This window comes from Sphingomonas pseudosanguinis, from assembly GCF_014196255.1.
GTDB lineage: Bacteria > Pseudomonadota > Alphaproteobacteria > Sphingomonadales > Sphingomonadaceae > Sphingomonas > Sphingomonas pseudosanguinis.
Map to the genome: position 1 here is coordinate 110698 of NZ_JACIDH010000006.1, position 56011 is coordinate 166708.

General features: G+C 67.9%; 55 protein-coding genes (2 of these 55 running past the window's edge). 25 read left to right on the top strand and 30 right to left on the bottom strand.

The features are described 5' to 3' along the window. Positions 1-15, bottom strand: partial view of a uroporphyrinogen decarboxylase gene (gene hemE, locus GGR48_RS09070; protein WP_183951647.1) — the beginning only. It extends 1005 nt beyond the left edge of the window; only the first 15 of its 1020 coding nucleotides appear in the window; the start codon lies at positions 13-15; the stop codon falls past the left edge of the window. A 318-nt stretch (positions 16-333) separates the two neighbouring features. On the opposite strand from hemE, the gene GGR48_RS09075 reads away from it, so the two are divergent. The 11 genes from GGR48_RS09075 to GGR48_RS09125 all read left to right on the top strand — a co-directional run bounded on the left by GGR48_RS09075 (position 334) and on the right by GGR48_RS09125 (position 7175). Further along, entirely contained in the window at positions 334-1152 is an 819-nt protein-coding gene (locus GGR48_RS09075) for a pyruvate, water dikinase regulatory protein (RefSeq protein ID WP_183951596.1), read from the top strand. Then, positions 1149-1736, top strand: coding sequence for a Maf family protein (locus GGR48_RS09080; RefSeq protein WP_183951597.1), 588 nt, complete (start codon positions 1149-1151; stop codon positions 1734-1736). Before GGR48_RS09075 ends, GGR48_RS09080 begins: the two co-directional genes overlap by 4 nt. 11 nt (positions 1737-1747) lie before the next feature. Next, on the top strand, positions 1748-2560 hold the full coding sequence (aroE, locus tag GGR48_RS09085) for a shikimate dehydrogenase (protein WP_183951598.1): 813 nt from the start codon (positions 1748-1750) through the stop codon (positions 2558-2560). Then, positions 2557-3150: a dephospho-CoA kinase gene (gene coaE / locus GGR48_RS09090; RefSeq protein ID WP_183951599.1), complete on the top strand. Its 594-nt coding sequence runs from the start codon at positions 2557-2559 to the stop codon at positions 3148-3150. Before aroE ends, coaE begins: the two co-directional genes overlap by 4 nt. A 7-nt stretch (positions 3151-3157) precedes the next feature. Further along, entirely contained in the window at positions 3158-3856 is a 699-nt protein-coding gene (dnaQ, locus tag GGR48_RS09095; protein WP_183951600.1) for a DNA polymerase III subunit epsilon, read from the top strand. 54 nt (positions 3857-3910) lie between these two features. Continuing rightward, positions 3911-4501, top strand: a complete 591-nt coding sequence (hpf, locus tag GGR48_RS09100; RefSeq protein WP_183951601.1) for a ribosome hibernation-promoting factor, HPF/YfiA family — start codon at positions 3911-3913, stop codon at positions 4499-4501. A gap of 68 nt (positions 4502-4569) precedes the next feature. Next, positions 4570-5037: a PTS sugar transporter subunit IIA gene (locus tag GGR48_RS09105; RefSeq protein WP_183951602.1), complete on the top strand. Its 468-nt coding sequence runs from the start codon at positions 4570-4572 to the stop codon at positions 5035-5037. After that, positions 5024-5479: a hotdog fold thioesterase gene (locus GGR48_RS09110; protein WP_183951603.1), complete on the top strand. Its 456-nt coding sequence runs from the start codon at positions 5024-5026 to the stop codon at positions 5477-5479. Before GGR48_RS09105 ends, GGR48_RS09110 begins: the two co-directional genes overlap by 14 nt. Positions 5480-5483: 4 nt before the next feature. Further along, the gene (locus GGR48_RS09115) at positions 5484-5810 is read left to right on the top strand and encodes a DUF1491 family protein (protein ID WP_183951604.1); all 327 of its coding nucleotides are present in this window, start codon (positions 5484-5486) and stop codon (positions 5808-5810) included. Between the two features lie 156 nt (positions 5811-5966). Continuing rightward, positions 5967-6623 carry a cell wall hydrolase gene (locus tag GGR48_RS09120; protein WP_183951605.1) on the top strand — a complete coding sequence of 219 codons (657 nt, stop codon included), beginning with the start codon at positions 5967-5969 and terminating at the stop codon, positions 6621-6623. Positions 6624-6686: 63 nt separating this feature from the next. After that, complete coding sequence (locus GGR48_RS09125) at positions 6687-7175, top strand: MmcB family DNA repair protein (RefSeq protein ID WP_183951606.1); 489 nt, start codon at positions 6687-6689, stop codon at positions 7173-7175. A 122-nt stretch (positions 7176-7297) separates the two neighbouring features. Here the strand turns inward: GGR48_RS09125 and GGR48_RS09130 are convergent, their stop codons facing one another. Beyond that, a complete protein-coding gene (locus GGR48_RS09130) occupies positions 7298-8815 on the bottom strand; it encodes a glycoside hydrolase (RefSeq protein ID WP_183951607.1) in 1518 nt (505 codons plus the stop codon). 198 nt (positions 8816-9013) lie between these two features. Here GGR48_RS09130 and GGR48_RS09135 point away from each other — a divergent pair, with 198 nt between their 5' ends. The 3 genes from GGR48_RS09135 to GGR48_RS09145 are packed head-to-tail and all read left to right on the top strand — an operon-like array spanning position 9014 to position 15230. Continuing rightward, a complete protein-coding gene (locus GGR48_RS09135) occupies positions 9014-12244 on the top strand; it encodes a glycoside hydrolase family 2 TIM barrel-domain containing protein (protein WP_240456078.1) in 3231 nt (1076 codons plus the stop codon). A 56-nt stretch (positions 12245-12300) separates the two neighbouring features. Beyond that, a complete protein-coding gene (locus tag GGR48_RS09140) occupies positions 12301-13863 on the top strand; it encodes an alpha-N-arabinofuranosidase (protein WP_183951608.1) in 1563 nt (520 codons plus the stop codon). Then, a complete protein-coding gene (locus tag GGR48_RS09145) occupies positions 13863-15230 on the top strand; it encodes a family 43 glycosylhydrolase (protein WP_183951609.1) in 1368 nt (455 codons plus the stop codon). Before GGR48_RS09140 ends, GGR48_RS09145 begins: the two co-directional genes overlap by 1 nt. A 231-nt stretch (positions 15231-15461) precedes the next feature. Here GGR48_RS09145 and GGR48_RS09150 read toward each other — a convergent pair whose 3' ends face one another. After that, positions 15462-17822, bottom strand: a complete 2361-nt coding sequence (locus tag GGR48_RS09150; protein WP_183951610.1) for a membrane-bound PQQ-dependent dehydrogenase, glucose/quinate/shikimate family — start codon at positions 17820-17822, stop codon at positions 15462-15464. Positions 17823-17956: 134 nt separating this feature from the next. Between GGR48_RS09150 and GGR48_RS09155 the strand changes: the two genes are divergently transcribed. After that, a complete protein-coding gene (locus tag GGR48_RS09155; protein ID WP_183951611.1) occupies positions 17957-18904 on the top strand; it encodes an alpha/beta fold hydrolase in 948 nt (315 codons plus the stop codon). Here the strand turns inward: GGR48_RS09155 and GGR48_RS09160 are convergent. The 7 genes from GGR48_RS09160 to GGR48_RS09190 all read right to left on the bottom strand — a co-directional run bounded on the left by GGR48_RS09160 (position 18901) and on the right by GGR48_RS09190 (position 25582). Next, positions 18901-19599 carry a GIN domain-containing protein gene (locus GGR48_RS09160; protein ID WP_183951612.1) on the bottom strand — a complete coding sequence of 233 codons (699 nt, stop codon included), beginning with the start codon at positions 19597-19599 and terminating at the stop codon, positions 18901-18903. The genes GGR48_RS09155 and GGR48_RS09160 overlap by 4 nt on opposite strands. An 8-nt stretch (positions 19600-19607) precedes the next feature. Beyond that, positions 19608-20360, bottom strand: coding sequence for a head GIN domain-containing protein (locus tag GGR48_RS09165; protein ID WP_183951613.1), 753 nt, complete (start codon positions 20358-20360; stop codon positions 19608-19610). A gap of 57 nt (positions 20361-20417) precedes the next feature. Then, positions 20418-21170 (bottom strand): head GIN domain-containing protein, encoded by a 753-nt coding sequence (locus GGR48_RS09170; RefSeq protein WP_183951614.1) that lies wholly within the window; start codon positions 21168-21170, stop codon positions 20418-20420. 118 nt (positions 21171-21288) lie between these two features. Beyond that, complete coding sequence (locus GGR48_RS09175) at positions 21289-21822, bottom strand: CarD family transcriptional regulator (RefSeq protein WP_042486954.1); 534 nt, start codon at positions 21820-21822, stop codon at positions 21289-21291. Between the two features lie 360 nt (positions 21823-22182). Further along, a complete protein-coding gene (gene fdxA, locus GGR48_RS09180) occupies positions 22183-22524 on the bottom strand; it encodes a ferredoxin FdxA (RefSeq protein WP_037568754.1) in 342 nt (113 codons plus the stop codon). Positions 22525-22553: 29 nt separating this feature from the next. Further along, positions 22554-22874 carry a S4 domain-containing protein gene (locus tag GGR48_RS09185; protein ID WP_183951615.1) on the bottom strand — a complete coding sequence of 107 codons (321 nt, stop codon included), beginning with the start codon at positions 22872-22874 and terminating at the stop codon, positions 22554-22556. Positions 22875-23086: 212 nt separating this feature from the next. After that, positions 23087-25582, bottom strand: a complete 2496-nt coding sequence (locus GGR48_RS09190; protein ID WP_183951616.1) for a helicase-related protein — start codon at positions 25580-25582, stop codon at positions 23087-23089. 222 nt (positions 25583-25804) lie between these two features. Between GGR48_RS09190 and GGR48_RS09195 the strand changes: the two genes are divergently transcribed. After that, positions 25805-27277: a peptidoglycan DD-metalloendopeptidase family protein gene (locus GGR48_RS09195; RefSeq protein WP_183951617.1), complete on the top strand. Its 1473-nt coding sequence runs from the start codon at positions 25805-25807 to the stop codon at positions 27275-27277. A gap of 18 nt (positions 27278-27295) precedes the next feature. On the opposite strand, the gene GGR48_RS09200 is transcribed toward GGR48_RS09195, so the two are convergent. From GGR48_RS09200 to GGR48_RS09220, 5 genes are all read right to left on the bottom strand, one after another. Beyond that, positions 27296-28942: an ATP-binding protein gene (locus GGR48_RS09200; protein ID WP_183951618.1), complete on the bottom strand. Its 1647-nt coding sequence runs from the start codon at positions 28940-28942 to the stop codon at positions 27296-27298. A gap of 73 nt (positions 28943-29015) precedes the next feature. Further along, the gene (locus tag GGR48_RS09205) at positions 29016-29780 is read right to left on the bottom strand and encodes a TIGR02186 family protein (protein ID WP_183951619.1); all 765 of its coding nucleotides are present in this window, start codon (positions 29778-29780) and stop codon (positions 29016-29018) included. Continuing rightward, the gene (locus GGR48_RS09210; protein WP_183951620.1) at positions 29777-30691 is read right to left on the bottom strand and encodes a TSUP family transporter; all 915 of its coding nucleotides are present in this window, start codon (positions 30689-30691) and stop codon (positions 29777-29779) included. The genes GGR48_RS09205 and GGR48_RS09210 overlap by 4 nt, the downstream gene beginning before the upstream one ends. 373 nt (positions 30692-31064) lie before the next feature. Further along, entirely contained in the window at positions 31065-32033 is a 969-nt protein-coding gene (locus tag GGR48_RS09215) for a hypothetical protein (protein WP_240456080.1), read from the bottom strand. Continuing rightward, positions 32030-33409, bottom strand: a complete 1380-nt coding sequence (locus GGR48_RS09220; RefSeq protein WP_183951621.1) for a glycosyl transferase family protein — start codon at positions 33407-33409, stop codon at positions 32030-32032. The genes GGR48_RS09215 and GGR48_RS09220 overlap by 4 nt, the downstream gene beginning before the upstream one ends. 182 nt (positions 33410-33591) lie before the next feature. Here GGR48_RS09220 and GGR48_RS09225 point away from each other — a divergent pair, with 182 nt between their 5' ends. Further along, on the top strand, positions 33592-34797 hold the full coding sequence (locus GGR48_RS09225; RefSeq protein ID WP_183951622.1) for an MFS transporter: 1206 nt from the start codon (positions 33592-33594) through the stop codon (positions 34795-34797). Here GGR48_RS09225 and GGR48_RS09230 read toward each other — a convergent pair. The 5 genes from GGR48_RS09230 to sucC all read right to left on the bottom strand — a co-directional run bounded on the left by GGR48_RS09230 (position 34751) and on the right by sucC (position 39518). Continuing rightward, the gene (locus tag GGR48_RS09230; RefSeq protein WP_183951623.1) at positions 34751-35974 is read right to left on the bottom strand and encodes a dipeptidase; all 1224 of its coding nucleotides are present in this window, start codon (positions 35972-35974) and stop codon (positions 34751-34753) included. The two genes, GGR48_RS09225 and GGR48_RS09230, sit on opposite strands and share 47 nt — an antisense overlap. Beyond that, positions 35968-36246, bottom strand: a complete 279-nt coding sequence (locus GGR48_RS09235) for an acylphosphatase (RefSeq protein ID WP_183951624.1) — start codon at positions 36244-36246, stop codon at positions 35968-35970. Before GGR48_RS09235 ends, GGR48_RS09230 begins: the two co-directional genes overlap by 7 nt. A 240-nt stretch (positions 36247-36486) precedes the next feature. Next, complete coding sequence (locus GGR48_RS09240) at positions 36487-37416, bottom strand: FAD-binding protein (RefSeq protein ID WP_183951625.1); 930 nt, start codon at positions 37414-37416, stop codon at positions 36487-36489. Further along, on the bottom strand, positions 37413-38162 hold the full coding sequence (locus GGR48_RS09245; protein WP_170171317.1) for an electron transfer flavoprotein subunit beta/FixA family protein: 750 nt from the start codon (positions 38160-38162) through the stop codon (positions 37413-37415). The genes GGR48_RS09240 and GGR48_RS09245 overlap by 4 nt, the downstream gene beginning before the upstream one ends. Before the next feature lie 156 nt (positions 38163-38318). Beyond that, a complete protein-coding gene (gene sucC / locus GGR48_RS09250; protein ID WP_007405207.1) occupies positions 38319-39518 on the bottom strand; it encodes an ADP-forming succinate--CoA ligase subunit beta in 1200 nt (399 codons plus the stop codon). Between the two features lie 177 nt (positions 39519-39695). On the opposite strand from sucC, the gene GGR48_RS09255 reads away from it, so the two are divergent. Both GGR48_RS09255 and GGR48_RS09260 read left to right on the top strand, forming a co-directional pair. Further along, on the top strand, positions 39696-40247 hold the full coding sequence (locus tag GGR48_RS09255; protein ID WP_240456081.1) for a sterol desaturase family protein: 552 nt from the start codon (positions 39696-39698) through the stop codon (positions 40245-40247). 25 nt (positions 40248-40272) lie between these two features. Next, a complete protein-coding gene (locus GGR48_RS09260) occupies positions 40273-40605 on the top strand; it encodes a PilZ domain-containing protein (protein ID WP_007405238.1) in 333 nt (110 codons plus the stop codon). Between the two features lie 183 nt (positions 40606-40788). Here GGR48_RS09260 and GGR48_RS09265 read toward each other — a convergent pair whose 3' ends face one another. After that, complete coding sequence (locus GGR48_RS09265; RefSeq protein ID WP_058744857.1) at positions 40789-41724, bottom strand: ribose-phosphate pyrophosphokinase; 936 nt, start codon at positions 41722-41724, stop codon at positions 40789-40791. 97 nt (positions 41725-41821) lie between these two features. Between GGR48_RS09265 and gltX the strand changes: the two genes are divergently transcribed. From gltX to GGR48_RS09285, 4 genes are all read left to right on the top strand, one after another. Further along, a complete protein-coding gene (gene gltX / locus GGR48_RS09270; protein WP_183951626.1) occupies positions 41822-43147 on the top strand; it encodes a glutamate--tRNA ligase in 1326 nt (441 codons plus the stop codon). A gap of 87 nt (positions 43148-43234) precedes the next feature. Next, positions 43235-44131 carry a tetratricopeptide repeat protein gene (locus GGR48_RS09275; RefSeq protein WP_183951651.1) on the top strand — a complete coding sequence of 299 codons (897 nt, stop codon included), beginning with the start codon at positions 43235-43237 and terminating at the stop codon, positions 44129-44131. 6 nt (positions 44132-44137) lie between these two features. Next, complete coding sequence (locus GGR48_RS09280) at positions 44138-44743, top strand: LON peptidase substrate-binding domain-containing protein (RefSeq protein ID WP_183951627.1); 606 nt, start codon at positions 44138-44140, stop codon at positions 44741-44743. Then, positions 44740-44907: a Trm112 family protein gene (locus tag GGR48_RS09285; protein ID WP_183951628.1), complete on the top strand. Its 168-nt coding sequence runs from the start codon at positions 44740-44742 to the stop codon at positions 44905-44907. The genes GGR48_RS09280 and GGR48_RS09285 overlap by 4 nt, the downstream gene beginning before the upstream one ends. A gap of 131 nt (positions 44908-45038) precedes the next feature. Here GGR48_RS09285 and GGR48_RS09290 read toward each other — a convergent pair whose 3' ends face one another. Genes GGR48_RS09290 through GGR48_RS09300 form a run of 3 tightly spaced genes read right to left on the bottom strand, consistent with a single transcriptional unit; the run spans position 45039 to position 47244 of the window. Then, complete coding sequence (locus GGR48_RS09290; RefSeq protein WP_183951629.1) at positions 45039-45611, bottom strand: MAPEG family protein; 573 nt, start codon at positions 45609-45611, stop codon at positions 45039-45041. Continuing rightward, a complete protein-coding gene (locus tag GGR48_RS09295) occupies positions 45595-46014 on the bottom strand; it encodes a VOC family protein (protein ID WP_183951652.1) in 420 nt (139 codons plus the stop codon). The genes GGR48_RS09290 and GGR48_RS09295 overlap by 17 nt, the downstream gene beginning before the upstream one ends. A gap of 15 nt (positions 46015-46029) precedes the next feature. Continuing rightward, positions 46030-47244 carry a UbiH/UbiF/VisC/COQ6 family ubiquinone biosynthesis hydroxylase gene (locus tag GGR48_RS09300; RefSeq protein ID WP_183951630.1) on the bottom strand — a complete coding sequence of 405 codons (1215 nt, stop codon included), beginning with the start codon at positions 47242-47244 and terminating at the stop codon, positions 46030-46032. Positions 47245-47381: 137 nt separating this feature from the next. Here GGR48_RS09300 and GGR48_RS09305 point away from each other — a divergent pair, with 137 nt between their 5' ends. Beyond that, positions 47382-49703, top strand: a complete 2322-nt coding sequence (locus GGR48_RS09305) for a DNA translocase FtsK (protein ID WP_183951631.1) — start codon at positions 47382-47384, stop codon at positions 49701-49703. 274 nt (positions 49704-49977) lie between these two features. On the opposite strand, the gene GGR48_RS09310 is transcribed toward GGR48_RS09305, so the two are convergent. From GGR48_RS09310 to hemC, 6 genes are all read right to left on the bottom strand, one after another. Beyond that, positions 49978-50763 (bottom strand): hypothetical protein, encoded by a 786-nt coding sequence (locus tag GGR48_RS09310; protein WP_183951632.1) that lies wholly within the window; start codon positions 50761-50763, stop codon positions 49978-49980. A gap of 81 nt (positions 50764-50844) precedes the next feature. Continuing rightward, on the bottom strand, positions 50845-51453 hold the full coding sequence (locus tag GGR48_RS09315; RefSeq protein ID WP_183951633.1) for a response regulator transcription factor: 609 nt from the start codon (positions 51451-51453) through the stop codon (positions 50845-50847). Continuing rightward, positions 51450-53105, bottom strand: coding sequence for a sensor histidine kinase (locus GGR48_RS09320; protein ID WP_240456082.1), 1656 nt, complete (start codon positions 53103-53105; stop codon positions 51450-51452). Before GGR48_RS09320 ends, GGR48_RS09315 begins: the two co-directional genes overlap by 4 nt. 61 nt (positions 53106-53166) lie before the next feature. Then, positions 53167-54135, bottom strand: a complete 969-nt coding sequence (locus GGR48_RS09325; RefSeq protein ID WP_183951634.1) for an MICOS complex subunit MIC60 — start codon at positions 54133-54135, stop codon at positions 53167-53169. Then, positions 54132-54815 (bottom strand): uroporphyrinogen-III synthase, encoded by a 684-nt coding sequence (locus tag GGR48_RS09330; protein ID WP_338110516.1) that lies wholly within the window; start codon positions 54813-54815, stop codon positions 54132-54134. Before GGR48_RS09330 ends, GGR48_RS09325 begins: the two co-directional genes overlap by 4 nt. Before the next feature lie 8 nt (positions 54816-54823). Next, positions 54824-55735, bottom strand: a complete 912-nt coding sequence (hemC, locus tag GGR48_RS09335) for a hydroxymethylbilane synthase (protein ID WP_183951636.1) — start codon at positions 55733-55735, stop codon at positions 54824-54826. A 65-nt stretch (positions 55736-55800) separates the two neighbouring features. Here hemC and tsaD point away from each other — a divergent pair, with 65 nt between their 5' ends. Continuing rightward, positions 55801-56011, top strand: partial view of a tRNA (adenosine(37)-N6)-threonylcarbamoyltransferase complex transferase subunit TsaD gene (tsaD, locus tag GGR48_RS09340; protein ID WP_183951637.1) — the start only. 815 nt of this gene lie beyond the right edge of the window; 211 of the gene's 1026 nt are visible here — the first part of the coding sequence; the start codon lies at positions 55801-55803; the stop codon falls past the right edge of the window.

Here is a 56011-nt window from a genome sequence, read left to right on the forward strand (position 1 = left end):
CAGGGGCTTTTGGATCGAGACGTCGGTCAGGAGACCCCCCTTCTTCTATCTAAGAAGATTCTAAGAATGGATTGTTGAAGTGGTTGGCACGTTGGTTGTCGGGATTATGCGGCTCTCCCCGATATGCCAACACGTTGACTCAAGGGGAATCGCCGATTCAACGGGATTCGGATTCATGACCCCCGTAACTCACAGGCTGTGGAAAAGAATCGCACCTGTGAGATTCATTGTGGACGAATCGGTCGTTATCCACCGGCCGCCAGCCGCTTGGCCGGTCGGCGAAGTTACGCTACCGATTCTTCCCATGTTATCCACAGAGTCATTCGGGCGGTCATGACGACGCGGCTCCACCTGCATCTTTTGTCCGATTCCACCGGCGAGACGCTGGAGAACATCGCCAAGGCGGCGCTGGCGCAATATGACGATGTGGAAACCGTCCGGCATTTCTGGCCGATGGTCCGCACCGAGAGTCATCTGGAGCGCATCCTGCAGGAGATCGCGCAGAATCCGGGGCTGGTGATCTATACGCTGGTCAACCCGACCACCCGGCGGGTGCTGGAAAGCCGCTGCCACGCGCTGGGCCTGCCGACGGTGGCGCCGCTCGATCCGGTCAATGCCGCGCTGTCGGGGTTGCTGGGCGTCCAGGCCAAGATGCGCCCCGGTCGCCAGCACGTCCTGGACGCCGCCTATTTCGCGCGGGTCGACGCGATCCAGTTCACCATCGCGCATGACGATGGGATCGCGTGGGAGGAATGGGAAGAGGCCGATATTGTGCTGGCCGGCGTCAGCCGTTCGTCCAAGACGCCGACGTCGATCTATCTCGCCAATCGCGGCTACAAGACCGCCAACATTCCGATCGTGGTCGAAAGCCCGCCGCCGCCGTTCCTCTTCACGCTGAAAAGGCCGCTGGTCGTGGGACTGACCACCAGTGCCGACCGGCTGATCGCGATCCGGCGCAACCGGCTGCTCTCGCTCAACCAGGCGCCCGACACCGATTATGTCGAGCAGGAGGCGGTAAACCGCGAACTGACCTTCGCCAGGCGGATGTTCGCCGACAATGACTGGCCGGTGATCGACGTCACCCGCCGCTCCATCGAGGAGACGGCGGCCGCGATCATCTCCCTCGTCAATCAACGAAAGTCCGACGCATGATCATCCTCGCCTCGCAAAGCGCCTCGCGCCGGGCGATGCTCGACGCCGCGGGGGTCGCCTATGAAGCCCTGCCCGCGCGCGTCGATGAAGCGAGCGTCAAGGCGGCGATGGCGGGTTCGTCCCCGCGCGACCTGTCCGATGCGCTCGCCGAGATGAAGGCGGTGAAGGTGTCGGCCAATGCCGGGCCCGTCCCGGTGCTGGGTTCGGATTCGATCGTCGCGCTGAGTGACGGCACCTTGCTCGACAAGCCCGAGAGCCGCGAGGAGGCGGCCGAGCATCTGGCGCGGATGAGCGGCGGGAGCCACGAATTGTGGAGCGCCGCCGTCATCGCCGAACATGGCCGCCCCGTCTGGCGCCATGTCGAACGCGCGAAACTCCATGTCCGCCCGCTCTCGGGCGCCTTCATCGACCGCTATCTCGACCAGGAGTGGCCCGACATCGCGGGCTGTGTCGGCTGTTTCCGGATCGAGGGGCCGGGCGTTCAGCTCTTCTCGCGGATCGAGGGCAGCCATTTCACCATTCTCGGTATGCCGCTGCTGCCCGTGCTGGGCTATTTGCGCGAGCGCGGCTGGATGCCCGCCTGACAGGAAATTCCATGACCAAGCCCTATGCAGAGGTGATCGGCGACCCGATCAGCCATTCCAAATCGCCGCTCATCCACAATTTCTGGGCCGAGGCGCTGGGCCTCGACGTCGAATATCGCGCGGTCCACGTCACGCCCGAAGGGCTGGCCGCCTATTTTGCCGAGCGCAAGGCCGATCCCGACTGGCGCGGCTGCAACATCACCGTGCCGCACAAGGTAGAGGCGTTGGCGCATGTCGAGGATCGTGGCGATGTCCGCACCACGATCGGCGCGATCAACACCGTGATCCGCGCAGAGGACGGCGCGCTGGTCGGCACCAACACCGATGCGGCGGGATTCTATGCACCGCTCAGCGAGCTCGATCTGGCGGGGCAGCCGGTGACGGTGATCGGGGCAGGGGGCGCGGCGCGCGCGATCCTGTTCGCACTGTCGCGGATGGGCGTCGGCCCGGTGACCTTGTTCAACCGCAACGTGCTCAAGGGCGCGGCTTTGCTGTCGTCCTTCGGTCTGAAGGGACAGGCGCTGCCGATCGGCGCGGCGGTGCCGCCCTCGGCGCTGGTCGTCAACGCCACCAGCCTGGGGATGACCGGCCAGCCGCCGCTCGACCTCGACCTGTCGGCCTTGCCCGAGGACGCGGTGGTCTATGACATCGTCTATGCGCCGCTCGAAACCGGGTTGCTCGCGGCGGCGCGGGCGCGCGATCTCGACACGATCGACGGGCTGGAGATGCTGATCGGCCAGGCGGCGGTGGCGTTCGAGCTGTTCTTCGGTGCCGAACCGCCGCGCGACCGCGACGAGGACTTGCGGGCGCTGCTGCTCGGATGATCGTGCTGGGGCTGACCGGCTCGATCGGGATGGGCAAGTCCACCGTCGCGCAGATGTTCCGCGACGAAGGCGTGCCGGTGTTCGATGCCGATGCCTGTGTCCATGCGCTGCAAGGCCCCGGCGGCGCCCTGGTCGCAGCGATCGAATCGGCCTTTCCCGGCACCACCGATTCGGACGGGGTGAATCGCGCTGCGTTGGGCCGGGCGGTGCTGGGTGATGATTCGGCGATGCGGCGGCTGGAGGGAATCGTCCACCCGGCGGTCCAGGCCGCGCGCACCGCCTTCCTGCACGATCATGCCGATTCACCGCTGGTCGTCGTCGACGTGCCGCTGTTGTTCGAAACGGGTGGTGACGAATCTGTGGATAAGGTGTTGGTCGTATCGGCAGACGCCGCCATGCAGGAGGCGCGGGTGTTGGCAAGATCGGGCATGACGCCCGAGAAATTCGCCGCGATTCTCGCGCGTCAGCTGCCCGATGCGGAAAAGCGCGCGCGCGCCGATCATGTCATCGCGACCGACATTCCGCTGGCCGAGACAAAGCGCGCGGTGCGGCGGCTGATCACTTGCATGCGGGACTCCGAAGGCCGATAGTCGGTGGATGAGAGAGATCGTTTTCGACACCGAAACGACAGGGTTCAAATTTTCGGAAGGCGACCGGCTGGTCGAGATCGGTTGTGTCGAACTGGTCAACCGGGTCGAGACCGGGCGCACCTATCACGCCTATTTCAATCCCGAACGGTCGATGCCCGCCGAGGCGCAGGCCGTCCACGGGCTGTCCGACGCGTTCCTGAAGGACAAGCCGGTCTTTGCGGCGGGCGTGGCCGAGTTTCTGGACTTTATCGGCGACGCGCCGCTGATCGCGCATAACGCGACCTTCGACTTCGGCTTCATCAATGGCGAGCTGGGCGCGCTGGGCTTTCCGCCTGTCTGCGAAAAGACCCGGATGGTCGATACGCTGGCGATCGCGCGGCAGAAGCATCCCGGCGCCAAGCATACCCTCGACGCGCTGTGCTCGCGCTATGGCATCGATCGGTCGCACCGCGTGCTGCACGGCGCGCTGCTCGATGCGCAGCTGCTGGCGCAGGTCTATGTCGAGCTGATGGGCGGGCGGCAGATCGGCCTGGGTCTGCTTGCGGACGATGCGGGGCAGGGGACCGCGATGATCACCGTCACCCGCACCCCCGCCATCGTGCGCCCGCCCCGTGTTTTCCGCCCCAGCGACGCGGAACTTGCCGCGCATGCCGCGTTCTTAAAGGGGATCGCCGATCCGATTTGGGGGGCCGAGGCGTCCGGTTGACGCCACGGGACAGGCCAAAAGGACCGTCCCAGTCGAGTAGTTGAGGAGAAAGTGATGGATATCCGGATTTCTGGTCATCAGGTCGAAACGGGCGACGCGCTGCGGACCCATGTGACGGACCGGCTTCAGGGTATCGCCGAGAAATATTTCGCCCGTGCCATCTCGTCCGAGGTGACGTTCGGGACGGGTCCGCACGATGTCGGCTTCAAATGCGACATCGTGATGCATGTGACCCGCGGCCTTGTCCTGAAGGGGCGTCACGACGCGCAGGATGCGCATCTGTCCTTCGACGGTGCGGCCACCAAGATCGAAAAGCAGCTGCGCCGCTATTCCCGCCGCCTGAAGGACCGCAATGCCGGTCAGGCGATCGAACTGGCCGAGGCGGGGGCCTATGATGCGGGCTATACGCTGTTCGCCGAACAGGTCGACGAAGACGAGGCGGGCGATGCACCCCTGATCATCGCCGAGACCCGTGTGGATATTCCCGATGCCAGCGTGTCCGACGCGGTGATGATGCTCGATCTGCGCAATACCGCGGCCCTTTTGTTCAAGAATTCGGGCACCGGTTCGTACAACATGGTCTATCGCCGGGGCGACGGAACCATCGGTTGGGTTGAACCACAACGGGGCGGCTCCGAAGGATAAGCCCCTATCGTTCTCCCGCGCGGGCCGCTATTGGCGCGGCCTGCGCGGGGGCGCATCGGAAAACGAGCATGAATGATTTCAGCGACCTGTTGCGCCACGATACGGTGCTGGCCGGCGTTTCGGCGGCCAACAAGAAACTGCTGTTCCAGACCCTGGCGGCGGCGGCCGCCGGCCCGTCGGGGCAGGACGCCAAAGTCCTGACCGATGTGCTGGTCGAGCGCGAGAAGCTGGGCTCGACCGGTTTCGGCGGCGGTGTCGCCATCCCGCATGGCAAGGTCGACGGGCTGACGCAGATCGTCGGCGTCTTCGTGCGCCTGGCGCAGCCGATCGATTTCCAGGCGGTCGACGACATGCCGGTCGACCTGGTCTTCGCGATGTTCTCGCCCGCCGATGCCGGCTCGGCGCATCTCAAAGCGCTGGCACGGGTGTCACGGCGGCTGCGCGACAAGGGCTTCGTCACCAAGCTGCGCGGGGCGGGATCGCCCGACGCGATCTGGGCGCTGCTGACCCAGGACGAGGCGCGTGACGCAGCCTGAGGGCGAGGCGGCGCATTTCCGGGCTCTTGAGACGCTCTACGCCCAGGCGCCGATCAATCGTCTGTTCGACTCGACGCTGGACATTCCCGAACCCGGCATCGCGCGTATCCGGTTTCGGGTGGATGAGCGCCATTATCACGCGGCGGGGGCGGCGCATGGCACGAGCTATTTCAAGATGCTCGACGATGCCGCCTTCTATGCCTGCAACAGCCTGGTCACCGATCGCTTCCTGCTGACCACCCAGTTCAACCTGTTGCTGACCCGCCCGATGAAGGCTGGCGCTGTGGTGGCCGAGGGCCGCTGGGTCAGCGGACGGCGGCGGGTGTTCGTCGCCGATGCGCGGCTGATCGATGCCAGCGGCGAGGAGGTCGCGCGCGGCACCGGCACCTTCATGCGCTCGCAGATCGCGCTGGCGGGTCTGCCCGGCTATCGGACCGTCTGAGCCGATGGACGGCCGCCTGCCGAGCCATATGCTGGTGACCGCGCTGCTCCGCCGGATGAACGACGGCGGCGGCATGGGCATGGTGCTGGCCAAGGGCGATGCGCAGGCCGGCGGCATCCTGATGGTCATCATCGGTGCCGACCGGCGCGAGCGGGTGTTGGAGCGTGGCATCGGACCCGATGGCCGGACGGCGCTGATTGATTCGACGCCTGCAAACGATGTCATCGGCTATTGGCGACGCCGTCGCGCGCGCGATCCCGATCTGTGGGTGATCGAACTGGACGGCGCTGCGGCGGAACGCTTCGCCGCTGAAACGATCCTGCAACATTGACGAACGCGGCCGGATCGGCCACGAGCCCCCCATCTTAAGTTCGCGTTGTGCCGCGCTGGGTGCGATCCGGTCGGTTACGCAGTCGGGGGGAAGCCCGGACGAGCGCCTTTGGGCAATGCTCGGGTCCGTGATCCAACCGCATGTCTGTTTGAGTGAATGACCGTTTTCAAGCGAGTCGCGGCGTCTGCGGCCATGGCTCTTTCCCTGGCGGGTCTTCTCGCCACCAGCACGCCCAGCCTTGCGACCAACATCGCCGGCGCTGCTGCCACCACGCCAGTCAGTGCGATGACTGTTTCCGGGATCAACGCCGCCGAATTGGCGATGGTTCCCCAGAGCGCCCGGGCCACCATGTCCGCGCTTCCCGATTTTTCCCAGGTTTCTGAAAGTGATGAGGACAGCGAATATGCGTCGCTGGCCGAAGCCGTCGCCGACCAGGACGACATCGCGTCGAGCGAAGAGCTCCGCTGTCTCGCTGGTGCGATCTATTTCGAATCCCAGGGTGAACCGCTCACCGGCCAGCTTGCCGTCGCGCAGGTGATCCTGAACCGCACCAAGTCGGGCCGCTTCCCGACCGGCGTGTGCGACGTCATCAAGCAGCGCGGCCAATTCAGCTTCGTGCGCCGCGGTGAAATTCCCTCGATCAGTCCGTCGCGCAGCGCCTATCGCACCGCCGTCGCGGTCGCCAAGGTCGCGCTGGCCCAGGCCTGGGACGGTCCGGCCGGCAAGGCGCTGTTCTTCAACACGCCCGGCAACCGCCCCGGCGTGCGCGTCCAGAAGGTCGCGGCGATCGGCAACCACATCTTCTATCGCTGAGACGAACGGTCCCGCTTGCGGCGGGGCTTTGCCTTTGTTCGTCAAATGTTCTAAGCGGGTGGCATGTTGGACATGCCGCCCGCTTCGTGTGTCGAGGACCCCGGCTCACCGCTCTGCGCCGCCGATGTCGCGCGCGGGGTCACCCGGATGCTGCTCCGCCACGATCTGATCACCATTCCCGAGGTCCCGTTGGAGGGCGGCCGCCGCGCCGACCTGATGGCGCTGGACGCACGCGGCAATGTCGTGGTGGTCGAGATCAAGGTGTCGCGCGCCGACATGCTGGGCGACGGCAAATGGCCCGACTATCTGGCGCACTGCGACCGCTTCTATTGGGCGGTGCCGGCGGGGTTCGACTGGACGCCGCTCGAAAGCGCGGCCTTCCTGCCGGAACGGACCGGGATCATCGTCGCCGACCGCTATGACGCCGCGATCGTGCGTGAGGCGCATAGCGTACCGCTGCCGGCGCATGTGCGGAAGAAGGCGACGCTGAACTTCGCGCGCAGGGCCGGGCGGCGGATGATCGGGCTGGCCGATCCGGATGCGGGGATGTGACCGATTTGGGCCAGGGATTCCCTTGGCCTTCGACTTCGCTCAGGCTGAACGGGGGTTGGGGAAGGGGGGCTTGATACCCCCGTCCGTTCAGCCTGAGCGAAGTCGAAGGCCACGCCCCACCCTCACCGCGTCAGAACCAACGTCACGATCGACTTTGGCGGCGCGACATCCCCTGCGACGTCCACCGCCTGATGCCCCGCATCGGTCACGATCATCCGCCGCCGCCAATTTCCCGGCACCGCGACCGACAGGGGCCGGGGTGACAGTCCCGGATTGACATGGACCAGCACCAGCCGCCGGCCATCGGCGGACAGCGCGCCGACGCTATCCATGTCATCCACCGGCACCAGCCGGTCGCCCGGGCGGATATAGCGGCTGAACTGCGCCATCGCCCAATATTTGCCCGTAATGTGGATCGCATGCGGCTTGTCCGCCGCGCCCTGCAGATCGGCCTTCACGATGCCCCAGTTGGACCCGGCCTGTCCGTTGCGGGCGCTCAGATCCTCGATCGCCTGCCAGAAGACCCAGGCGGCCGGCTCCAGCCGCTTCAGATCGCCGACGACATGCTCGGCAAAGGCGAGTGGCGTCGCCATGCCGGTGAAATCCTCCGGGTCCTTGGACAGCGGCGTGTCGTTCTCGCTCATCCACAACCGGATGCCCGAGGCGCGGGCGATGTCGCGCACCGCCGTCTGGTGGACGGTGCCATAGCTGTGGACGTTGAGCTGCCCGATCACTTTGCGGGTCGAGGCGGGATAGGCGGCCCAGTCCTCGACGAACAGATGCGAGGCGGTTTCGTCCGGCGCCCCGACGACGGTGGCTAGGCCCCTGGCCTTCAGCGCGGCGGCGGTCGCGTCGATCATCTGCGCCTGGCGCGCGGGCGACCAGTGCGCGCCCTCCTGCGTATTGGCGGCGAACCAATAATCGGTGTTCGGCTCGTTGACCGGCGACAGGGTGCGGAAGGTGATGCGGTGCCGGCGCTGCAACTCGTCGGTCACGCGGACGAGATAGTCGGCGAAGGCGCGCTCCTGACCAGGACGCAGATTGTCGTCAGTACCCTTTTCCGCACCCGACACGCGGCCGCTGATCGTCATGAACCAGGGCGGCGAATTGGAAAACGCCTCGAAGATCGGCTGCTTCACCCGCGCGGTGATCGCGTCGAGCCACCAGCGCTGATTGGCGTCCTGGCTCCAGTCCCAGTGCTGCGGATTGTCCGCCCGCCACCAGTCCTTGCCGGTCACCCCCGCCGGTTGCCGCCAGAAGCCCGGCACCGCGCGCCCGACCTTCATATAGGGCGGGGTGTCGGCCGCGTTGCCGCCGCCGATATTGTAGCGCGCGATCGTCCAGCCCAGGCCATCGGCGCCGTAGAACAGATCGGCCAGCCGCGTCCGCTCCGCCTCGGGCCAGCCGCCGGTGACATGCGCGAACCAGGCCAGCGCGGTGCCCCAGCCCTCGAACACCGTCGATGGCCGGTCGATCGCCGGCCGCAGCGTGACCGGCACCGGCCGGTCGGCGGGCAGGGGGGTGGCGGCTGTGAGGGGTGCCGTCTGCGCCATTGCTGATCCGCAGAGCATGAGCACCAGGATCGTGGCCAACGTACGTGCCGGCCGGCCCATGCCGCCGGAAATCCGATTGCGCCCCATCGATCCTGCTCCCTGTCCAGGTCGCCGCGATGCGACCAAACGTCAGACTATAATCGCAGCTCGGCTCGCGCCGTCAATCCGCCGAAGACCTTAGCACGACCGCGCACGTCTTGGCGGCTTTCGGCCTCGGCCATCCCGATTAGCGCTTGTGACAGAAAATTCATGCTCGTATAAATCAGACAAAAGGACGGCGATCCCATGGAGGATCGCGAGCGGGACAAGGGGATGGCGATGACGTGGCAATGGGCGGCCGGTGCGGCCGTGATCGCGCTGAGCACAGCGGCGACGGCACAGGATTCGGGGCCGCAGGTGGCCGCCGTCCAGGTCGATCCCAGCCGCCCCGACTGGGAAAATCCCGCCGTCAACGCGCGGAACACCCGCCCCGCGACCGCGACCGCCTTTCCCTATGAAAGCCGCGCACTCGCGCTGGCCGGCGACCGGTCGCGCTCCAGCCGCTATATGAGCCTCGACGGCCCCTGGTCCTTCGCCTTCTCCCCCTCAGTCGACGGCGCGCCCAAGGGTTTCGAGCGGCCCGATTACGACGTGTCGAAGTGGAAGACGATCCCCGTCCCCGCGATGTGGCAGGCCGAGGGGTATGGCCAGCCCAAATACAACAACATCACCTATCCCTTCCCCGCCAACCGGCCGCTGGTGCCGCATGACGATAACGAAACCGGTTCCTATCGCCGCGACTTCACTCTGCCGGAGGGGTGGCGCGGGCAGGATGTGATCCTGCACATCGGCGCGGCGGGTTCGGCCTATCGTGTCTGGGTCAATGGGCGGGAGGTCGGCTATTCCGAGGACTCCAAGCTCCCGTCCGAATTCGATCTCAGCCGCTTCGTGAAGCCCGGCCGCAATGTCGTGGCGATCCGCGTCCATCGCTGGTCCGATGGCAGCTATCTGGAGGATCAGGATTTCTGGCGTGTCTCAGGGATCGAGCGCTCGGTTTACTTACGCGCCGTACCCAAGGCGCGGATCGACGATCTGTTCGTCCATGCGGGGCTCGACAAGAATTATCGCGACGGCACGCTGTCGACCGAGCTGACGCTGCCCGCCTTGCCCCAGGCGATGACCGCGCGGATGACGTTGCTCGACGGCGAGCGGACGGTGGTGACGCGCGACGTGGCGCTGGCGCAGGGCGCGACCTCGGCCATGCTGGAGGCGGCGGTGCCGGGTGTGCGCAGCTGGTCGGCGGAGACGCCCAACCTCTACACGTTGCTGGTCGAACTGGTCGATGCGAACGGCCAGGTGGTGCAGGCCACGCCGCAGCGGATCGGCTTCCGCACCGTCGAGATCAAGGACGGGCAGGTCATGGTCAATGGCCGCCGCATCATGATCCGCGGCGTCAACCGGCACGAGCATGACCCGGTGACCTTCCACGTCATCTCCGAAGAGTCGATGCGCCGCGATCTGGAGCTGATGAAGCGCAACAACTTCAACGCCATCCGCACCTCGCACTATCCCAACGACCCGCGCTTCCTGGCGCTGGCCGACGAGTACGGCTTCTACCTGATGGACGAAGCCAATATCGAGAGCCACGCCTATATGGAGCAGGGCAACCGCCACGGCGGCGAGCGCGACAAATATCAGATCGGCTTCGACCCCGCCTGGGAGGGCGCGCACGTTTCCCGCGTGATGAACATGGTCGAGCGGGACAAGAACCACCCCTCGATCATCTTCTGGTCGCTGGGCAACGAGGCGGGGATTGGCCCCAATTTCGAGAAGGCGGCGGCGGCGATCCGGCGGCGCGACCGCTCGCGGCTGATCTCCTATCTCGGTTGGGGTACGCTCGACTGGAGCCACCAGCCGAACAACTATGTCGACATCTATGCGCCCATGTATGACGACATCGAAAAGATGGTCGACTGGGCCGAGGACCCGACGCGCACCCAGCCGATGATCCAGTGCGAATATGCCCATATGCAGGGCAATTCGGGCGGCAATTTCAAGGATTATTGGGACACCATCTACGCCCACCGCAAGCTGCAGGGCGGCTTCATCTGGGACTGGGTCGACCAGTCCATGTACCGCTATACCAAGGACGGGCGGCGCTATTGGGGTGACGGCGGTGAATATGGCCCCAATCCGGGCGGCGATATCGAGTTCGGCGACGGGTTGAACCAGCCCGACCGGACACCCAATCCGCAACTCTATGAGGTGCAGAAGGTCCAGTCGCCGATCCGCTTCGACGGCTATGATGCGAAGACCGGGCGGCTGATTGTACACAACCGTCATGACTTTATCGATCTGTCGGGTTTCACCTTCGACTGGGTGGTCGAGAAGAATGGCGTCGCGGTGGCGACCGGGCAGTTGCCCGCGCTGACCACGGCGGCCGGACAGGTGCAGACGGTGGCACTCGCTCCCAAATTCGCGCGGGAGCCGGGGGCGGAATATCTGCTGACCGTGCGCGCGCATGCCAAGGACGGCACGATCCGCGCGGTTCCGGCGAACTACGTCGTCGGCTGGGAGCAGTTCGCGCTCAGTGACGGACCCGCGATGCCGGTGGCGGCCAGGGGGCAGGTCACGGTGGCTGATAGCGCCGACAGCGTCACCCTGTCGGCGAACGGTGCGGAGCTGGTTATCGACCGCAAGACCGGGCTGGTCACGCGCTATGCGGCGGGCGGCCGCCTGCTCGCGAAGGGCGGTCAGCCCAACTTCGTCCGTGCCGAAACCGACAATGACACTGCCAACGGCACGGTCGCGCAACAGGGACCATGGCTGACGATGAACGGCCGCTATCAGGTGCGGCGTGTCAGCGTCGGTACTGACCGGAGCGTCACCGTCGATCACGAAATGGGCGCGGGCGCGGCGCGCTTCGTGACGAAATACACGATGGCCGGCAATGGCGCGGTCGATGTCGACGGGCAGTTCGTGCCGCTGAAATCCGACCTGCCGCCGCCGGTCCGTATCGGCCTGTGGTACACCATGCCCACCGCCACGAAGACGGTGGAATGGTATGGTCGCGGCCCGCACGAAAGCTATGTCGACCGCCAGAGCTCGGCCGCGATCGGACTGTGGCGCGGGGCCATCGCCGAGCAGAATCACGATTACATGCGGCCGCAGGATACCGGCAACAAAACCGACGTCCGCTGGATGGAGCTGTCGGGCGAGGGGGCGGGGCTGCGCGTCCGTGCAGCTAAACCGCTGATGATGCAGGCGCTCGCCTTCCCCTATAGCGATCTCTACCGCCGTGCGCCGGGGACGTGGAAGTCGACCGACATCGTCCCCCATGGCGAGACGACGCTGATCATCGATGCTGCACAATGGGGCGTCGGTGGCGACACGACCTGGAGCCATGTCGGCCAGCCGCACATGCAATACCGCACCCGGCTGGAGCCGACGCGCGTCGCCTTCCGCCTCGAACCCTTCACCGACGAGGGCACGACACCCGATCGGGCCCGACCGGCGCGCGCGACGGAACCGCAATAGGGCTATTCTTTACTCGGACAATAAGCCATCATGCCGCAACAGGCAGAGGAGAATCCATGAAAAGGGCTACGAAGTTTCTGATCGCGGCGGCGGCCACGCTGGTCGCGACCACGGTATCGGCGCAGACGGCGCCGGCGACCTCGGGGGAGACGGTCGCGGTGCATGGCGACCGCCCGGGCGCGGTCTATGACCGCCATATCTTCGGCCAGTTCGCCGAGCATCTGGGTACCGGCATCTATCCGGGCATCTGGGTGGGCAAGGGCAGCAAGATTCCCAACATCAACGGCTATCGCCGCGACGTCATCGACGCGCTGAAGGCGATCCGGGTGCCGGTGATCCGCTGGCCGGGCGGCTGCTATGCCGATGAATATCACTGGCGCGAGGGCATCGGCCCGCAGGCCAAGCGCCTGACCAAGGTCAACACCAACTGGGGCGGCGTGACCGAGGACAACAGCTTCGGCACCAACGAGTTCATGAACTATACCGAGCTGGTCGGTGCCGAGGCCTATGTCTCGGGCAATGTCGGCTCGGCCGCGCCGTCCGAGATGGCCGAGTGGGTCGAATATATGACCTTCCCGTCCAAATCGACCTATGCCGAGGAGCGCCGCAAGAACGGCCGCGACAAGCCGTGGAAGCTGGCGATGTTCGGTATCGGCAACGAGCTATGGGGTTGCGGCGGCAATATGCGCCCCGAATATGCGGCCGACATCACCCGCCGTTATTCGACCTTCCTGAAGGTCCCCGCCGGCGAGCGCCTGATGAAGATCGCCAGCGGCGCGAACAGCGACGATTATAACTGGACCGAAGTGATGATGCGCGACGCCGGCGGCGCGTTCGACGGCATCGGCGTCCATTATTACACCATCCCCGGCGACTGGTCGAACAAGGGGCCGGCGACCGGCTTCGACGAGGAATCCTGGGCGCGCACCCTGTCCAAGACGCTGAAGATGGAAGAGCTGATCAGCCGTCACGCCGCGATCATGGACAAGTACGACCCGCGCAAGCGTGTCGCGCTGCTCGTCGACGAATGGGGCACCTGGTATGATGTCGAACCCGGCACCAATCCGGGCTTTCTGTTCCAGCAGAACTCGCTTCGCGACGCGATGGTCGCCACCCTGAACCTCGACATCTTCGCCCGTCACGCCGACCGCGTGCGCGGTGCCAACATCGCGCAGATGGTCAACGTGCTGCAGGCGATGCTGCTGACCGATGGCGCGCGCATGGTGAAGACACCGACCTATTGGGTGTTCGACATGTACAAGGACTATCAGGACGCCACCGTCCTGCCGGTCGATGTCCAGTCGCGCTGGTACAACAAGAACCAGTGGGTGATGAAGGCGGTCAGTGCCTCGGCCGTGCGCGACAAGGCGGGCGTGGTCCATGTCGGCCTGACCAATGTCGATCCCAACCAGCCCGCGACCGTCTCGGTCAAGCTGGACGGCGTGACGGCAGGCCAGGTGTCGGGCCGTATCCTGACCGGCACGACGATGGATGCGCACAACACCTTCGACGCGCCCAACCAGGTCGCGCCGCAGCCGTTCAACGGCGCGACGCTGTCGGGTGGCATGTTGACGGTGCAGATCCCGGCCAAGTCGGTCGTGATGCTGGACCTGCGCTGATGAAGACTCGCGCCGGGGCGCTGCTCGCCGCCGCTGTCCTGCTCGCCCCCGTGGCGATCCTGGAGACGGCGGGGACCGCCGCGCCCCGGCGCGATGTGGCATGGAATAGTCCGGGGGCGGGCAATCCGCTCCTCCCCGGCTATTTCGCCGACCCCTCCATCGTGCGCGATGGGGGGCGTTGGTACATCTTCGCCACGATCGATCCGTGGGGGGATGACCGTCTGGGGCTGTGGACCTCGGACAATGGCCGCGACTGGCGCTTCTCGCAGCCGAACTGGCCGACCAAGCAGGCGGCGACCAGCCCGACCTCGGGCGATGCCAAGGTCTGGGCGCCCTCGGTCGTGAAGGCGGCGAATGGCCGCTGGTATATGTATGTCTCGGTCGGCAGCGAGGTGTGGGTGGGCTCGGCACCCTCGCCGGCGGGGCCATGGGCGGACGCCAATGGCGGCAAGCCGCTGATCGCGCGCGACTTTGCGCCGCAATATCACATGATCGACGCCGAGGCGTTCGTCGATGATGATGGCCAGGCCTATCTCTATTGGGGTTCGGGGCTGAACTGGACCAACGGGCATTGCTTCGTCGTGAAGCTGAAGCCCGACATGGTGCATTTCGACGGCGCGCCCCGCGACGTGACCCCGGCCAACTATTTCGAGGGCCCCTTCATGGTGAAGGAGAAGGGGCGATACCTGCTGACCTATAGCGACGGCAACACGACCAAGGACACCTACAAGGTCCGCTACGCGGTCGGTTCGTCACCCATGGGGCCGTTTACCGAGGCGGCGAACAGCCCGATCCTGCAAACCGATGCGGCCCGGCAGATCATCAGCCCCGGCCATCATGCGATCTTCGCCGACAAGGGCCGGTCCTATATCCTCTATCACCGCCAGGCCCTGCCCTTCGTGATGGGGAGCGAGAGGGTGCTGCGACAGGTGGCGATCGATCCCCTGACCGTGCGCGCCGATGGCATGCTGGAGACGGTGCGGCCGAGCCACGACCCGGTAATCCCCGCCTTTGCCGCGAAGCGTGACCGGGGGCTGCGCTGGACGGGCAAGGGAGCCGACGCGCTGGCGGCGGACGACAATTACGCGACCGCGTGGCGGCCGGAGGCGGGGAAGCCGCCGGTCCTGACCGCCGATCTGGGCGGGGTACGCGACGTGCGGGAGAGCCAGGTCCGCCCGGCTTTCGTGATCGAGCCGCAGGATGTGCGGGTCGAGGCCTCGCTGGACGGCAAGCGCTGGCGTGAGGTCGCGGCGGAAAAGGGGACGAGCGGTTCGCCGATCACCCTGCGCCATCCGGGCAGGGCGCGATTCCTGCGCATGACGGTGCGGGCGAAGGAGCCCGCGATTTTGGAGTGGTCGATCTTCTGATCTTAAGCCCCTCCCGCAGGCGGGAGGGGTTTGGGGAGGGCAAAGCCGCAAGCGCTGATCTCGGTGAGACTCCTTTCCCTCCGCCATCCCCTCCCGTTTACGGGAGGGGCGTGTTTGGGGCGATCGGTTCGCGCTACCACCTCCGTTCAGCCCGAGCCCTTCGACTGGCTGGCAAGCCAGCCGCTCAGGATAAACTTCGGCGCTACGCGCCGAAGTCGAAGGCCAAGGGAATTACGCCCCCTTCGGCAATGCAAACGCCATGGTATAATCCCCGTACCGCGTCCCCAGCGCGCCATGCCCGCCGGCGGTGATCACGACATATTGTCGCCCGTCCCGCCCGCGATAGGTCATCGGCGTCGCCTGCGCCCCCGCGGGCAGTCGCGCGCGCCACAGCACCTTGCCGCTCTTCAGGTCATAGGCGCGCAAATACTGGTCGGTCGTAGCCCCGATGAACACCAGCCCCGAGGCGGTGATGATCGATCCGCCCAGATTGGGCACGCCCGTCTTAATCGGCACGCCCAGATGGCTGCCGAACAGACCCGTGTCACGCGCCGTGCCCAGGATCTTCTTCCACACCACCTTCTTGGTGTTGAGATCGACGGCGGTCAGATGGCCCCAGGGCGGCGCGTTGCAGGGCGCGCCGAACGGCCCGATCCAGGCGGCGACCACCGCGACATAGGGGGTGTTATACTGGGTCTGAAGGCTGGGCTCGCGCGCATTCTCGCCGCCCTTCTTCTTCTCCATATATTTCTTCACGCGCGGATCGTCGCGGCGCATGAGCCAGATCTTGAACGGCATCTCCATCGTGTTGACGGTGAAAATCTGCCGCACCGGATCGACCGCCGCCCCGCCCCAATCGGTGACGCCGTCAAAGGCCGGGTGGCCGATGATCGGCTTCAGGCCGGTGGGTTGATAGATGCCCGTCCCCTGCGCGCGGCGGATGTCGATTCGGCAGAAGAGCTGGTCGATCGGCGTCGCGCCCCAAGTCGATTTCTCGGTCGGCGCGGGCGGGGTGAAGGAGGGCAGACCGACCGACCAGGGCTGGGTCGGGGAGACCTGGACGCCCGGCGTCGCACCGTCCTGGCGCGCGGACTTCTCGACGATGGGCGTGATCGGCGCGCCGGTCAGGCGGTTCAGGAAATAGACCTGGCCCATCTTGGTCGTCTGAATCAGCGCGGGGATCGTCTGTCCGTTCGGCGCACGATAATCGAACAGCGACGGGCCGATCGGAATATCCATGTCCCACATGTCGCGGTGGACCAGCTGGCGGACCCAGCGCAGCTTGCCCGTCGCGATCTCCAGCGCGACGATCGACGAGCCGAACCGGTCGTCGAACGGCCGGCGCCAGCCGATCCAGTAATCGGGCGAGGCATTGCCGGTGCCCAGATAGACCAGGCCATTGGCCGGATCGGCGGTCATCGCGCCCCAGACATTGGGTGTGCCGCGGGTATAGACCTGCCCCTCGGGCAAAGGCGGGATGGCATCGGGTGAGCGACCCACGTCCCAGGCCCAGACGCCCGCGCCCGTGACGGGATCATAGGCGCGCACCACGCCGCTGGGGATGTTGCGGTTGACGTTGTCGACGATCCGCTCGCCGACGATCAGCCGGCCATTGGCGACGACCGGGGGCGAGGTGCTGATTTGGTCCGCCGGACCCGACACGCCCATATTCTGGCGCAGGTCGATCGCGCCATTGGTGCCGAAGCCGGGGCAGGGCTTGCCCGTATCGGCGTCCAGCGCCATCATCCGCGCGTCGAAGGTCGGCGCGAAGATGCGGCGCGGGCAGGGCGTCCCCGCCGGCGCCTGATAAAAGGCGACGCCGCGACAGACGAGATAGCTGTTGCCCTGGCGGCTGACCTGGTCCTTCCAGCTCCACTTGGTCCGCCCCGTCGTCGCGTCGATCGCCTGCACGATCGAATGCGGGGTGCAGGTATAGAGCGTGTCGCCGATCTGGATCGGTGTCGCCTCGGAATGATATTCGCGCTTGTGCTCGACCGCTTCGGCGCGGTCGGGCAGATCGCCGGTTCGCTGGGTCCAGGCGAGTTCGAGTTTCTTCACATTATCGGGCGTGATCTGCGACAGCGCGGAATAGCGCTGGCCCGACAGGGTGCCGCCATAATCGGTCCAGTCCCCCACCGGCGCCTGCGCCGCGATCGGCAGCGACGGGTCCTGCGCCTCGGCGGGGCGCGTGCGGATCATCGGCATGGCGAAGAGCAGCGCGATGATCCCCAACGCGGCGGGCACCGCGCGCGACCGCGTCTTCGGCGCATGGAACGCGTGGCCGATCCAGGGCAGCGCGACGAGAATCAGCAGGACGGTGGGCGCGACGACGCGCGGGACAAGTTGCAGCGGGTCCAACCCGACTTCCCACACCGCCCAGACCAGCGTCGCGAGCCAGATCGCGACGTAAAGCCAGCGCCCGCGCGGATCGCCGCGTCCGATCAGCGCGCCCGACAGGATCATCGCCAGCCCGGTCAGGACATAATAAGGCGATCCCCCCAGCAGCGCGAGATAGCCGCCCGCCACCGCGAAGAAGCCGCCGAGCAGCGCCAAGATCCAGCCCAATATCTTCGCAAAGGCGCGCCCGACCATCGCCGTCCCCGATTTGTGACAAAAGATTGCTGTCGGATGAACGCATCCCATGCGGCTTTTGGTCCCATGGCTTGATGCGCCCTGATGAATTTGAAAGGGATGCGCCTTCGATTGCTCGATGCGGAAGGATTCGCATGGCCGATTCGCTGTCCTGGCCCGCCGATCTGCCGCTGGCCCCCTGGCTATCCGCCTGGGTCGCGCCCGATGGCTGGACGCATCGCCGCTATGATCGCCCGCGCGTGGCGGGGACCGTGCGGCGCGGGCGGCTGCTGTTCCAGACCGGGCGCGCCGACATGATCGAGAAATATGGCGATGCGATCGACCATTTCCGGGACCGGGGCTGGGATGTCAGCGCGTTCGATTGGCGCGGGCAGGGTGGTTCGGGGCGGCTGGCGCAGGGCGATACCGGCCATATCGACCGGTTCGACCGGCTGGTCGACGATCTCACCGCCTTCCACGCCGATTGGACCGCCGAGGAGGAAGGCCCGCATGTCGTGCTCGGCCACTCGATGGGCGGGTTCGTGACGCTGGCCGCGCTGGCGGCCGGCGGAATCGCGCCGGACGCCGCGATCCTGGTCGCGCCGATGCTCGCGCTGCGCTCGCCGATCGGACAATGGGCGGGCAGCCGGTTCGCGCGGTGGCAGATGCGGCGCGGCGATCCGCTACGCCCCACCTGGCAAAGGCTGGAAACTCCCGAGGCCGCGAGCGCGCGGCAGAAGCGGCTGACCCATGATCTGGCGCGCTTCGCCGATCAGCAGGCGTTTCGGCGGCAATGGCCCGATCTGTGTCTGGGCTCGCCCAGCTGGCACTGGGTGGCGGAGGCGTTTCGCGCGACGGCGGTGCTGCGCGACGATCCGGGGCTGGCGCGGATCGCGCCTCCGGTGCTGATGCTGGTGGCGCAGGCCGATCGCCTGGTCGATGCACGCGCGGCCGGCCGGGTCGCGGCGCGGATGCCGCGCGCCGAGATGGTCGCCTTCGGCCAAGGTTGCGCGCATGAAATCCTGCGTGAGGCCGATCCGGTCCGCGCCAATGCCTTCGCAGCGATCGACGCGTTCCTGACGCGGCATGTATCGCCGGTCTAGCGGGTGCCGCAGCGGATTGGCCCGCTCCCTTGGCGGAGGATGCGGCATTTGGGTGACCCTTCGACCGTGATCCGGCCCAGCCCGCTATGGGTGATGGTCGCCATATAGCGCGCCCGCACGCTGGCATCGCCGGGACCGTCGAGCATGACCGTGACCTCGCCCGCGTCCAGCCCCGAGGCCGTCGTCACACCCTGACCGCTGGCGGCGAATCGCGCCTTGCCGACCCGCCCGCCGGCGATGCCCAGTTTGCCCGGGCCGAGCAGCGTCGTGACCAGCTGCTCGCCATCGGCCCGGTCGACCTGGACCTCGCCCGGCCCGGTGATCGTCACGTTGATCATGTCCCCCCGCAGTGCCTGTGCGGTCACCAGCGCGCCGCCGATCACGGTGATGCCGGAGAGCGGCGGGGCGGCGATGGTCAGTTCCACCGGTCCGTTGCCGGCGCGGTGCGGCGTACCGTCGCGCAGCGTGCGGATGACCAGCGTGCGCCCGACGATCGCCGCCTCGGTCTGGCGCAGCGCCGCCGGGTCACCGTGCATCATCCCGCGCGGCGAGGCGGCGGTGATCAGATGCACAACGAACGCCCCTTCGACCCGGACCGAGTCGAAGCTGCTCAGATCGATCCGTCGCTCGGCCGCATCGGCGCCGCCGCTCGGGGCGATACAGAGGCAGGCGGCAAGGAGGATGCGCGCGTTCACACCTTCACTCAGTCGGTGCGTTCGGACCGGCCGCAGCGAACATGACCCGACCCCATCTTCTGGATGGTGCAGATCGACTCGGGGCCGAGATCGGCACTCCCCGATCCCATGAGCTTGACCTGCGCCGGCCCCTGTACCTGCGCCGTGACGCCGCCCGATCCGGCGATTTCGACCTGCGCGCGGCCGGCGCGCAAGCCCCGGCCGGCGATGCTGCCCGATCCCGCCATCCGCAGGATCGCCGTATCGGCCGATCCGACCGGCCGGATGGTGCCCGACCCGGCGATGTCGATCTTGGCCTCGTCGACGCGCATCGCGCCGATGGCCAACTGACCCGATCCCGTCATGCCGGCCTGGAAGCGCGGCCCCTCCACCCGGTCGACTGTCACGTCGCCCGATCCGGCAAGGTTGACCTGGGTCAGCCGGGGGAGCGTCACGACGATGCGGACCCCGCGATCCCTTGTCGACGACGCGCGCGCCTGCCGATCACCGCGCCGGGTGATGCGCAACGTCTCGCCCCGGCGATCAATGAGGATATCGTCGAGTTGCGTCGTGGCGCCTTGCGCACGCACCGAAAAATCATTGCCGACGCGGATATCGACGGAATCGCTGGTCTTGACCGTGACGGCGGTGAAGTCACGCAACGGATAGTCGCGCTCGCCCTGTGCCTGCTGCGGTGCCTCGCCAGCGTCGGCAAGGGCGGTGACGGGCAGGGTGAGCATTGCGGCGGCGAGCAGCCAGGACATCGATACGGATTTGCGCATCATCCATTCCCCCAAGATGAAATAAAGCGGCGGCCCCATCCCGGCCGCCGTCACCCCTTATCGGCTATAGCGGCCGCAGCGCGCGCTGCCCGATCCGGTCTTGCCAACCGTGCAGACCGCATTGGGACCCAGATCGGCGTTGCCCGATCCGGTCAGCCCGACCTTGGCGGGGCCGTCGACCTGCAGCGTCACATTGCCCGACCCGGTGATCCCGACCTGCGCCTGGCGCACACGAAGGCTGGCGCCCTGGACATTGCCCGAGCCGGCGACGCCCACCTTCAGGGTGTTCACCGATCCGCTCGCCGTCATCGATCCCGATCCTGCGACGCCCAGATCGGCGGTATTCACCCGCATCGCGGCGATCGCCAGATCGCCCGATCCGGCGACACCGGCGCGGAATAGCGGGCCGTCCACCCGGTCGACCGTCATCCGCCCCGATCCGCTGACCCCCGCGCCCGTCAGGCGGGGCAGCGTCACCAGGATGCGGACATTCCGGCGGCCACCCCAATGCACGCCTTTCTTCACGCCGATCAGCAGCTTGTCGCCGTCGCGCGCGATGCGCAGCTGGTCGAGCGCCCCGGCATCACCTTCCGCACGCACCGAAAAGTCCCGGCCGGTGCGGATGTCGACCGGGTCGCTGCCGCTGGCGTCCACCGCCGTGAAACCGCGCACGGCATAGCTGCGCTGGCCGCCCGAGCCTTGCGCGGCGATCTCCTGGCCGCGCGCCTCGCTTTCGAAGGAACAGGCGGCGGTGGGGATTGCCAGCGCCGTGATGGCGAGCAGCGAGGGAAGAATGACCGACGTCTTCATGCAACAGCCTCCCGTGTATTGCGTGTATAATACGCACGGGAAAGCGGCCAGCGCAAATGAAAAGGGGCGGCCCCATCGGCGCCGCCCCTTGTTCGTATCGGAGAAGATCAACCGCGTGTCAGGCGGCGGGCTTTTCCTTGTTGTAGATGGCGGCGGCGGCACGCAGGATTTCCAGGATCTTCTCCTGGGCGCGCGGCTCGTCCACCTCTTCCATCGCGGCGAGTTCGCGGGCGAGGCGGCTGGTCGCGGCCTCGAAAATCTGCCGTTCGGAATAGCTCTGCTCGGGCTGGTCGTCGGCGCGGAACAGGTCGCGGACCACTTCGGCGATCGACACCAGGTCGCCCGAATTGATCTTCGCTTCATATTCCTGGGCACGGCGCGACCACATGGTCCGCTTGACCTTGGGCTTGCCCTTCAGCGTTTCCATCGCCTCGCGCATGGTCTTGTCCGAAGACAGCTTGCGCATGCCGACCGACTCGGCCTTGTTGGTGGGAACGCGGAGCGTCATGCGCTCCTTTTCGAACCGCAGCACATAGAGTTCGAGCTGCATCCCTGCGATTTCCTGCTTTTGCAGCTCGATCACGCGGCCCACGCCATGTTTGGGGTACACGACATAGTCACCGACGTCGAAGTGGAGCGCCTTGGCAGCCATTAAGGGGCCTTTCCGGATCAAGGCCTTCGCACGAGCGCCGAACAAGCGGAAATGGGTCCACTGATCAAGCCGGCCTCGGGAAGGAAGGGTCGAACACATCAAGGCGGGCAGTCGCGAAAACAGCTATGCCCGTCGCGGAACCATATAGCATGGTCGCAACAAAATTACCAGCATATGTGCAGGTATAGGGAACCATCCGGCGCGAACGGTCGAGGCGTCGCTATTCTATCTTTCCTCCCCTGCAAGGGGAGGGGGACCAGCGAAGCTGGTGGAGGGGTGTCCCGCCATCGAGAGGGGTACACCCCTCCGTCAGGCCTTCGGCCTGCCACCTCCCCTACAAGGGGAGGAATGGTTTGGGCGTCAATCGCCCTTGCCGGGTTCCGGGCTGAAGAACTGTTCGTACTTGTTCTCGACGCCCTTCATCGCATCGGCGTCGGGCGGCGTCTGGTCCAGCTTGCGCGTGACGTTGGGCCACTGGGCGGAGAAGGTGGTGTTCAGCTCCAGCCACTGTTCCAGCCCGCTCTCGGTGTCGGGCAGGATCGCCTCGGCCGGGCATTCCGGCTCGCACACGCCGCAGTCGATGCATTCCGACGGGTTGATGACGAGCATGTTCTCGCCCTCATAGAAGCAGTCGACGGGACACACCTCGACACAGTCCATATACTTGCAGCGAATGCAGGCATCGGTGACGACGTAGGTCATGACAACTCCCAAGGTACGAAGGCGTGCTGCTATGCCGCGTGCGGCGATCCGTCAACGCTTGAAACCGGAGAAGTGACCAGATCGCAATAACAGGCGCGTCCCTCGGCCGGGGGGCCGCGCCGCACGGGCAGCGACTCGACGCGCAGCACGCGGACGTCGCCGTGATGCGCGAAGGTCAGGATGCTGCCGATCCGCACCGGGGCATGCGCCCGGTCGATCGCGCGACCGTCCATGCGGAAATGCCCGTCGCACGCCATCGCCTGTGCCGTCTCCCGCGACTTGGCGATCCGCGCCCACCAGAGGAAACGGTCGAGCCGCATCGACTCGGGGGCGGGGGCGCGGGTGGTCATGGGGTGGGGCGATCCTTTTTGTGGGGAAGGGAAGACATGCGGAATCCCATTCCTCCCCAAGCTGTGCTTGGGGAGGGGGACCATCCACAGGATGGTGGAGGGGCAGAGGCTTGGCGATGACCTTCGTGGCCTGACGCGAGCCGTGGGGCATTACCCCTCCACCACCGCTTCGCGGCGGTTCCCCTCCCCATCGGAAATGGGGAGGAATAGCATTATGAAGGTCGTCCCCAGTCGGCGAGCGCGGCGAAGGCGTTGCCGGGGCGCGCCTCGACCCGCGGGGCAGGGCGGGCAGGCGGGCGGCCGCGCCAGATCCAGCGGACGGGGTCGGCCTCAGCCGCCGGCTTGACTTTGCGGAAACCCAGATCGCCCATCAACCGGTCGAGCGTCGCCGCCTCCAGTCCGATCGAGGTGGCGAGCGACGCATCGGGAGTAAACGGCCCGCGCCCCGCACGCGCATCATGCGCGGCGCGCGCGATGCGTTCGACCAGATCGACGCGCACCGCCTGCTCCCCCAGCGGCCGATAGCCCGAGGCGACGCCGCGCCCCGGCTCGTCGCGCCGCAATATCGTCGCGCCCGGTCGCGCCAGATCGGGCGTCTGGCCCCAGAGCGTCATCAGCGTGCGCCGCCAGGCGGCGGCACCGGGCTTCAGCAGCCGGGGATCGAATATGTCGAGCGTACCGATGGTGATGCCGAGGGCGCGCAACCGCCGCCGCTCGTCGGGGGACAGCGCATCGATCATCAACCGCAGCGGCTGGCGCGGCACGATGCCGCCGGCATCCTCCAGCGCGGCGGCGACGGCGCGGATCGCGGGCGACGCCTTGGCCTCGCGCGCCAGCGCCGCCAGCCGGACCAGCGCGGGCAATTGCCGGTCGAGCGAACGCGCCAGCCACGCCTCCAGCCGCGCCTTCACCCTGTCGCGCATCGGCTGCGACAGGCAATCCAGGTCGCGCTCCAGCCTGATCGCCGGTCGTCCGAGCGACGCACCCGCCGCCAGTCGCGCGACGCCATGCCCGTCCCAGACCAGCCGGTCTTCGGCAAGCGTGAAGGCATCATGCTCGGCGGCGATCAGCGCCTCGGCACGGCGGCCACGTTCGGTGCCCAGCCGCTTTTCCGCCGCCGCCAGCAACAGGCGCTTGTCGTTCGCCCGCGCCCCCGCCTCGACGGTGAAGCGGAACCCCTCCAGCCGACCGATCGGGTGGTCCTCGACCAGCACCTCGCCCTCCGGCCCGATGGTGACGGGCAGCGCGCCGGCATCCGCGCCGATGCGGCGGATCAGCGCGGTGGTGCGCTTGTCGACGAAACGCTGGGTCAGGCTGGCATGGAGACCGTCGGACAGCCGCTCCTCGATCTCGCGGGTGCGCTCAGCCCAATGCTTCGGGTCGGCCAGCCAGTCGGCGCGCTGCGCGATATAGGCCCAGCTGCGGATCGCGGAGAGGCGGCCCGCCAGCGTCTCGACATCGCCCGCCATGGTGTCGAGCCGCGCGATCTCGTCGGCGAACCATTGGTGCGGGACATGGCCAAGCCCTTCGGACAGATGCCCGAACACGCGCGAGACGAAGCGGGCATGGGGATCGAGGCCGACTTTGCGGAAATCGGGAATGCCGCACGCGGCCCAGAGCCGTGCGACCATGGCGGGCCGCCGCACCCGGTCGCGGACCCAGGGTTCGTCGGCGAGGCGCTTGAGCACCTGCAGATCGGTGGCGAGCGGGGCGGCGCGGAGCACACCGGGTTCGGGCTTGCGCTCCAGGCTGGCGATCAGCGCGTCGATGCTCGACAGGTCGGGATCGCCCTCGCGCCAGTAGAGATGGTCGAGCCGGGGGAAGCGATGCTCCTCGATCGCCAGCACTTCTTCGGGGAGAAACGAGTCCGGCCCTTCCTCGGCCAGCGCGCCGAAACTGCCGTCGCGGTGGTGCCGCCCGGCGCGTCCGGCGATCTGCGCCATTTCGGCGACGGTCAGACGACGGCGGCGACGGCCGTCGAACTTGTGAAGTCCGGCAAAGGCGACATGCGCGACGTCCATGTTCAGACCCATGCCGATCGCGTCGGTCGCGACCAGATAATCGACCTCGCCCGCCTGGAACATCTCGACCTGCGCGTTGCGGGTGCGCGGGGACAGCGCGCCCATCACCACCGCCGCGCCGCCGCGCAGACGGCGCAGCATCTCGGCGACCGCATAGACCTCCTCCGCCGAGAAGGCGACGATGGCCGAGCGTTTGGGCAAGCGGCTGATCTTCTTCGCGCCGGCATAGGTCAGCGTCGAGAAGCGCGGTCGCGCGATGATCTCGGCATCGGGCACCAGCGCACGGATCATGGGCTTGAGCGCTTCGGACCCCAGGATCATCGTCTCGTCACGGCCGCGCTGGTGCAGCAACCGATCGGTAAAGACATGACCGCGCTCCAGGTCCGCGCCCAGCTGCGCCTCGTCCAGCGCGACGAAGGCGACGTCGCGGTCGGGCATCGACTCGGCGGTGCACAGGAACCAGCGCGCATCGGGGGGAACGATCTTTTCCTCGCCGGTCACCAGCGCGACCTTGTCCGCGCCCTTGATCGCGACGACCCGGTCATAGACCTCGCGCGCCAGCAGCCGCAGGGGAAAGCCGATGATGCCGCTGCTATGCGCGCACATCCGCTCGATCGCGAGGTGCGTCTTGCCGGTGTTGGTCGGCCCGAGAACGGCCGTAACGGCGCCCGATACGCGGCTGGTCATGCCCCCTACATCGGGCTTCGCGTGGCCGGTTGCAACGGCATGGAGCAAGACGGTCGACCGATAGCGGGATTCGGCCCGAAGCGGCCACGCCCCGTCGCAGCATGCGGCGCCCAAGCGGTCGCATGGTTTGACTTTGCCCCGCCCGGCCATCAACCAGCATGGCAAGCGCCGGGGGGGATCGGCGACGCCCATCGACACTCACGGACGTAACCGATCTTTCGCATGTTCCTGGCTACCGACGACGCATCCTATCTCTCCGGCGGCACCGCCGCGCGCACGCTGGGCGGCGCGCTGGCACCCGCGTCCAAACCCCGCCCGTCCGGCTGGCGCCAGATGCTGCGCGAAATCGACTGGGTGCCCGATCTGGGCACGCGGATCGGCAGCCGCGACTGGTGGCGCGGGCTGGCGACCTGCACTGCGCTATGTGCGACGACGATCGCGCTGTCGCCCGGCCTCCACCGCCCGATCGCCGGCGAATCCCCTGCCCCCCTGACCGGCGAGGTTCGGGAGAATGCCCGCGCCCAGGCGATCGCGCCGCTGGCGCTGGGCGCCGATACTAGTCGGCACGCGGCGGCGAACGCGATGGTCGCCACGCTGGCCGAAGCGCCTGAGCGGCCGATGATGCAATTGTCCGCGACGGTCGGCGCGGGCGACCGGCTGGCCCGCGTGCTCCAGCGCGCCGGCGTTGCCAAGGATCAGGCGCGGGCGGCCGCCGATCTGGTCGAACAGGCGACCGACGGTGCCGACATCGCCTCCGGCACCCGCGTCGCGCTGACGCTGGGGCGGCGGCCGAGCCGGACGGTCGCACGGCCGCTCGAACAGATGAAGCTGCGCGCGCGCTTCGACTTGGCGGTGACGCTGACCCGCGCGGGCAAGGGCTTCACCATGACCGAGCAGCCGATCGCGATCGATCATACGCCGCTGCGCCTCCAGGGGCTGGCGGGGTCGAGCCTGTACCGATCGGCCCGCGCCGCCGGCGCGCCGGCCAAGGTCGTCGAAACCTATATGAAGGCGCTGGCCAGCCGCATGTCGGTCGGCCGCGAGGTCAAGCGTGCCGACAGCTTCGACCTGATCATCGAGCGTGAGCGTGCCGCCACCGGCGAGACCCGGCTCGGTCGGCTGCTCTATGCGGGGCTCGATCGCGGCGGCCGCAAGGTACAGCTGGCGCGGCTGCCCGGCGAGGACGATGGCGACTGGTACGACGTCAATGGCCAGAGCCAGAAGCGCGGCGCGATGGGCATGCCGGTCGCGGGTCGGATCACCTCCTCCTTCGGCAATCGGATGCATCCGGTGCTGGGCTTCATGCGGATGCACAAGGGGCTCGACATCGGTGCCCCCCGTGGCACGCCGATCCATGCGATCATGGACGGCGTCGTCCAGTTCGCGGGCCGTTCGGGCGGCTATGGCAATTTCGTCAAGCTGATGCATGGCGGCGGCGTCGCCAGTGGTTACGGCCATATGAGCCGCTTCGTCGTCCGCTCGGGCGCGCGGGTGAAGCAGGGGCAGGTGATCGGCTATGTCGGCTCGACCGGCATGTCGACCGGCCCGCATCTGCACTGGGAAGTGTGGAAGAACGGCGCGACCGTCAATCCGCGCAGCCTGAAGCTGTCGAGCGTCGCCGCGCTGTCGGGCGCCAAGCTGCGCGCCTTCCGCCACGCGGTGCAGCAGCTGCTGTCGGTCAAGCCGGGCCGGTAAGGCACCGGCCAAGGCGGGTCAGCGCCCGCCCGAGCGCCAGCGCGCGACCGTTGCGTTGAGCACGCCTTCGCCCGCCGCGCGGTCGGTCCACAGCGCGGTGATCGGCATATCGCCCGAGGCGGGGCGCTTGCCGTCCTCCAGATTGTCGAAGCTGGCGCGCACCGGAAAGGCCACGCCCTCGCCGCACAGGATCGCCTCGCGGTTGCGCAGCGCCGACATGGTGTCGAGCAGGCCGCGCCCGCCCTCGGGCATGGCGGCGGCGACCATCGCCTGATCGCGGTCGTTGTTCAGGCGCATGGCGATGATGGTGCCGCACTGCGACAACACCCCTTCGGCCAGATCGGAGGGACGCTGCGTCACCAAGCCCAGCGAGACGCCGTATTTGCGCCCCTCCTTGGCGATGCGCGCCAGGATGCGCCCGACCGCCGACCCCTGTTCGGCGCGCGCGGGGATGTAGCGATGCGCCTCCTCGCACACCATCAGCACCGGGCGTCGCTCCTCGGGTCGCGCCCAGACCGCCTGGTCGAAGATTATCCGCGCCAGCACCGCGACGACGACGCTGGTCACCTCGGACGGCACGCCCGATACGTCGATGATCGAGATCGGCCGCCCGTCGCCCGGCATGCGCAGGATACGGCTCAGGAACGCGGCCATGGTATCGCCGACCAGCATGCCGGAGAACATGAAGGCATAGCGCGGATCGCCCTTGATCTCGTCCAGCTTGGCCTTGATCCGCTGATAGGGCGCGATCTCGCCCGCGCGGTCCAGCTTGCTCATCTCCTGGGTCAGCGCCGCGCCCAGATCGGACAGCAGATAGGGGATGGGCGTGTCGACGGTCACGCGCGGCACCTCGGCGGCGGCGCGGCTGCGCGTCCGCGCGGCGAGCAGACACTTGGCGAGGATGTCGACCTCGATCTGGCGCTCGGCGGGGCTGGCCGACAACAGCATCTCGCAATGCTCTTCGAAGGTCATCAGCCAATAGGGCATGCGCAGATTGCCGACGTCGTGCACCTCGCCGGTGGCGCGAAAGGCGGTGGCATATTCGCCGTGCGGGTCGATCATCACGACATGGCCGCGCGGCGCCATCTCGCAGATGCGGTGGAGGATCAACGCGGTCGCGGTCGACTTGCCGGTGCCGGTCGACCCGACCAGTGCGAAATGGCGGCCGAGCAGCGCGTCGATGGTCAGTGTCGCGGGCACGCTGCGCGCCGGATAGACGGTGCCGATGCGGATGGTCGGCGCGCCCCGGCGATCGTGCATCGCGGCCAGTTCGGCATTGGTGATCGCATGCACCGCCGCGCCGGGCAGCGGATAGGCGGTGACGCCGCGCCGAAAGCCGTGAAGCGTGCCGCTCCCCGCCTCGCACCAGCCCTCGCCGATCAGCTCGACCTCGGTCTGGATCGCGGCGGGATCGCTGGCGGGATCGAGCGACATGTTGCGGATCGTGCCGATGATCCAGCGATCGCCGCGCCGGATCTTGATCGGCATTGCCACCTGTCCCGCCGCCGCCAAGACCGGGTCGGCGTCGCCGCCAAGCGCGCTCACCGCCTCCCGGTCGAGGACGATCCGCGCCGTCGATCCGCCGACCGCCAGCAGCCAGCCGATGACGGGCGTATCGACCGGTATGGCCGTGGCATTGGGGAAGACAGGCAGAGGGTGGGACATGCACGCAGCCGTAACGGTCGGGGAAAGGTCACCGTGTTGATAAGCGGCAAAACTTAAAGATATGGTGACGTTATCAGACCCGCCGCGCGATCCAGCCCGCCGCCCAGCCGAGCAGCACCGATAGCGCCACCGCAGTCAGTCCGTACGGGATGGCGGCGCGGTCGGCGGCGCGCGCGACGAACCGTTCGAAGCCCGATTTGCGGATGTCGATGTCGCGCACGGCGGCGGCCAGCACGCGCCCGTCGCGGATTAGGAAGGTCTCGGCGGTGAAGCGGCCCACCGGCACGCGCGCGGGAATGGTGACGCGTGCGCGGTAGAGCACGTCGTCGGTGATCTCGACCGCGCTCGGCGCCTCGACATACAGCCCCGCGCGGCGGCGCTGGTCGACCAGCCCGGCCTGGAAGCGCGCCTGCACATCGGCGGGCGCGTTGGAGGCGGGGGAGAGCTGAAGGCTGTCGAGCCCCAGTTCGTAGATGGCGCGGGTGCGATCGTCGACGATCCGGCCGATCGGCCGTGACGAGGCGATGGCGTAGAAGGAGGGTGCCGATTGATAGCGCAGCCGCCCGGCATTGACCCAGAGCCCCGCGATCTTCTCCTTCTCGCGGATCAGGATCGACTGGGTCGGCCCCTTGACCACCACGACGATGTCGGTTGGCTTGTCGTCCTGCGGCGGGCGACCGCCGGGATAGAGGATCGCACCGAACAGCAGCAGCTCGGCACCGGTGAAGCTGTACGCGATCTGGATGTCGCGCTGCGACACGTCGGGGACCAGCACCGGCTTGGCCTGCGCCATCAGCAGCGGCGACAGCAGGGCGAGGACGGGCGCGAGCCGCCTCATGACAGCTGGACCGTGAAGATCTCCTCGGGCCGCCAGACGAGGCCGAGCAGGATGCGCAGGCCGACGAGCAGCACGATGACGGCGAGTGCGAGCCGCAGATATTCGGGCTTCACATTGGTCGCGAACTTGGCGCCCAGCTGCGCGCCCGTCACCGATCCGATCAGGAGCAGGCCGGCCAGGACGATGTCGACCGCCTTGGTGGTGGTGGCATGGACCATCGTCGCCGCCGCCGTCACGAACAGCGTCTGGAACAGCGAGGTGCCGAGCACCACCCGCGTCGCCATGCCCAGGATATAGATCATCGCCGGCACCAGCACGAACCCGCCGCCGATCCCGAGCAATATGGTCAGGATGCCGGTGAACATCCCCAGCAACAAGGGGGCGAGCGGCGAGATATAGATGCCCGAGGCGTAGAAGCGGGTGCGGAAGGGAAGGGCGGCGACCAGCGGATGGTGCCGCCGCCGCGCCGCCCGCTGCGCCACGCCGCGCCGCGCCGCGATGATTGCGGCCAGCGCCTCGCGCGCCATCACCGACCCGATCCAGCCGAGCATCAGCACATAGACGATCGCGATCACCGTATCGATCTGCCCGCTCGCCTGGAGCAGGCGGAAGATATAGGCGCCGATGAACGACCCGATGATGCCGCCCGCGACCAGCACGCCGCCCATCTTCACATCGACCCCGCCACGCTGCCAGTGCGCGAACACGCCCGACACGCTGGCGCCGGTCACCTGGCTGGCGGCCGACGCGGCGGCGACGGTCGGCGGGATGCCATAGACGATCAGCAGCGGCGTGGTCAGAAAGCCACCGCCCACCCCGAACATGCCCGACAACAGACCGACACCCGCACCCAGCGCGATGATGACCAGCGCATTGACCGACAGGTTGGCGATGGGAAGATACAGATCCACGCCGGCTGTTATAACCGCATGGGCGAGAGCGACCAGAGCCATCCCGATATTCATCCCATTCCTCCCCTGCAAGGGGAGGGGGACCATCCGAAGGATGGTGGAGGGGTGTCCCCGGTCGCGGGTTGAGGCCGATCTCTCCAGCCGGGACACCCCTCCGTCAGGCCTGCGGCCTGCCACCTCCCCTGCAAGGGGAGGAAAAAGCGGGAATGCCAATCGTCCTTAGAGCGGGATAACGTCAGTTTGACCCAAGCCGTCATTGCGAGCGTAGCGAAGCAATCCAGAGCGTCTTGCCTGGACACTGGATTGCTTCGCTACGCTCGCAATGACGAATCCACCTCATGTCATCCTTCTCTAGAAGGAATGCCAATCGTCCTTAGAAATCGCCGCCGATCGACAGCGCGGGGCCGGACCCCGGCGCGGCACCCCCCGCCACGCGCTGTCGCCAATCGAGCGACAGGCGCAGCCGCTGGCCGGCGACGGGCAGCGCGATGCCCAGCGTCGGCCCGACGTCGAATCGCTTCGCCCCGCGCTGGGCACCGCCCCAGGCGCCAAGCCCCAGATCGATGTCACGGGTGAGGGCGATGGTCGCACGCACCGCGCCGTCCGCGAACGGTTCGGCACGGTCGCGCAGCACGCCACCCGCCTGGGCATAGCCCGCCGCCGTCACGCCGGGCAGGACGTCGCGTGGCCCGAAACCGGCAACGGCCAGGATGGCGGGGCCGCCTTGCCCGCGATCGAGCGCGATCCGCTGTTCGACCAGCAGGCGGACGGGCAGGTGCGGCGATGGTCGCCAGTCGACCCCCACCGCCATCTCGCGGCCGATACCCTCGATCGGCGTGGAGAGGCGCAGACTGGCCGACAGCGCGCCCTCTCGATCGAGCCGGCGCAGGATACGCACCCCCGCCTGGGTTCCGCCAAGCTGTCCGCCGGGCAGCAATCCGCCGCCGCCGCCCTGAAGCAGGATCGCCCAAGCGCTAGCGCTCCAGCGGGACGGGGATGTCGGCGTAACGGGGAGTGCGGGAATCGCGTCGGGCCAGCTTTGCGGCCTCGGCGAGACATCGGACCAATCCTCCAGGGGCGGCTGATACGACGGAAGTGCGGCCGACCGAGTGACCGGCACCAAGCCGGACGACGGGGCCGGGACGGCGCGGCGAGGACGCACCACCAGGACCGGCGTCGCCACCGGGGCGGCCAGGGCGGCCACGACCTTGGCCGCACCCGGCCGTTTCGACGCGTGATAGGTCGGCACCGGCGACGTCCCGACCGGCAACAGAAAGGCGACCCGCCCCAAGGTCCACAGGCCGAGCACGCCGCCGAGGAACCGGATCGGCCGCCCGCTCATGGCTGGAGCGACAGGTCCGGGAAATGATGCTTCGTCTTGTCCCACACCGCCGGCCTGCCGCGCAGCACGAAGACATAGCGGATCAGCGCGCGCGGTGCCGCCGCCAGCGCGACGAAATTGCCGATGACGAAGCGCGGCAGCGACCATAAAGCCTCACGCCAGCCATAAGCCCGCCCGGTAAAGGCCATGCGCACGACCAGCCGCCACCACAGCAGCATCGCGTTGATCGCGAACAGCCACCACAAGGCGGGTGCCAGCGGCGGCACGGGCGCATCGATGATCCACCGCGCCACGATCGCGCCGGCATCGGCGAACAGCCCCAGATAGGCCGCCGCCAGCACCAGCATGGCCAGCGGCCCGCGCCGGTCGCGCAGCCGCCACCAGTGATCGCCCAGTGCCATCGGCCGCGCCCAGCCGGTACGATCCCAGCCGATCAGCGCGATGCCGGTCATCCACCGCGCCTTTTGCCGCACGGCGGCCACCAGATCGGCGGGAAAGAAGGCGCGCACCGCCACCACCCCGCCGCGCGTCCCGTCGGCGACGCGCGCGAACAGCCCCTCGCCGCCCAGCTCGGCGATGCGCAGGCCCAGTTCGTAATCCTCGGTCAGGCTGGTCGCATCGAACGGATCGCCCCCGCGCGCCGCCGCGATCGCCGCCAGCATCGCCGGCGCGATGGCACAGCCCGTGCCCGCCAGCGGCATCCCCGCGCCGATCCAGGTGCGGACAATCAGCTGCTTGTGGTGGCTCTCCGCGAACTCGTCGGCGTAATGGCCCGACACCAGCCGCGATCCCGGCACGACCAGCGGCAACACCGGAATCTGTACCACCGCGCGTCCCTCGATCAACGAATCGAAGACCGCCAGTTCGGCCGGATGCACGACATCCTCGGCATCGTGGAGGACGATCGCCTTGACCGCAAAATCCTCCGCCGCCTGGTCGCGGGCGAGCGCATGCCACAGCGTATTGAGGCAATCCGCCTTGGTCGTGGGGCCCGCGCGCGATCCGATGACCAGCCGCACCCGGTCGTCCCCTTCGGCGATCTCGGCGGCCGCCGAGATGGTCGCCGGATCATTGGGATACAGCCCGACATATAGCCGGTAATCCGGGTGATCGATCCGCTCCAACGCGGCCGACAGCATCGCGCCGATCACCGCCGACTCGTCCCAGGCGGGAACGAAGACGACCATCCGCCCCGGCTGGCTTGGCGGTGGCAGCGCGTCGCAGCGGACCGGGCGGGCATGCCGGCCACCGATCCGACGCACCAGATACAGAAGGTCGACCAGCAGATCGTCGAGCCCGCCGATCAGCAGTCCGGCCGCCGCGAACAGCGACAGCTCGCGCGCGACGACATCTATGCTTCCGATGATCCCACCCATTCGGCTTGCTCCCCCACGCCGATGCATCCGGTGTGCGGGCCGCAGGCCGTCCGTTCAACGGGATTCTGCGCATCGATTTGAAACAGCGGCGGCAACCGGAAAACTCTGCCCGGAAATCAAGCCCGATCAAAGGTTGCGATCCGTGTTGCGCTGCAACATATGACAGCCGAAAGGACATTCTCTTGGCCAAGACATTTTCTCCGGGCGTCGTTCATGCCGCGCTGGCCGTCGGCGGCTTCGCGATCGGCACGACCGAATTCGCCGCGATGAGCCTGGAGCCCGACCTCGCGCGTGGCCTTGGCATCGATGCGCCGACGGCGGGGCATGTCATCAGCGCCTATGCGCTGGGCGTCGTGGTCGGCGCGCCGTTGCTGGCGGTGCTGTCGGCCAGGCTGGCGCGGCGGACATTGCTGATCGCGCTGATGCTGATGTTCGCGATCGGCAACGGCCTGTCGGCGATGGCCCCCGATTATCACTGGATGCTGGTCTTCCGCTTTCTCAGCGGGTTGCCGCACGGGGCCTATTTCGGGATCGCCGCGCTGGTCGCGGCTTCGCTGGTTCCCGACGAGCGGCGGACGATGGCGGTGGGGCGGATCATGCTCGGCCTGACGGTCGCGACCGTGATCGGCGTGCCGCTGGCGCAGATGCTGGGCCAGTGGCTCAACTGGCGCTGGGTGTTCGGGGTCGTCGCCGCGCTCGCCCTGCTGACCGCGACCCTGGTCGCCATCGCCGCGCCGCAGGACCGACCCGATCACGGCGCCAGTGTCCGCCGCGAGCTGGCGGCGCTGGGCAAGGGGCAGGTGTGGCTGACGCTGGCGATCGGCGCGATCGGCTTTGGCGGCATGTTCGCGGTCTATACCTATCTGGCGTCGACGCTGACCGAGGTGACGGGCGCGTCGCAGACGACCATTCCGCTGGTGTTGGCGGTGTTCGGTCTGGGCATGACGATCGGCAATATCGTGGTGCCGCGCTTTGCCGACCGCGCGCTGATGCCGACCGCCGGAGCGCTGCTGCTCTGGTCGGCGGCGATGCTGGCGCTCTATCCGCTGGCGGCGGGCAGCCTGTGGACGATCCTGCCCAATGTCTTTGCGATCGGACTGGGCGGGGCGCTGGGTACGGTGCTCCAGACGCGGCTGATGGACGTGGCGGGCGAGGGGCAGGGGCTGGCCGCCGCGCTCAACCATTCGGCGTTCAATACCGCCAATGCGATCGGCCCCTGGGCGGGTGGCCTGGCGATCGCGCATGGGCTGGGCTGGACCTCGACCGGCTATGTCGGATGCGGGCTGGCGCTGGGCGGGTTCGTGATCTGGCTGGTCGCGATGCGGTTCGCCGGAGACACGCTCAACGCGCCAGCGGATCGATCGAATCGCCCGGTGCTGTCGCACTGAGGCTCTTCGCCACCGCGTCCACCCGCTCCATCACGCGCATGATGTTGCCACTGGTCAGGCCCAACAGGTCCGCATTGCTCCAGCCGCGCCGGACCAGCTCGGCCAGCACCAGCGGATAGCCGTCGACGCCGGTCATCCCCTCCGGCCCGGTGCCGTTGATCCCGTCATAGTCACCGCCGAACCCTACTGCGCTGTGACCGGCCACGCGGGCGATATGCTCGATATGATCGGCGACCATCGCGGGCGTCACGCGCGGGGCCGGGTTGGCGGCGTCCCAGGCGATCAGCGCGGCCGGACTGCGGGAGCCATAGACATTGGCGGGCACACCGATCGACCTGGCATAGGCCGTGCGTTTGGTATCCCAAGCGCGCCAGTCGCTCGACAGGAAAGCGGGGTAGCAGTTCACCATCACCACGCCCCCACCCGCACCGATCCGGCGGAGCAGCGCATCGGGAATGTTGCGCGGCGCATCGGCCAGAGCGCGGGCGTCCGAGTGGGAGGCGATGACCGGGGCTTTGCTGGTATCGAGCACCGCCGCCATCGTCGCGTCGGAGACATGCGCGACATCGACGATCATGCCGATCCGGTTCATCTCGGTCACGACCGCGCGGCCGAAGGGGGTGAGGCCGTTGGCGATGGGAGCATCGGTCGACGAATCGGCCCAGGCCAGGCTGCGGCCATGCGTCAGCGTCAGATAGGCGACGCCCAGCGCCTGGTACTGACGCAGTACCGACAGCCGCCCGTCGATCTGATGCCCGCCCTCGACGCCGATCAGCGAGGCAACTTTGCCGGTGCGCGAGAGACGGCGAACATCCTCGGCGGTGCGCGCCATGGCGAGTTGATCGGGATGCGCGGCGACGAGGCGGTGGACGCGGCCGATCTGCTCCAGCGTCATCTCCACCGCGCGCGGGCCGGTGACATCGGCGGGAATCCACACCGACCAGAATTGCCCGCCGACCCCGCCGCGTTTCAGTCGGGGCAGGTCAGTCTGGAGCGGATGGGGGAGGGTGGCGGTATTGTCAGCGAATGCCGGCGATTCAGGCGGAAGGTCCGAGTCGCGCAACTCCCATGGCAGGTCGTTATGCCCGTCGACGATCGGCGCGCGGGCCAGGACAGACTCGATGCGGCGCGTAATCGCGGGATCGGCGGCCTGGGCGAGCAGGAGCGCGATCAGCATGTTGGTCGCTGCTCGAAGCGGGTGAGGCTGGGATCGATTTCGTGATCGTGGGGCAGGACCAGATCGACCCGGGCGGCGGGCGGGCCGTCTGCGGCGTCGGCGATCATCTGCGCGACGGAGGCGTCAGAGCCTTGGATCATAGCCTCGACCAAACCGTCCACGCGATTCCGCACCCATCCGGTCAGCCCCAGGGCCTCGGCGCGGCCGAGGAACCAGTAACGATACCCGACGCCCTGCACGCGCCCGGTGATGCGAAGATGTCGGCTGACCATGCCCGCGACTGTCGCGTGAGCGAGCTGGAAAGGGAAGCTCCTATTCCTCCCCTGTAAGGGGAGGGGGACCAGCGAAGCTGGTGGAGGGGTGTCCCGCTATCGAGAGGGTGACACCCCTCTGACGCGCTACGCGCGCCACCCCCCCTTACAGGGGAGGAATGTTGGTTCGCGCAGAGGCGCAGAGAGCGCGGAGGAGAGGGAATCCTCTCTGCGTCCTCCGCGCCTCTGCGCGAACACATCTCAGACCTTGTCGGTCAGCTCCGGCACGACGGTGAACAGATCCCCGACCAAGCCGATGTCGGCCACCTGGAAGATCGGCGCATCCTCGTCCTTGTTGATCGCGACGATGACCTTGGAGTCCTTCATCCCCGCCAGATGCTGGATCGCGCCCGAGATGCCGACCGCGACATAGACTTCCGGCGCGACGATCTTGCCGGTCTGGCCGACCTGATAGTCGTTGGGGGCATAACCCGCATCGACCGCCGCACGGGATGCACCGACGGCGGCACCCAGCTTGTCGGCGAGCGGATCGATCAGCGCATGGAACTGCTCCTCCGAGCCCAGCGCACGACCGCCCGAGACGATGATCTTGGCACTGGTCAGCTCGGGCCGGGCATTCTCGGCCTTCTCCGCGCCGACGAAGCGCGAGCTTCCGGCATCGCCGGTCGCAGCGACCGCCTCGGCCGTACCCGAACCACCCTCGGCCGCCGCCTTCTCGAAGGCGGTGGTACGGACGGTCAGGACCAGCTTGGTATCGCGGGTCTTTACGGTCGCGATGGCGTTGCCCGCATAGATCGGCCGGGTGAAGCTGTCCGGTCCCTCGACCGACAATATGTCGCTGATCTGCATGACGTCGATGAGGGCGGCGACGCGCGGCGCGATGTTCTTGCCCGTCGTGGTCGACGGCGCCAGGAACGCGTCGTGATGGCCCATCAGCTCGGCGACCAGCGGCGCGACGTTTTCCGCCAGCGCATTCGCATAGGCCGCGTCGTCGGCGACATGGACCTTGCCCACGCCAGCGATCTTCGCTGCCGCCTGCGCCACGCCGTCGACGCCTTGCCCCGCGACGATCAGGTGCACCTCGCCCAGCTTGGCCGCCGCCGTGACGGTCGCCAGCGTGGCATCCTTGACGGACCCGCCGTCATGCTCGACCCATACCAGCGTCTTCACTTGGCCACTCCCAGTGCTTTCAGTTTCTCGACCAGCTCATCGACCGAGCCGACCTTGACGCCCGCCTGGCGCTTACCGGGTTCGGCGACATGGGTGATCGTCAGGCGGGGCGCGACATCGACGCCGTAGTCGGCGGCGGTCTTGGTCGCCATCGGCTTGGACTTGGCCTTCATGATGTTCGGGAGCGAGGCGTAGCGCGGCTCGTTGAGGCGCAGGTCGGTCGTGACGATCGCAGGGAGCGTGAGCGCCACCGTCTCCAGGCCGCCATCGACCTCGCGCGTGACGTTGGCGGTTTCACCCTCGATCTCGACCTTCGAGGCGAACGTGCCCTGCGCCCAGCCGAGCAGCCCGGCGAGCATCTGGCCGGTCTGGTTGTTGTCGCCGTCGATCGCCTGCTTGCCCAGGATCACGAGACCCGGCTGTTCCTCCTCGACCACCTTGGCGAGCAGCTTGGCGACGCCCAAAGGCTCCACCGGCTGATCGGCGGTGATGAGGACGGCGCGGTCCGCACCCATGGCGAGCGCAGTGCGCAGCGTGTCCGCCGCCTTGGGCTCGCCGATCGAGACGACGACCACTTCGGTCGCCGCCCCCTTCTCCTTCAGCCGGATCGCCTCTTCCACTGCGATCTCGTCGAACGGGTTCATGCTCATCTTCACGTTCGCCAGATCGACGCCCGTCCCGTCCGCCTTCACGCGCGGCTTCACGTTATAATCCAACACCCGCTTCACGGGCACGACGATCTTCATCGCGGTTCCTTCCCGGCTGAACAGCCCATCATGCCGCCGTCTTTGGCGGCGTTGCGAGAGCATCGCAAGACCAACACCTGAGGCTAACGAGAAAGGGGCCCGGACGTTTCCGCCCGAGCCCCTTTATAATCGGTCCGTCAGGGCCGAAGGTGCGACTTACGCGACCTTCTGCACCTCGGCGACGATCTTCTTGGCGGCGTCGCCCAGATCGTTGGCGGGGACGATCGCGAGACCCGAATTGGCGAGGATTTCCTTGCCCTTCTCGACATTCGTGCCTTCCAGGCGGACGACCAGCGGAACCTGCAGGTTCACTTCCTTCGCCGCCGCGACGATGCCGTCGGCGATGATGTCGCAGCGCATGATGCCGCCGAAGATGTTGACCAGGATGCCCTTCACCGCCGGATCGCTCAGGATGATCTTGAACGCCGCGGTGACCTTCTCCTTGTTCGCGCCGCCGCCGACGTCGAGGAAGTTGGCCGGGAACATGCCGTTCAGCTTGATGATGTCCATCGTCGCCATGGCGAGGCCGGCGCCGTTGACCATGCAGCCGATGTCACCGTCGAGCTTGATGTAAGCCAGGTCGTACTTCGACGCCTCCAGCTCCATCGCGTCTTCTTCGGTGGTGTCGCGCAGTTCCATCAGGTCCTTGTGACGGAACATGGCGTTGCCGTCGAAGCCGACCTTGGCGTCGAGCACCATCAGCTTGCCATCTTCGGTGACGGCGAGCGGGTTGATCTCGATCTGCTCGGCATCGGTGCCCAGGAACGCGGCGTACAGCTTCGACGCGACGTTGGCAGCCTGCTTGGCGAGGTCGCCGGTCAGCTCCAGCGCGGCGGCGACGGCGCGGCCGTGATGCGGCATGAAGCCGGTCGCGGTGTCGATGTCGATCGAGTGGATCTTCTCGGGCGTGTCATGCGCCACGGTCTCGATGTCCATGCCACCCTCGGTCGAGGCGACCATCGAGACACGGCCGGTCGCACGGTTGACGAGCAGCGCGAGGTAGAATTCCTTGGCGATGTCGACGCCGTCGGTCACGTACAGGCGGTTGACCTGCTTGCCCGCTTCGCCGGTCTGGATGGTGACCAGCGTGTTGCCCAGCATGTCGGTGGCGTGCGCGCGCACTTCCTCGGCGGTCTTGGCCAGGCGAACGCCGCCCTTGGCGTCGGGGCCGAGTTCCTTGAACTTGCCCTTGCCGCGGCCGCCCGCATGGATCTGCGCCTTGACGACATAGAGCGGTCCGGGGAGCTTGGACGACGCCTCGACGGCCTCCTCGACGGTCATCGCGGCGAAGCCGGCGGGGACGGGCACGCCGAACTTGGCGAGCAATTCCTTGGCCTGATATTCGTGGATGTTCATGCGCTAGCCTTCCGCCTCTCGGGTGGTTCTAGGGAAATTGGGTGCGGCTAAAGCACAGGCTGGCGGATAAATCCACCCCGAAACGGTTTTAATGCAATTGCATCGCAAATGCGATTTGGTCAAAGGCGGAAGGTCTGATCCATGCGATGAACGGAATCGGGAGCAAATTCATCGCGGATGCGCTATGCCGACTCGATGAACTGGGCTTTTGGCATTCTTCTGTTTCTTGGCACGGTGATCTTCATGGAGGGATTCGCCTATGCGGCGCATCGCTGGATCATGCATGGTCCGGGCTGGTTCCTGCACGAAAGCCATCACCGCCCGCGTACCGGCAACTGGGAATGGAACGACCTGTACGCCGCGATCTTCGCGGTGCCGTCGTTCGTGATGATCCTGGGCGGGGTGCAGCTGGGCTGGTGGCCGGGCTTCACCTGGATCGGCGCGGGCATCGCGGCGTACGGCGCGATCTATTTCGGCTTTCACGACGTGATCGTGCACAAGCGGCTGCCGACGCGCTATCTGCCCAAGTCGGATTATATGAAGCGCATCATCCAGGCGCATCGCCTGCACCATGTGGTGGAGACGAAGGAGGGGACGGTCAGCTTCGGCTTTCTGGTCGCCCCCAAGCCCGAGGACCTGAAGGCCGAGTTGAAGCGCCGCGCGCGCGCCGGGGTGCGTCGCCCGGCCGGTGCGCCGGTCGAGCGCGAACGGGTGTTGGCGGAAAAGTAACCTTCTTGTGGCTAAGGGGAGCGTCATGGAAAAACCGGTCTTCACACCGCCATTCGAGCCGGTCCCCGGCCAGGAACTTCGTCGCTCGCTGCGTCATGCGGTGCGGATGCGCGCGCATCTGCGTGACAAGGGGCAGACCCGGTTCGAGATCGACGTTGTCGACCTGTCGCCCGAGGGCTTTCGCGCCGAAACCAGCTTCACGCTATGGCCGGGCACGATCGTCTGGCTGACCCTGCCGGGCCTTGCCCCGCTGGAGGCGGTGATTGCGTGGCGGGACCGGTTCAAATATGGCTGCGCCTTCTCCAAGCCGCTGCACCCGGCGGTGTTCGAGCATATCGTCGCGCTGGGGAATCGCTGAGGGCATAACATCGCTTGGGTCTGGGCGAGGGACGTGCGCTTCGACTTCGCTCAGCGTGAACGGAGTTCAGGACCTGCCCCACGCCCGTTCAGCCTGAGCGAAGTCGAAGGCTACGGGAATAGCCCTTCGACCTACACGTGACGGGGGCGGGCGACGATTATCGCCAACGCCCTCGCCCCAGCATCAATCGAACAGACTCGACACGCTCGTCTCGTCCGCAATCCGCTTGATCGCCTCGCCCAGCAGCGGCGCGATGGGCAGGTGGCGGATCTTGCCGGTGCCGCTGATCGACTCGTGATTGCCGATCGAGTCGGTGATGACCAGCTCGCGCAGTTCCGAGCCATCGACTCGCGCTACCGCGCCGCCCGACAGCACACCGTGCGTGACATAGGCCACAACATCCTCGGCTCCCGCCTGGCGCAGCGCGGCGGCGGCGTTGCACAGCGTGCCTGCCGAGTCGACGATGTCGTCGATCAGGATGCAGAAGCGTCCCTCGACGTCGCCGATGATGTTCATCACTTCCGATTCGCCCGCGCGCTCGCGACGCTTGTCGACGATGGCGAGCGGCGCGTTGTTCAGACGCTTGGCGAGCTGGCGCGCGCGGACCACGCCGCCGACGTCGGGCGAAACGACCATGAGGTTGTCGTTCTTGAAGCGCGCCAGAATGTCGGCCGACATGACCGGCGCGGCATAGAGATTGTCGGTCGGGATATCAAAAAAGCCCTGGATCTGGCCGGCATGGAGGTCGACCGACAGGACGCGGTCGGCGCCCGCGACGGTGATCAGGTTCGCCACCAGCTTGGCCGAGATCGGCGTGCGCGGGCCGGGCTTCCGGTCCTGGCGCGCATAGCCGAAATAGGGAATCACCGCGGTGATGCGGCTGGCCGACGCACGCTTCAGCGCGTCGATCATGATGAGGAGTTCCATGAGGTTGTCGTTGACCGGATAGCCGGTCGACTGGATCACGAACACGTCCTCGCCGCGCACATTCTCCTGGATCTCGACGAAGATTTCCTCATCGGCGAAGCGGCGCACCAGCGCCTCCGTCAGCGGCACCTCCAGATAGGAGGAGATCGCCTTCGCCAGCGGCAGGTTCGAATTGCCGGTCATCAATTTCATGGTCGTACCCCGTCCCCGCAGACAGCCCGTAGTCGCGGCCCCTTTAATCGCGCTGTCACAATAGCGCAAAGGTGATTCCCCGATTATGGGCGAGGCCATGACCGTGACCCGTTTCGCTCCTTCGCCCACCGGGCGGCTGCATGTCGGCAACATCCGCACCGCGCTGCACAACTGGATGTACGCGCAAAAGGCCGGGGGGCGCTTCCTGCTGCGCATCGATGACACGGATGCCGAGCGGAGCGAGGAACGCTATGTCGAGGCGATCCGGGCGGATTTGGCCTGGCTGGGGCTGATCCCGGATAGCGAAGTCCGTCAATCCGAGCGTTTCGCTTTGTATGAGGCGCGGTTCGCCGAGCTGGTGGCGAGCGGCCATGTTTATCCCGCCTATGAGACGGCGCAGGAACTCGATCTGAAGCGCAAGATTCAGCTCGGGCGTGGCCTGCCGCCGGTGTACGATCGCGCCGCCTTGTCGCTGACCGACGAGGATCGCGCCAAGCTGGAAGGCGAGGGCGTTCGCCCGCACTGGCGGTTCAAGCTCGATCACGGCGCGGCCATCGAGTGGGACGATGCGGTGCGCGGGCCCCAGCGCTTCGATCCCGCGACGATGAGCGACCCTGTGATCCGCCGCGCCGATGGGACGTGGCTCTATATGCTGCCCTCGGTGATCGATGACATCGACATGGGCGTGACCCAGGTGGTGCGCGGCGAGGATCACGTGTCCAACACCGCGCTCCAGATTCAGATGTTCCAGGCGTTGAAGGCAGAGCTGCCGCGTTTCGCCCATGCCGCGCTGCTGACCGGGAACGAGGGCAAGCTGTCCAAGCGACTCGGCTCGCTGGGCGTCGATCATTTCCGCGAGATCGGGATCGAGCCGCAGGCGGTACGCGCGCTGCTGGCACGGATCGGGACCAGCGATCCGGTCGAGCCGGTCGCCGAGATGGCCCCGCTGATCGCCGGGTTCGACTTCACCCGCTTCGGCCGTGCGCCCGCGCGCTTCGACGAGGCGGAACTGGCGCAGTTGAACGCGCGCATTCTCCACCAGACGCCGTATGAAGCGGTCGCCGACCGTTTGCCGACCGGCATGGGCGAAGCGGAATGGGAAGCGGTGCGCCCGAACCTTAATACCGTCGCCGAAGCCGCCGACTGGTGGCAGGTGATCGAGGGGCCGGTCGAGGCCCCCGAACCGGCCGAGGACGACCGCGCCTATCTGGTGCAGGCCGCCGAAGTCGCGGGGCAGATCGACTGGACGACCGATCCCTGGCACGCACTGACCGCCGCGCTCAAGGACGCGACCGGGCGCAAGGGCAAGACGCTGTTCCTCCCGCTGCGCCTCGCGCTGACTGGCCGGGCGCAGGGGCCGGACATGGCCGCGCTCTTGCCGCTGATCGGGCGCGACCGCACGATCGCGCGGCTGAACGGCTGATTTACGCGACGGCCTTTCATTACCGGACCCGCTCGCCCACATAGGGCCGAGCAACACGTAAAGGAGCGTCTTTTGGCCACGTTGGGAATGTCGCCTGCCGACAAGGAAGCCGTCACCGCCTTCCGCCGCGATGTCGTCGAGCCGTCGATGACCAAGCTGGTCATCCTGGACTTCTGGGCGGAATGGTGCGGGCCGTGCAAGGCGCTGGGCCCGACGCTGGAAAAGGTTGCGGAGGCCTATGCCGACAAGGGCGTCGTGCTGGCCAAGATCGACACCGACAAGAACCAGTTCATCGCCAACCAATTCCAGATCCGCTCGATCCCGACCGTCTATGCGATGTTCCAGGGGCAGCTGGTCGCCGACCTGACCAGCGCGCGCACCGAAAGCGCGCTGCGCACGATGCTCGACCAGTTGCTCAAGCAATTGCCGATCCAGTCGGAAGCGTCGGACGCGGCAGCGGAACTCGAACCGCTGATCGCGATGGGCGAGGAGGTGCTGGAGGCTGGCGACGCCGAGCGCGCGCTGTCGATCTTCCAGCAGCTGCTCGACATGGCGCCCGAGCATCCCGCCGTGCTGTCGGGGCATATCCGCGCGCTGCTCGCCGCCGGCCGGATCGATGAAGCCGAAGCGGCAACCGAGGCGCTTCCGCAAGGCCTCGCCAACGATCCCGCCATCCACCGTGCGGTCGCTGCCGTGGCACTCGCCCGGTCGGCTCCTCCGGCGGCGGACTATGCCGATCTGGCGGCCGAGGTCGCGGCCAGCCCCGACGATCACGATAAGCGGTTCGCGCTGGCCAACGCGCAGATGGCGACGGGCGACCGTGACGGCGCGGCGGACAACCTGCTCCACATCGTTGCGGCCGATCGCGGCTGGAACGAGGACGCCGCGCGCCAGCAACTGCTCAAGCTGTTCGAGGTGGTCGGCATGACCGACCCCTGGGTGTCGCAGCAGCGGCGGCGGCTGTCCGCCATCCTGTTCGGATAAGCGCAGGTGGCGCGGCTCTCGATCTTTCCGCTGGCGGGCGCGATCCTCTTTCCGGGGATGCCCTTGCCGCTGCACATCTTCGAGCCGCGCTACCGGGCGCTCGTCTCCGACGCGATGGCGCGCGACCGGCGGATCGGCATGGTCCAACCGGCGGGCGAGGGCGACACGCCCGCGCTTTATCAGGTCGGTTGCGTCGGCCGCATCGCCGAGGTCGAGGCGATGGAGGATGGCCGCTACAATCTGGTTTTAGAGGGCGTGTCGCTGTTCCGTATCCAGCGCGAGCTGGAGGTGACGACGCCGTTCCGCCAGGTCGAGGCGGACTTGCTGCCGATCGCCGACGAGGATTTCCTGTCGCTCGGCCGCCGCGCCTCGCTGGAGCAGGAATCGCGGCGCTTTGCCGATCTTCAGGGCTATGCGGTCGATTGGGATTCGGTCGGCCGGCTGGATGATGAGAGCCTGGTCAACGGTATCGCCCAGATCGCACCCTTCGATGTCGCCGCCAAACAGGCGCTGCTGGAGGCCCCCGACCTGGAACAGCGTGCCGAGCTGATCATCCAGTTGATGCAATTCTTCGGACGCCATGATGGCGAGGATCGGGTGACGCTGCAATGAGCCTGGACCCGTGGTTGCTCGAACGGCTGGTGTGCCCCGTCACGCGCACGCCGCTGCGTTATGACGAGGCCGCACAGGAACTGGTGTCGGAGTCGGCGGGGCTCGCCTATCCGATCCGCGACGGCGTGCCGGTGATGCTGGTCGAGGAAGCGCGGGAGCTTTGAGCCCCTACGTCGTTCACACTATCCCCCACCCCCGTTCAGCCTGAGCGAAGTCGAAGGCCAAGGGCATCGCTATCGGCGAGCGTGGGGCATGCACTTCGACTTCGCTCAGGCTGAACGGGGGGCGGGATGGATCAGATGATCCGCCCGACCAATGCCACCAGCACGATGACCAGCGCCGCCACGCTGGAATAGAAACCCAGCGCAAAGCCGAACGCCCGTGCCACCGCGCCGCGTGCATAATTGGCCCAGAACAGCGTCCGCCCGATCGAAAACAGTGCGGCGAGCATCGGCACCATCGCGCCCGATCCCTCGACCACCCAGGCCAGCGCGATATAGGCCGGGACCGCCAGCACCACCTGCTCCAGGGTATTGCGCAACACCGCCTGCGCGATGGCGATGCGCGGCGAATCACCGCCGCCCCCCGCCGCCGCATCGATGTCGGCGGGCGATTCGAAGCGGAGCGCCGCGACATGGCCGATCGCCGCTGCCAGCCACAAGGCCGCCACCGTCGCCGCCGCGACCGCGCGCAGGACCCGGTCGGTCGGTGACAGGAGGGGCGCGAAGCTCCAGCTGACGATCAGGGTCAGGATGACGACGAACAGCGCCGCGCCCATGCCGCGCGCGACGCCGCGCTGGCGCCGGTCGCGGATCGGCCCGCGCGCGGGGCGGGTGGGATGGCCGGGATAGTCAGGCCCAGGGATCATAGCTGCCAAAGCTCCAGATATGGCCTTCCGGATCGCGCACGGCATAGCCACGGCCGCCATAGGGCTTGTCCGCCGGCTCCGCGATGATCGTCGCGCCCGCCGCGCGGGCCTGCGCCGCATGGGCATCGACATCGGCGACGACGAGATACAGCTCCATCGTCACCCCGCCCGCCTGGGCCGGCGTCTTCGATCCCGCAATGGCGGCATGCGGCGTGAACAGCGCGCTCGACACCATCACCATCCGGTCCTGCCGGACCAGCTGCGCATGGTGGACGATGTGGGGATCGTCGGGGTCGGCGAAGACCGCCTGCCGTGCGAACCCGAAGGCGTCACACAGAAAATCGATGGCGTGCGGCGCATTCTCGTACCGGAGGCAGGGAATGATGTCGGGCCGCATCGCCATCTCGCTCATGAAGGTTCAGACCATCACGCCCTGTAACAACCGGGGCAATTGTCCGGTTTCACCGCGCGCTTCGGCCATGAAGCGGTTCTTGATCGGCGGGATATGGTTGATCGCGGTAATGCCCAGCCGCCGGACCGCGCTGGCGGTCTTGCCGGGTATGCCGAAGATGCGGTTGAAGCTGTCGGTCGCGACCGACACCATCAGCGTGTCGAGCCCGCGCCATTGCTGATAGCGCTGGAGCAGCGCGGCATCGCCCAGGTCCATGCCGGTGCGCTTGCCCTCGACCAGCACCTCGACGAGGGCGGCGACGTCGCGATAACCCAGGTTCACGCCCTGCCCCGCGATCGGGTGGATGCCGTGCGCCGAGTCGCCGACCAGCACCAGCCGTTCGCCGGTCATCGTCGCCGCGCGGTGGAAGCCCAGCGGATAGGCGGAGCGGGGGGACGCATGGGACAACGTGCCCAGGAATCCGCCCATGCTCTTCTCCGCCTCGGCAAGGAAGGCGCGGTCGGACAGCTTCAGCATCCCGTCGCCATCGCGCCCCGGCACGGACCAGACGATCGCCGAGCGGTGCCCGATGTCATCGTCGGGCAGCGGCAGCAGCGCGAACGGGCCGCTGGGGTAGAAAATCTCGAACGCGATATTCTCGTGGGCGAGCTCGTGGTGGAAGGCGCTGATGATCGCCTTGTGGTCGTAGGACCAGCGCGCGACCTTGATCCCCGCCGCCTCGCGTGTCGGCGACTGGCGACCCTCGGCGGCGACGAGCAGCGGCGCGCGGACGGTGGTGCCGTCGCTTAAAGTCGCGGTGACGCCCGCCGGACCGCGCTCGACCGATACCGCGCGGGTCTGCATGCGCAGGTCGACCAGCTCGGCCTCGCTGGCGGTCGCATGGATCGCGCGGCGCAGCAGCTTGTTCTCGAACATGGTGCCGAGAGCGCCGTCATCGGCATCGGGGATGAAGTCGAGCGCGCCCGGCTCCAGCCCGTCGCTGACCCGGATGTGCCGGATCTCGCAACCCTGCCCCGCCAGCTTCGCGCCGATGCCGATCGCATCGAGCATCCGCCAGCTGGCCGAGGCGACGGCCGAGGCGCGCCCGTCGAAACCCGGGGCCAGGACCACCGCCGGATCGGCGGGATCGACGATGATCGAAGACAGGCCATGCGCGGCCAGGCCAACGCCCAGGGTCGCCCCGACCAGGCCGCCGCCGAGGATGATGACGTCGCTATCCATATCCATGCTCCTAGACCGTCAGGCGGTCGCAAACAATGCGGGGGCCGACAATCCGCCGTCCCTCGCGCCTTGACGTGGAAACCGTCAGAGGCGATGAATTTTCCCGGATTTTCGGACATTCCTGAAGGACAACAGCCATGGCCAGCCGCGCGCAGCCCGTTTTATGGCGCGAGACGGTGAAGGCGGGGGCGGTGCGCAGCGGGGCGCTGGTCACGGCGATCGCCTTGTTCGCCGTCACGCTGATGCTGGTGCTGGCGCTTGCCAGCTACCGCGCGAGCGACCCTGCGCTCAACACCGCCTCGGGCGCGGTGCCCGCCAACTGGCTGGGGCTGCCGGGTGCCTGGATCGCCGACATCGCGCTGACCCTGTTCGGCCCGGCGGTCGCGCTGATCCTGCCGGTCGGGCCGATCATCGCGACCCGGCTGTGGCGCGACCGTCCGGCGGGGCGCTGGGTACGGATGCTGCGCCAGGCGGTGATCGGTGTCGCGCTGATGGCGTGCGCGCTGTCCTTCGTCTCCGACTCGGCGGTGCTGGCGCTGCCCGCCGGCTGGGGCGGGGTGATCGGCCTGTCGGTCGCCGGACTGGTCGACTGGGCGCTGGCGTTCAGCGGCCAGCCGGCGGTCGTCACCTGGGGGTCGGCGGTGGCGGGCCTCGCCTTCGGTCTGGGCGGGGCGTATCTGTGGGGCCGCAGCCTGGAACTCGATCTGGCGGAGCGCGGGCTGGCGCGGCTGCGGCGGCGTCGGGCCACCTCGGGCGAGGACGCGGACGGCGTGCCGTGGGATGACGACGACAGCGCGCTGTACGACGATGATGGGGAAGAGGACGAGGAGCCGCTGACCCTGGCGCGCAAGGCGGTGCCGGTGCGCGAGGATCGCCCCGCCCCCGTCATCGCCGACCGCCAGGTCGCGCCCGCCCCTGCCCGGCCCAAGGCCGCCGCCGATCGCGACGCGCCCTATCAGTTGCCCGGCCTCGACCTGCTGACCCCCGCGCCGCCTTCGCCCGCCGGCCAGATCGACAAGGCGGCGCTGGAGCGCAATGCGCGGCTGCTGGAAAACGTCCTCGACGATTTCCGCGTCCAGGGCGCGATCGTCGAGGTGCGCCCCGGTCCGGTCGTGACCATGTACGAGCTGGAGCCGGCGCCGGGCATCAAGGCCAATCGCGTCATCGCGCTGGCCGACGATATCGCGCGCAACATGTCGGCGATCTCGGCGCGCGTCGCGGTAATTCCGGGGCGCAACGTCATCGGCATCGAATTGCCCAACGCCAAGCGCGAGATGGTGTCGCTGCACGAGCTGGTCGCGTCGCAGAGCTTCGCCGATCAGGCCGCCCAACTGCCGATCATCCTGGGCAAGAATATCGCGGGCGACTCGGTGGTCGCCGACCTGGCCCCCATGCCGCATCTGCTGGTCGCGGGTACGACGGGTTCGGGTAAGTCGGTCGGTCTCAACGGCATGATCCTGTCGCTGCTCTACCGCCTGACGCCCGAGCAGTGCCGGATGATCATGATCGACCCCAAGATGCTGGAATTGTCGATGTATGACGACATTCCGCATCTGCTCTCGCCGGTCGTCACCGATCCGGCCAAGGCGGTCCGCGCGCTGAAATGGGCGGTCGAGACGATGGAGGACCGCTATCGCCAGATGTCCTCGGTCGGCGTGCGCAGCCTTGCCAGCTTCAACGACAAGGTGCGTGCGGCCAAGGCCAAGGGCCAGCCGCTCGGCCGCAAGGTCCAGACCGGCTATCACCCCGAGACCGGCCAGCCGGTCTATGAAGAAGAAAAGCTCGAATACGAACCGCTGCCGCAGATCGTCGTGATCGTCGACGAGCTGGCCGACCTGATGATGACGGCGGGCAAGGAAGTCGAATTCCTGATCCAGCGGCTGGCGCAAAAGGCGCGCGCGGCGGGTATCCACCTGATCATGGCGACGCAGCGTCCGTCGGTCGACGTCATCACCGGCGTCATCAAGGCGAACCTGCCGACCCGCATCTCCTTCCACGTCACCTCGAAGATCGACAGCCGCACCATCCTGGGCGAGCAGGGTGCCGAGCAGCTGCTGGGGCGGGGCGACATGCTCTATATGCCCGGCGGCAAGGGGATCGTGCGCGTCCATGGTCCCTTCGTCTCGGACGACGAGGTGCACCGCGTCGCCGATCACTGGCGTGCGCAGGGCCAACCCGATTATATCTCCTCGGTCACCGAGGAACCGGCGGAGAGCTTCGCGCTCGATGGCGCACCCACGGGCGAGGACTCGGCCGAGGACCAGCAATATCGCGCCGCGATCCAGCTGGTGTGCGAGAGCCAGAAGGCCTCGACCTCCTGGCTCCAGCGGCAGTTGCGGATCGGGTATAACTCGGCGGCCCGGCTGATCGAGCGGATGGAAACCGACGGCATCGTCGGGCGCCCGGACCATGTCGGTCGGCGCGAAGTACTGCGCGATACCGAGGGGCATCCGATCTAGGTCGGACCGACATTTGGACACTGTCGCCGTCATTGCTCCCCTGGAAGGGGAGGGGGACCATGCGGAGCATGGTGGAGGGGTGTCCCCCTCTCGATAGCGGGACACCCCTCCGTCAGGCCTTCGGCCTGCCACCTCCCCTTCCAGGGGAGGAATAAGATGAATGTCGATTGGCCCTCGGCGTCAGTATGTGCACTTCGACTTCGCTCAGTGCGAACGGAGGCTGGGATATTGCCCCAAACGCCGTTCAGCCTGAGCGACGTCGAAGGCCAAGGGATTACCCCACCGGCTTCAACGTCGCCGAATCAATATGCCAGCGCCGCTGCTCCGCGCTCGATCCGTCCACGTCATTGACCCGTCGCACGACATATTGGCCGGTGAAGCGCTGCTGTCGGCCATTGTCGAGCTGAGCGTCGACCGTCACCGGGATGGTCGCATAGACCGACCCCGCCGCGCCCTCGCTGGGACCCGTTCGCCCGATCGTCACGCGGGTCGCGCGGGTATCGGCAAAGCCTTTCTGAAAGTCGGCGAAGCGCTGGCCCGGGCGGCCGTCCGGCCCCCATTGCTGCCACGCGGTCGCATAGTCATGCGCATTGATCGCGGCATAATAGCGCCGGACCACGCCGGCGGCCGCCGCATCGCTCCTCGAATCGACCGAGCAGCCCGGTGTCGTCGCCGCATCGTTGCCGAGCAGCGCGCAACTGCGCGCGATCTCGTCCTCGATCAGCGCGCAACTATTGGCGACGTTGCACGGCGGATGCGTGGCGGGGGAGACCGAGGTGCAGATCTTCACCAGCCGCTGCGCCGCCGCCTGCCCGCGCTCGGCCGAACAGGCGAGCACGCCCTTGGGCTCGGCTGGACGGCTGATCGGCTGGGCGGTCGCCCCAGAGGCGGGGGCGGGGCCGGGGACCTCGGCGTTGGTCGGGCTGGCTGACGGCGTGGGGCCGGGCGTGCGCACCGTATAGGTTTCGTCCCGGCTCTCGCCGCCGTTCCCGCAGGCGGCGAGCAGCGGCAGGAGCGCACAGGCCGCGATCCAGGCCCTGGCGCGGTTGGAGGTGATCATCCGCAAATCTCCGGCAATGGCATGGGGTTCGAACGCCGGGCGGCGGATCGGGCTCCCCGTCCGGGTGCAGGGTCGGACGGATCAGCGCGACAGGGCGATCAGCTGCGCCACGCTTTGCGTCCGGGTCTTGGCGAAGACGGCGGCGCGGTGGTCCTCGATCGTCTTGGGCGACAGGCCGAGCAGCCCGGCCACCGCCTTGTTGCCATGACCCTGCACCAGCAAATCGAACACCTGACGCTCGCGCGGGGACAGCTCCGCCAGCCGCGCCGCCGCCGCGCGCCGCTCGCGCGACCAGGCGATGCCTTCGCGCAAGGAGGCATTCAGCCGCGCCTCGTCGATCGGCTTTTCCAGATAGTCGAGGCCGCCATGCCGCCGCACCGCATCGACCGCATGCGCGGTGGTCGGCCAGGCGGTGATGAACAGGATCGCGACATGCGGGTCGAGCGCACGCAGCCGATCGGCAAAGCCGAACCCGTCCAGATCGCCCATCATCACGTCGCTGACCACCGCATGCGCCGGCATCGCGGGATAGCGACCCAGAAGATCGACCGGATCGCCAAAGGCGCGGGTGACGAAGCCCTGCCGCGCCAGCATCCGCGCGATCGCCGCGCCCAGATCGGGATCGTCATCGACGACATGGACGACGGCACCGGCAAGGTCGGGGCCAGGATCGGGGAGGGGGTGCGTCATCGCGGCTCGACCAGCGGCAGCGACAGCGTGGCCAGGACCATGCCATCGGCCAGACGGGTGCGCGACAGGGTGCCGCCATGCGCCTCGACGATGGCGCGGGCGATGAAGGTGCCGACGCCCATGCCGCCATCCTTGGGGGCATGGGACGCGGCGGCGCGGTTCGTCACCGACAGGATGGCGCGGTCCTGCGCGACATCGGCCGAGAGCGTGACGGGCGGCGCGGGCGACAGGTCTCGCGCCGCCTGCACCGCGTTACGGACCAGGTTCATCACCGCCTGCGCCAGCTCCACCTCCTGCGCCAGGACGAAGGCGTCGGGTGTGGCGGGGGCGATCTCCAGCGCCACTCCGGCATCGCGCGCCTCGGCACGGGCGAGCGGGGCGACCATGTCGATCAGCGCGGCGATGGCGACCGGCTGCGGACGGTCGGCCGCATGGCCGCCGAAGCGGCGCAGGCGGCGGATCATCGTCGCCAGATGATCGGCCTTGCGATCGATCAGCGCCGCGCTCTGAGCGATCTCACCGCCCAGATCGCCCCCAAGGTCGGCGGTCAGGTGGCGCAGGTGGCGCGCCTCGATCGCCAGAGTGGAGAGCGGCTGGCTCGCCTCATGGATCACCGCCACCGACATGGCGCGCAGGGTCTTCAGCCGCTCGGCCTGGAAGAGCAGCCGGTCGCGCCGCTCCAGCGTGGCACGTGCGCTCGCCTGCGCATCGGCGAAGCTGCCCGCGAGGTAACCGGCGACCACGATCGTCGCCAGCGCCAGATGATATTGCAGCCGCTCCGGCGTCGCCATCGCGCCGGCGGTGTCGGGCAAGACGATCAGCACGATGATCAGCAGCGCCCCCCAGGCGGCCGCGCGGCCGAAGCGCAGGCCGATCCACGCGACCGCGACCAGCACGGGGGCGGGCTGCACCCCCAGCCCCCCGGCGGTGAGGAGACGCGAGAGGCCCAGCCCCAGTGCCAGCACGCCCAGCGCCTCGGCCAGCACCGCCAGTGACGGCGCGGGGCGTCTTTGTCGCCCCCGTCCTTGTGCCAGATCGGCGAGCCAGAGCAGCGGCGGCGCGACGAACAGCGTGCCGAGCAGATCGCCGACGACGAAGGCGGAGAGCGAAACGATGACCTCGCGCATATTGGTCACGCCGGTCAGTTCGGGATTGTAGAGCGCCTGCGGCACCGCCAGCGCGGCCCCTGCCAGTGGGGCCAGGGTCGCCGCCAGTCCGAAGGGCATCGGCGCGCTCAGCAAGGTGCCGTGCCGTCGTCCGGCCAGCCAGCGGATGCCCGCGACGGTCAGGCCATAGGCGAAAACGGGGCGGATGATGCCCCAGATCGTCATCACGCCCCCCGCCCGGTCGAGCGAGACGAAGCCCAGGACGACATTGTCCAGCACCTCGACCACCGCGATCCACGGCGTCAGCCGCGCGCCCATCCGCCACATCAGCGCCAGGCGGAGGCCGGCGGCGGGAAACCAGAGCGAATAGAAGCCCGATCCACTCCACAGATGCGACACGCGGTGCGCGGCGGCGAAGGCCAGCGCGTAGAGCGCCAGCGCCCACCAGTCCTGCCGATCGAGCCGCACCATTCCCCGTCGCGCGGTCCCGGCATCATCGCCCATGTCGGCGACCGCGAAACGGAACGGGCGGGGCAGCGCGGTCATGACATGCTGTCTGGATCAGGCGCGGCCCGCGCGGCATCCGGGAAAATCCCGGATTGCCCAACTAGATGGAGGGTGCGACCGGCTGGGGCGTGGGGGCGGGTGCCGCCTGGTCGCCGGAGCCTTGCGAAGGGGCTGCGTCGGGCGCGGTGTCGGGAGTGCCGACGACCGGACTGGTCACGATGGGCGCCGGCGCCGTGACCGGGGCGACCAGTGCGGCATTCTCGATCAGGTCCAGCGCGTGACGGGCAAGCACATAGCGCCGTGCCGCCCGCTGCCATGTCTGCGCCGCCGATCCGCCGGCCCCGGGCAGCCGCATGACCTCGGCCCGGGCGGCATCGACCTGACCGCTGTCGAGCAACCGCTGCGCGCGTTCCAGTCGGCTATTGGGATTGGACGACGGTGCCGACGCCTCGCGAATGACGATCAGCCGGCCGAGTTCCTGGCGCAGCCCTTCCCACCATCCGTCATTGCCGTTGACGACCAGTTCGGGGCTGAGCGTGTCCAGCCCCTGGCGCAGCGTCTCCAGCGTGACCGGCTGGCGCGCAGCCATGACCAGCACGGTGACCGCGCGCGGCTCGCTGGCGCCGAAGCGGATGCGCAGCTGCTCCTCGAGATAGCCGAGCGGCTGGCCGCGATCGATCGAACGGCGGGTGGCGGCGGCGACCAGAATCGCTTCGGCACGACCGGCCTGCACCCCGGCGGCGGCGGAATCGGTGGCGATGGCGGCGGCGCGCGCCTCCAGCGTGGCGAGCTGCGCGGCCAAGGCGGCCTCACGGGTGGCCAGCGTCATCGGATCGGTGCCGGCGCGGGCGGCATCGCTGCCGGGTGTCGTGGCGGTGGCGCCGGTGCCGGGCTTGGCGGTGACCGCGCGGGGCGCGCTGGCGGTGGTGCCGCCGAACCAGGACAGGTTGCGCATCGCATAGGCCATCAGGATCAGCCCTGCGGCAAAGGCCAGCAGGATCAGCGCGATGGTCGCGCCCGTTCGGGGGCCGCGCGATCGCGGTCGGTCGAGTGGCGCGAAGTCGTTCATGCGCCGCTTATCCCCGTGGCGGCTGTCCGGGTCAACGCCCGCGCGGCGGCGATCATCGCATCGTCGCGCGGCGCCCCGGCGAGCGCCACCGCGCGCCACCCCGGTCCGGCCGCCGCCGCCGTCTTGGCGCTGATCGCGACCAGCGCGATGGCGGCCCGCTCCACATCATGATCCTCGACCAGTTGGGCGAGCCGCGCCGCCGCACGGGCCGAATGCAGCAGGACGATGGTGCCGGCCAGATCGCGTACGGTGTCGGGCGGGATGGCGATCGGCTCGGCGGCATAGACGATGCGTATCATCGCGTCCGTCACCACCCGGTCGCGCCCCGCCAGATGGAGCAGCCGCGCGAAACCGGCCGCCCGCGCCGCCGCGACCACCGCCGCGGCATCGGTGTCGCCCGTCAGTACCACCGACAGGCCGGCGGCGCGCGCGGCGGCGGCGGTGGCGGGGCCGACCGCGATCACCGGTCGCGCGGCGAGGCTGGCCAGCGCGGGGCCGGCGAGCCGGACGCCCTGCGCACTGGTGAAGAGCAGTGCATCGACTTCCGCCGGATCGGGCGGCGTCCAGTCCAGCGCCTGGGCAACGAAAAGGGGCAACGACCGCGCCGCCAGCCCCGCATCATGCAATGCGGCGATCGTCGCGGCATTGCCCGGCTCGGGCCGAATGACGACGATCGTCACGGGGCGGCTCAACGCCCTGCGAACAGCTGCCGGACCTCGGGCGGCGCGCGGTCGAGCAGATCGGTCGCCAGCCTCGGCCCCAATTCCTCGTCCAGCGCGCCCTCGACCCAGCCGCCGACCCGCGCCGAGCCATCCTCGGCCAGCAATTCGGCGCGCAGCGTCAGCATCTCGCCCGACAGCGAGGCGAGCGCCGCGACCGGGCTGTGGCAATCCGCCTGGAGCGCGGCGAGCAACGACCGCTCCGCCATGACGCAGGCATGGGTCTCGGCATGGTCGATCGACGCGATCAACATGGTCGCGGCCGCATCGTCGGCGCGCGTCTCGATCCCGACCGCCCCTTGCGCGGGCGCGGGTAGCATCTGGTCGGTCGGCACCGCATGGCCGACCTCGCGCCCCAGCCGATCGAGCCCGGCGGCGGCGAGCAGGGTGGCGTCGATTTCCCCGTTCGTTACGGCGGCCAGGCGCCGGTCGACATTGCCGCGCAGCAGCGTGATGGTCAGGTCGGGCCGGTGCGACAGCATCTGCGCGCGGCGGCGCGGGCTGCTGGTGCCGATCACCGCGCCGGGGCGCAGTTCGGCGATCGTCTCCGCGCCGATCAGCCGGTCGCGGACATCGGCGCGCGGCAGCATCGCGGCAATGTGCAGCCAGTCGGGCCGGATCGTCTCGACATCCTTCATCGAATGGACCGAGGCGTCGATCTCGCCGTCGTACAGCGCGCGGTCCAGCTCCTTGGTCCACAGCGCCTTGCCGCCGATCTCGGCCAGTGCGCGGTCCTGCACGCGGTCGCCGGTGGTCTTGATCGGGACGATCTCGATGGCGTCCTCATCCCACCCCTGCGCCGCCGCCAGCGCCGCGCGCACCATATGCGCCTGGGTGAGGGCCAGCGGCGAGCCGCGCGTACCGAGCCGGAAACGAACCATGGCTCCGCCTTTGCCGTAAACCGACCCCCTTCGACAAGTTGTCAGCGGGCGGGTATGGAAGAGCCATGCTGATCCTGGGACTGGAATCCTCGTGCGACGAGACCGCCGCCGCGCTTGTCACCGATGACGGCCGCGTGCTGGCGCACCGGCTGCTGGGGCAGGAGGCGGCGCACGCCCCGTTTGGCGGCGTCGTCCCCGAAATCGCGGCGCGCGCGCATGTCGAGGCGATGGAGCCGCTGGTCGCCGCCGCCTTCGCCGATGCGGGCGTGACCCTGG

Coding starts and splice junctions, on each gene's coding strand:
- GGR48_RS09165 (WP_183951613.1), bottom strand. CDS start 20,360: ATGCGCAAATCCGTATCGATGTCCTGGCTGCTCGCCGCCGCAATGCTC.
- hemC (WP_183951636.1), bottom strand. CDS start 55,735: ATGGTTCGTTTCCGGCTCGGTACGCGCGGCTCGCCGCTGGCCCTCACC.
- GGR48_RS09130 (WP_183951607.1), bottom strand. CDS start 8,815: ATGGGGCGCAATCGGATTTCCGGCGGCATGGGCCGGCCGGCACGTACG.
- GGR48_RS09170 (WP_183951614.1), bottom strand. CDS start 21,170: ATGAAGACGTCGGTCATTCTTCCCTCGCTGCTCGCCATCACGGCGCTG.
- aroE (WP_183951598.1), top strand. CDS start 1,748: ATGACCAAGCCCTATGCAGAGGTGATCGGCGACCCGATCAGCCATTCC.
- GGR48_RS09185 (WP_183951615.1), bottom strand. CDS start 22,874: ATGACCACCCGCGCCCCCGCCCCCGAGTCGATGCGGCTCGACCGTTTC.
- GGR48_RS09260 (WP_007405238.1), top strand. CDS start 40,273: ATGGAAAAACCGGTCTTCACACCGCCATTCGAGCCGGTCCCCGGCCAG.
- coaE (WP_183951599.1), top strand. CDS start 2,557: ATGATCGTGCTGGGGCTGACCGGCTCGATCGGGATGGGCAAGTCCACC.
- GGR48_RS09320 (WP_240456082.1), bottom strand. CDS start 53,105: ATGACCGCGCTGCCCCGCCCGTTCCGTTTCGCGGTCGCCGACATGGGC.
- GGR48_RS09140 (WP_183951608.1), top strand. CDS start 12,301: ATGAAAAGGGCTACGAAGTTTCTGATCGCGGCGGCGGCCACGCTGGTC.
- GGR48_RS09105 (WP_183951602.1), top strand. CDS start 4,570: ATGAATGATTTCAGCGACCTGTTGCGCCACGATACGGTGCTGGCCGGC.
- GGR48_RS09295 (WP_183951652.1), bottom strand. CDS start 46,014: ATGGCGATGCGGCCCGACATCATTCCCTGCCTCCGGTACGAGAATGCG.
- GGR48_RS09135 (WP_240456078.1), top strand. CDS start 9,014: ATGGAGGATCGCGAGCGGGACAAGGGGATGGCGATGACGTGGCAATGG.
- GGR48_RS09255 (WP_240456081.1), top strand. CDS start 39,696: ATGCGCTATGCCGACTCGATGAACTGGGCTTTTGGCATTCTTCTGTTT.
- GGR48_RS09205 (WP_183951619.1), bottom strand. CDS start 29,780: ATGAGGCGGCTCGCGCCCGTCCTCGCCCTGCTGTCGCCGCTGCTGATG.
- GGR48_RS09145 (WP_183951609.1), top strand. CDS start 13,863: ATGAAGACTCGCGCCGGGGCGCTGCTCGCCGCCGCTGTCCTGCTCGCC.
- GGR48_RS09175 (WP_042486954.1), bottom strand. CDS start 21,822: ATGGCTGCCAAGGCGCTCCACTTCGACGTCGGTGACTATGTCGTGTAC.
- GGR48_RS09315 (WP_183951633.1), bottom strand. CDS start 51,453: ATGACGCACCCCCTCCCCGATCCTGGCCCCGACCTTGCCGGTGCCGTC.
- GGR48_RS09155 (WP_183951611.1), top strand. CDS start 17,957: ATGGCCGATTCGCTGTCCTGGCCCGCCGATCTGCCGCTGGCCCCCTGG.
- GGR48_RS09190 (WP_183951616.1), bottom strand. CDS start 25,582: ATGACCAGCCGCGTATCGGGCGCCGTTACGGCCGTTCTCGGGCCGACC.
- GGR48_RS09305 (WP_183951631.1), top strand. CDS start 47,382: ATGGCCAGCCGCGCGCAGCCCGTTTTATGGCGCGAGACGGTGAAGGCG.
- GGR48_RS09115 (WP_183951604.1), top strand. CDS start 5,484: ATGGACGGCCGCCTGCCGAGCCATATGCTGGTGACCGCGCTGCTCCGC.
- GGR48_RS09245 (WP_170171317.1), bottom strand. CDS start 38,162: ATGAAGATCGTCGTGCCCGTGAAGCGGGTGTTGGATTATAACGTGAAG.
- GGR48_RS09265 (WP_058744857.1), bottom strand. CDS start 41,724: ATGAAATTGATGACCGGCAATTCGAACCTGCCGCTGGCGAAGGCGATC.
- GGR48_RS09290 (WP_183951629.1), bottom strand. CDS start 45,611: ATGATCCCTGGGCCTGACTATCCCGGCCATCCCACCCGCCCCGCGCGC.
- GGR48_RS09300 (WP_183951630.1), bottom strand. CDS start 47,244: ATGGATAGCGACGTCATCATCCTCGGCGGCGGCCTGGTCGGGGCGACC.
- fdxA (WP_037568754.1), bottom strand. CDS start 22,524: ATGACCTACGTCGTCACCGATGCCTGCATTCGCTGCAAGTATATGGAC.
- GGR48_RS09075 (WP_183951596.1), top strand. CDS start 334: ATGACGACGCGGCTCCACCTGCATCTTTTGTCCGATTCCACCGGCGAG.
- GGR48_RS09215 (WP_240456080.1), bottom strand. CDS start 32,033: ATGAGCGGGCGGCCGATCCGGTTCCTCGGCGGCGTGCTCGGCCTGTGG.
- GGR48_RS09220 (WP_183951621.1), bottom strand. CDS start 33,409: ATGGGTGGGATCATCGGAAGCATAGATGTCGTCGCGCGCGAGCTGTCG.
- GGR48_RS09195 (WP_183951617.1), top strand. CDS start 25,805: ATGTTCCTGGCTACCGACGACGCATCCTATCTCTCCGGCGGCACCGCC.
- GGR48_RS09125 (WP_183951606.1), top strand. CDS start 6,687: ATGTTGGACATGCCGCCCGCTTCGTGTGTCGAGGACCCCGGCTCACCG.
- hpf (WP_183951601.1), top strand. CDS start 3,911: ATGGATATCCGGATTTCTGGTCATCAGGTCGAAACGGGCGACGCGCTG.
- GGR48_RS09275 (WP_183951651.1), top strand. CDS start 43,235: ATGTCGCCTGCCGACAAGGAAGCCGTCACCGCCTTCCGCCGCGATGTC.
- GGR48_RS09230 (WP_183951623.1), bottom strand. CDS start 35,974: ATGCTGATCGCGCTCCTGCTCGCCCAGGCCGCCGATCCCGCGATTACG.
- GGR48_RS09200 (WP_183951618.1), bottom strand. CDS start 28,942: ATGTCCCACCCTCTGCCTGTCTTCCCCAATGCCACGGCCATACCGGTC.
- GGR48_RS09120 (WP_183951605.1), top strand. CDS start 5,967: ATGACCGTTTTCAAGCGAGTCGCGGCGTCTGCGGCCATGGCTCTTTCC.
- GGR48_RS09310 (WP_183951632.1), bottom strand. CDS start 50,763: ATGATCACCTCCAACCGCGCCAGGGCCTGGATCGCGGCCTGTGCGCTC.
- GGR48_RS09235 (WP_183951624.1), bottom strand. CDS start 36,246: ATGGTCAGCCGACATCTTCGCATCACCGGGCGCGTGCAGGGCGTCGGG.
- sucC (WP_007405207.1), bottom strand. CDS start 39,518: ATGAACATCCACGAATATCAGGCCAAGGAATTGCTCGCCAAGTTCGGC.
- GGR48_RS09080 (WP_183951597.1), top strand. CDS start 1,149: ATGATCATCCTCGCCTCGCAAAGCGCCTCGCGCCGGGCGATGCTCGAC.
- gltX (WP_183951626.1), top strand. CDS start 41,822: ATGACCGTGACCCGTTTCGCTCCTTCGCCCACCGGGCGGCTGCATGTC.
- GGR48_RS09285 (WP_183951628.1), top strand. CDS start 44,740: ATGAGCCTGGACCCGTGGTTGCTCGAACGGCTGGTGTGCCCCGTCACG.
- GGR48_RS09325 (WP_183951634.1), bottom strand. CDS start 54,135: ATGAACGACTTCGCGCCACTCGACCGACCGCGATCGCGCGGCCCCCGA.
- dnaQ (WP_183951600.1), top strand. CDS start 3,158: ATGAGAGAGATCGTTTTCGACACCGAAACGACAGGGTTCAAATTTTCG.
- GGR48_RS09150 (WP_183951610.1), bottom strand. CDS start 17,822: ATGGTCGGGCGCGCCTTTGCGAAGATATTGGGCTGGATCTTGGCGCTG.